Origin of the sequence: Ornithinimicrobium sediminis, assembly GCF_021272345.1 — a bacterium.
GTDB lineage: Bacteria > Actinomycetota > Actinomycetes > Actinomycetales > Dermatophilaceae > Ornithinicoccus > Ornithinicoccus sediminis_B.
Genome location: NZ_JAJSDQ010000002.1, coordinates 336495 through 393203, shown reverse-complemented (window position 1 = coordinate 393203; position 56709 = coordinate 336495). Strand labels below are relative to the sequence as shown.

At 72.0% G+C, this 56709-nt stretch carries 53 protein-coding genes (2 of these 53 running past the window's edge); 24 read left to right on the top strand and 29 right to left on the bottom strand.

Going from position 1 to position 56709, the window contains the following annotated elements; genetic code table 11:
* Positions 1–272, bottom strand: partial view of an enoyl-CoA hydratase/isomerase family protein gene (locus LVO85_RS06265; protein WP_232746548.1) — the 5' portion only. 529 nt of this gene lie to the left of the window's left edge; 272 of the gene's 801 nt are visible here — the first part of the coding sequence; it begins with the start codon at positions 270–272; the stop codon falls past the left edge of the window.
* Positions 273–301: 29 nt separating this feature from the next.
* The gene (locus LVO85_RS06260; protein ID WP_232746547.1) at positions 302–1078 is read right to left on the bottom strand and encodes a biotin--[acetyl-CoA-carboxylase] ligase; all 777 of its coding nucleotides are present in this window, start codon (positions 1076–1078) and stop codon (positions 302–304) included.
* Between the two features lie 24 nt (positions 1079–1102).
* On the opposite strand from LVO85_RS06260, the gene LVO85_RS06255 reads away from it, so the two are divergent.
* The 3 genes from LVO85_RS06255 (at position 1103) to LVO85_RS16695 (ending at position 5817) form a co-directional block, all read left to right on the top strand.
* Positions 1103–2707 carry an acyl-CoA carboxylase subunit beta gene (locus tag LVO85_RS06255; RefSeq protein WP_232746546.1) on the top strand — a complete coding sequence of 535 codons (1605 nt, stop codon included), beginning with the start codon at positions 1103–1105 and terminating at the stop codon, positions 2705–2707.
* The gene (locus tag LVO85_RS06250; RefSeq protein WP_232746545.1) at positions 2704–2931 is read left to right on the top strand and encodes an acyl-CoA carboxylase subunit epsilon; all 228 of its coding nucleotides are present in this window, start codon (positions 2704–2706) and stop codon (positions 2929–2931) included. The genes LVO85_RS06255 and LVO85_RS06250 overlap by 4 nt, the downstream gene beginning before the upstream one ends.
* A gap of 123 nt (positions 2932–3054) precedes the next feature.
* Positions 3055–5817, top strand: a complete 2763-nt coding sequence (locus LVO85_RS16695; protein WP_269813043.1) for a S8 family serine peptidase — start codon at positions 3055–3057, stop codon at positions 5815–5817.
* Positions 5818–5889: 72 nt separating this feature from the next.
* Here LVO85_RS16695 and LVO85_RS06235 read toward each other — a convergent pair whose 3' ends face one another.
* Complete coding sequence (locus LVO85_RS06235) at positions 5890–6558, bottom strand: MOSC domain-containing protein (RefSeq protein WP_232746544.1); 669 nt, start codon at positions 6556–6558, stop codon at positions 5890–5892.
* A 27-nt stretch (positions 6559–6585) separates the two neighbouring features.
* On the opposite strand from LVO85_RS06235, the gene LVO85_RS06230 reads away from it, so the two are divergent.
* A complete protein-coding gene (locus LVO85_RS06230; protein WP_232746543.1) occupies positions 6586–8268 on the top strand; it encodes a DUF885 domain-containing protein in 1683 nt (560 codons plus the stop codon).
* 45 nt (positions 8269–8313) lie between these two features.
* Here LVO85_RS06230 and LVO85_RS06225 read toward each other — a convergent pair whose 3' ends face one another.
* Together LVO85_RS06225 and LVO85_RS06220 are read right to left on the bottom strand one after the other, a co-directional pair.
* Positions 8314–9195 carry an FHA domain-containing protein gene (locus LVO85_RS06225; RefSeq protein ID WP_232746542.1) on the bottom strand — a complete coding sequence of 294 codons (882 nt, stop codon included), beginning with the start codon at positions 9193–9195 and terminating at the stop codon, positions 8314–8316.
* 5 nt (positions 9196–9200) lie between these two features.
* Positions 9201–9446, bottom strand: coding sequence for a hypothetical protein (locus LVO85_RS06220; RefSeq protein WP_232746541.1), 246 nt, complete (start codon positions 9444–9446; stop codon positions 9201–9203).
* Positions 9447–9558: 112 nt separating this feature from the next.
* Here LVO85_RS06220 and LVO85_RS06215 point away from each other — a divergent pair, with 112 nt between their 5' ends.
* Entirely contained in the window at positions 9559–10200 is a 642-nt protein-coding gene (locus LVO85_RS06215; protein WP_232746540.1) for a Maf family protein, read from the top strand.
* 9 nt (positions 10201–10209) lie between these two features.
* Here the strand turns inward: LVO85_RS06215 and LVO85_RS06210 are convergent, their stop codons facing one another.
* The gene (locus LVO85_RS06210; protein ID WP_232746539.1) at positions 10210–11763 is read right to left on the bottom strand and encodes an acyl-CoA carboxylase subunit beta; all 1554 of its coding nucleotides are present in this window, start codon (positions 11761–11763) and stop codon (positions 10210–10212) included.
* Between the two features lie 13 nt (positions 11764–11776).
* Positions 11777–12958 (bottom strand): acyl-CoA dehydrogenase family protein, encoded by a 1182-nt coding sequence (locus tag LVO85_RS06205; RefSeq protein ID WP_232746538.1) that lies wholly within the window; start codon positions 12956–12958, stop codon positions 11777–11779.
* Positions 12959–13109: 151 nt separating this feature from the next.
* On the opposite strand from LVO85_RS06205, the gene LVO85_RS06200 reads away from it, so the two are divergent.
* Both LVO85_RS06200 and LVO85_RS06195 read left to right on the top strand, forming a co-directional pair.
* Positions 13110–13505, top strand: coding sequence for a MerR family transcriptional regulator (locus LVO85_RS06200; protein ID WP_232746537.1), 396 nt, complete (start codon positions 13110–13112; stop codon positions 13503–13505).
* 45 nt (positions 13506–13550) lie between these two features.
* A complete protein-coding gene (locus tag LVO85_RS06195) occupies positions 13551–15329 on the top strand; it encodes an acetyl/propionyl/methylcrotonyl-CoA carboxylase subunit alpha (RefSeq protein WP_232746536.1) in 1779 nt (592 codons plus the stop codon).
* A 49-nt stretch (positions 15330–15378) separates the two neighbouring features.
* Here the strand turns inward: LVO85_RS06195 and LVO85_RS06190 are convergent, their stop codons facing one another.
* Positions 15379–16782, bottom strand: a complete 1404-nt coding sequence (locus tag LVO85_RS06190) for an NAD(P)H-quinone dehydrogenase (RefSeq protein WP_232746535.1) — start codon at positions 16780–16782, stop codon at positions 15379–15381.
* Between the two features lie 31 nt (positions 16783–16813).
* On the opposite strand from LVO85_RS06190, the gene LVO85_RS06185 reads away from it, so the two are divergent.
* The gene (locus LVO85_RS06185; protein WP_232746534.1) at positions 16814–17650 is read left to right on the top strand and encodes a purine-nucleoside phosphorylase; all 837 of its coding nucleotides are present in this window, start codon (positions 16814–16816) and stop codon (positions 17648–17650) included.
* Between the two features lie 20 nt (positions 17651–17670).
* On the top strand, positions 17671–19341 hold the full coding sequence (locus tag LVO85_RS06180) for a phospho-sugar mutase (protein ID WP_232746533.1): 1671 nt from the start codon (positions 17671–17673) through the stop codon (positions 19339–19341).
* 13 nt (positions 19342–19354) lie between these two features.
* Here LVO85_RS06180 and LVO85_RS06175 read toward each other — a convergent pair whose 3' ends face one another.
* A complete protein-coding gene (locus LVO85_RS06175) occupies positions 19355–19960 on the bottom strand; it encodes a hypothetical protein (protein WP_232746532.1) in 606 nt (201 codons plus the stop codon).
* Between the two features lie 47 nt (positions 19961–20007).
* On the opposite strand from LVO85_RS06175, the gene LVO85_RS06170 reads away from it, so the two are divergent.
* The 6 genes from LVO85_RS06170 to LVO85_RS06145 all read left to right on the top strand — a co-directional run bounded on the left by LVO85_RS06170 (position 20008) and on the right by LVO85_RS06145 (position 26001).
* Positions 20008–20625, top strand: coding sequence for a uridine kinase family protein (locus LVO85_RS06170; protein WP_232746531.1), 618 nt, complete (start codon positions 20008–20010; stop codon positions 20623–20625).
* A gap of 280 nt (positions 20626–20905) precedes the next feature.
* On the top strand, positions 20906–21823 hold the full coding sequence (locus tag LVO85_RS06165; RefSeq protein ID WP_232746530.1) for a glycerophosphoryl diester phosphodiesterase membrane domain-containing protein: 918 nt from the start codon (positions 20906–20908) through the stop codon (positions 21821–21823).
* Positions 21824–21832: 9 nt separating this feature from the next.
* The gene (locus tag LVO85_RS16970; RefSeq protein WP_232746529.1) at positions 21833–22477 is read left to right on the top strand and encodes a DUF4129 domain-containing protein; all 645 of its coding nucleotides are present in this window, start codon (positions 21833–21835) and stop codon (positions 22475–22477) included.
* A complete protein-coding gene (locus LVO85_RS06155; protein WP_232746528.1) occupies positions 22474–23697 on the top strand; it encodes a DUF4350 domain-containing protein in 1224 nt (407 codons plus the stop codon). Before LVO85_RS16970 ends, LVO85_RS06155 begins: the two co-directional genes overlap by 4 nt.
* Complete coding sequence (locus LVO85_RS06150) at positions 23694–24680, top strand: AAA family ATPase (RefSeq protein ID WP_232746527.1); 987 nt, start codon at positions 23694–23696, stop codon at positions 24678–24680. Before LVO85_RS06155 ends, LVO85_RS06150 begins: the two co-directional genes overlap by 4 nt.
* A gap of 13 nt (positions 24681–24693) precedes the next feature.
* The gene (locus LVO85_RS06145; protein WP_232746526.1) at positions 24694–26001 is read left to right on the top strand and encodes a DUF58 domain-containing protein; all 1308 of its coding nucleotides are present in this window, start codon (positions 24694–24696) and stop codon (positions 25999–26001) included.
* Between the two features lie 4 nt (positions 26002–26005).
* Here the strand turns inward: LVO85_RS06145 and LVO85_RS06140 are convergent, their stop codons facing one another.
* Positions 26006–27001 carry a stage II sporulation protein M gene (locus LVO85_RS06140; RefSeq protein WP_232746525.1) on the bottom strand — a complete coding sequence of 332 codons (996 nt, stop codon included), beginning with the start codon at positions 26999–27001 and terminating at the stop codon, positions 26006–26008.
* A gap of 46 nt (positions 27002–27047) precedes the next feature.
* On the opposite strand from LVO85_RS06140, the gene LVO85_RS06135 reads away from it, so the two are divergent.
* On the top strand, positions 27048–27890 hold the full coding sequence (locus LVO85_RS06135) for an RDD family protein (protein ID WP_232746524.1): 843 nt from the start codon (positions 27048–27050) through the stop codon (positions 27888–27890).
* Here the strand turns inward: LVO85_RS06135 and LVO85_RS06130 are convergent.
* Together LVO85_RS06130 and LVO85_RS06125 are read right to left on the bottom strand one after the other, a co-directional pair.
* Positions 27833–28996, bottom strand: coding sequence for an adenosine deaminase (locus LVO85_RS06130; RefSeq protein ID WP_232746523.1), 1164 nt, complete (start codon positions 28994–28996; stop codon positions 27833–27835). The two genes, LVO85_RS06135 and LVO85_RS06130, sit on opposite strands and share 58 nt — an antisense overlap.
* Positions 28986–29336, bottom strand: coding sequence for a cupin domain-containing protein (locus tag LVO85_RS06125; RefSeq protein WP_232746522.1), 351 nt, complete (start codon positions 29334–29336; stop codon positions 28986–28988). Before LVO85_RS06125 ends, LVO85_RS06130 begins: the two co-directional genes overlap by 11 nt.
* A gap of 57 nt (positions 29337–29393) precedes the next feature.
* Between LVO85_RS06125 and deoC the strand changes: the two genes are divergently transcribed.
* From deoC to LVO85_RS06110, 3 genes are read left to right on the top strand one after another with little or no spacing between them, the layout of a single operon-like run.
* Positions 29394–30386 (top strand): deoxyribose-phosphate aldolase, encoded by a 993-nt coding sequence (gene deoC / locus LVO85_RS06120; RefSeq protein ID WP_232746521.1) that lies wholly within the window; start codon positions 29394–29396, stop codon positions 30384–30386.
* Positions 30387–30416: 30 nt separating this feature from the next.
* Positions 30417–31865 carry an aldehyde dehydrogenase family protein gene (locus LVO85_RS06115; RefSeq protein WP_232746520.1) on the top strand — a complete coding sequence of 483 codons (1449 nt, stop codon included), beginning with the start codon at positions 30417–30419 and terminating at the stop codon, positions 31863–31865.
* Positions 31862–32806 (top strand): aldehyde dehydrogenase family protein, encoded by a 945-nt coding sequence (locus tag LVO85_RS06110; protein WP_232746519.1) that lies wholly within the window; start codon positions 31862–31864, stop codon positions 32804–32806. The genes LVO85_RS06115 and LVO85_RS06110 overlap by 4 nt, the downstream gene beginning before the upstream one ends.
* 21 nt (positions 32807–32827) lie before the next feature.
* Here LVO85_RS06110 and LVO85_RS06105 read toward each other — a convergent pair whose 3' ends face one another.
* Complete coding sequence (locus tag LVO85_RS06105; RefSeq protein ID WP_232746518.1) at positions 32828–34123, bottom strand: thymidine phosphorylase; 1296 nt, start codon at positions 34121–34123, stop codon at positions 32828–32830.
* 34 nt (positions 34124–34157) lie between these two features.
* Between LVO85_RS06105 and LVO85_RS06100 the strand changes: the two genes are divergently transcribed.
* Positions 34158–34796: a hypothetical protein gene (locus tag LVO85_RS06100; protein WP_232746517.1), complete on the top strand. Its 639-nt coding sequence runs from the start codon at positions 34158–34160 to the stop codon at positions 34794–34796.
* A 24-nt stretch (positions 34797–34820) separates the two neighbouring features.
* On the opposite strand, the gene LVO85_RS06095 is transcribed toward LVO85_RS06100, so the two are convergent.
* The 9 genes from LVO85_RS06095 to LVO85_RS06055 form a co-directional block, all read right to left on the bottom strand.
* On the bottom strand, positions 34821–35216 hold the full coding sequence (locus tag LVO85_RS06095) for a cytidine deaminase (protein WP_232746516.1): 396 nt from the start codon (positions 35214–35216) through the stop codon (positions 34821–34823).
* A gap of 2 nt (positions 35217–35218) precedes the next feature.
* On the bottom strand, positions 35219–36517 hold the full coding sequence (locus LVO85_RS06090) for an ABC transporter permease (RefSeq protein ID WP_232746515.1): 1299 nt from the start codon (positions 36515–36517) through the stop codon (positions 35219–35221).
* A complete protein-coding gene (locus LVO85_RS06085; protein ID WP_408637672.1) occupies positions 36514–37791 on the bottom strand; it encodes an ABC transporter permease in 1278 nt (425 codons plus the stop codon). The genes LVO85_RS06090 and LVO85_RS06085 overlap by 4 nt, the downstream gene beginning before the upstream one ends.
* Complete coding sequence (locus LVO85_RS06080) at positions 37788–39383, bottom strand: ABC transporter ATP-binding protein (RefSeq protein ID WP_232746514.1); 1596 nt, start codon at positions 39381–39383, stop codon at positions 37788–37790. The genes LVO85_RS06085 and LVO85_RS06080 overlap by 4 nt, the downstream gene beginning before the upstream one ends.
* Positions 39384–39478: 95 nt before the next feature.
* Complete coding sequence (locus LVO85_RS06075; protein ID WP_232746513.1) at positions 39479–40630, bottom strand: BMP family lipoprotein; 1152 nt, start codon at positions 40628–40630, stop codon at positions 39479–39481.
* A gap of 144 nt (positions 40631–40774) precedes the next feature.
* Positions 40775–41956, bottom strand: a complete 1182-nt coding sequence (locus LVO85_RS06070) for an amidohydrolase (RefSeq protein WP_232746848.1) — start codon at positions 41954–41956, stop codon at positions 40775–40777.
* 103 nt (positions 41957–42059) lie between these two features.
* Positions 42060–43643, bottom strand: coding sequence for an acyl-CoA mutase large subunit family protein (locus LVO85_RS06065; protein ID WP_232746512.1), 1584 nt, complete (start codon positions 43641–43643; stop codon positions 42060–42062).
* 4 nt (positions 43644–43647) lie between these two features.
* Positions 43648–45252, bottom strand: a complete 1605-nt coding sequence (locus LVO85_RS06060) for a Na+/H+ antiporter NhaC family protein (protein WP_232746511.1) — start codon at positions 45250–45252, stop codon at positions 43648–43650.
* A gap of 32 nt (positions 45253–45284) precedes the next feature.
* Positions 45285–46331, bottom strand: a complete 1047-nt coding sequence (locus LVO85_RS06055; protein WP_232746510.1) for a quinone-dependent dihydroorotate dehydrogenase — start codon at positions 46329–46331, stop codon at positions 45285–45287.
* A gap of 41 nt (positions 46332–46372) precedes the next feature.
* On the opposite strand from LVO85_RS06055, the gene LVO85_RS06050 reads away from it, so the two are divergent.
* Both LVO85_RS06050 and LVO85_RS06045 read left to right on the top strand, forming a co-directional pair.
* Positions 46373–47476, top strand: coding sequence for a mannose-1-phosphate guanylyltransferase (locus LVO85_RS06050; protein ID WP_232746509.1), 1104 nt, complete (start codon positions 46373–46375; stop codon positions 47474–47476).
* Positions 47477–47601: 125 nt separating this feature from the next.
* The gene (locus LVO85_RS06045) at positions 47602–48768 is read left to right on the top strand and encodes a glycosyltransferase family 4 protein (protein ID WP_269813040.1); all 1167 of its coding nucleotides are present in this window, start codon (positions 47602–47604) and stop codon (positions 48766–48768) included.
* Here the strand turns inward: LVO85_RS06045 and LVO85_RS06040 are convergent.
* Positions 48765–49298: a 2'-5' RNA ligase family protein gene (locus LVO85_RS06040; RefSeq protein WP_232746508.1), complete on the bottom strand. Its 534-nt coding sequence runs from the start codon at positions 49296–49298 to the stop codon at positions 48765–48767. The two genes, LVO85_RS06045 and LVO85_RS06040, sit on opposite strands and share 4 nt — an antisense overlap.
* 64 nt (positions 49299–49362) lie before the next feature.
* On the opposite strand from LVO85_RS06040, the gene LVO85_RS06035 reads away from it, so the two are divergent.
* On the top strand, positions 49363–50853 hold the full coding sequence (locus tag LVO85_RS06035) for a S10 family peptidase (protein WP_232746507.1): 1491 nt from the start codon (positions 49363–49365) through the stop codon (positions 50851–50853).
* A 27-nt stretch (positions 50854–50880) separates the two neighbouring features.
* Here the strand turns inward: LVO85_RS06035 and LVO85_RS06030 are convergent, their stop codons facing one another.
* Both LVO85_RS06030 and LVO85_RS06025 read right to left on the bottom strand, forming a co-directional pair.
* Entirely contained in the window at positions 50881–51072 is a 192-nt protein-coding gene (locus tag LVO85_RS06030) for a hypothetical protein (RefSeq protein WP_232746506.1), read from the bottom strand.
* A gap of 98 nt (positions 51073–51170) precedes the next feature.
* Positions 51171–53396 (bottom strand): NADP-dependent isocitrate dehydrogenase, encoded by a 2226-nt coding sequence (locus LVO85_RS06025; protein WP_232746505.1) that lies wholly within the window; start codon positions 53394–53396, stop codon positions 51171–51173.
* 136 nt (positions 53397–53532) lie between these two features.
* Here LVO85_RS06025 and LVO85_RS06020 point away from each other — a divergent pair, with 136 nt between their 5' ends.
* Complete coding sequence (locus LVO85_RS06020; protein ID WP_232746504.1) at positions 53533–54522, top strand: malate dehydrogenase; 990 nt, start codon at positions 53533–53535, stop codon at positions 54520–54522.
* Here the strand turns inward: LVO85_RS06020 and LVO85_RS06015 are convergent.
* The 4 genes in view from LVO85_RS06015 to purH are tightly spaced (at most 10 nt apart) and all read right to left on the bottom strand, a layout consistent with a single transcriptional unit that may run on beyond the window.
* The gene (locus tag LVO85_RS06015) at positions 54519–54830 is read right to left on the bottom strand and encodes a DUF3017 domain-containing protein (protein ID WP_232746503.1); all 312 of its coding nucleotides are present in this window, start codon (positions 54828–54830) and stop codon (positions 54519–54521) included. The two genes, LVO85_RS06020 and LVO85_RS06015, sit on opposite strands and share 4 nt — an antisense overlap.
* 10 nt (positions 54831–54840) lie before the next feature.
* On the bottom strand, positions 54841–55698 hold the full coding sequence (locus tag LVO85_RS06010) for a bifunctional methylenetetrahydrofolate dehydrogenase/methenyltetrahydrofolate cyclohydrolase (RefSeq protein WP_232746502.1): 858 nt from the start codon (positions 55696–55698) through the stop codon (positions 54841–54843).
* Positions 55695–56675, bottom strand: a complete 981-nt coding sequence (locus LVO85_RS06005; RefSeq protein ID WP_232746501.1) for a DMT family transporter — start codon at positions 56673–56675, stop codon at positions 55695–55697. The genes LVO85_RS06010 and LVO85_RS06005 overlap by 4 nt, the downstream gene beginning before the upstream one ends.
* Positions 56665–56709: the final stretch of a bifunctional phosphoribosylaminoimidazolecarboxamide formyltransferase/IMP cyclohydrolase gene (gene purH / locus LVO85_RS06000; protein WP_232746500.1), read on the bottom strand. Its footprint extends 1542 nt past the window's final position; 45 of the gene's 1587 nt are visible here — the last part of the coding sequence; the start codon falls outside the window, past its right edge — the gene reads right to left on this strand; the stop codon is at positions 56665–56667. Before purH ends, LVO85_RS06005 begins: the two co-directional genes overlap by 11 nt.

Below are 56709 nucleotides of genomic sequence, written 5' to 3'. Positions count from 1 at the left end.
ACCGGGCGCTGGGCCATCAGGTCGGCGTCGGTGAAGCCGTTGCGCTCCTTGAGGTCGGCGCCCACACAGAACGAGGTGGGGTGGGTGCTCGTCAGCACGACGGCGCGCACCGTCGGGTCGGCGGCGAGCCGGCCGGTGACCGTGGCGATCTCCTCCGCGAAGGCGGTGGAGATGGCGTTCAGGGCCTCGGGCCGGTCCAGGGCGAGCTCCACCACGTGCCCCTCGTCGCCGTGCCGGGTCAGCTGCAACATCGTCGGTGCGGTCTGCGTCATGCCCGGCAGGCTATCGCCGCCGGCCGGGGTCAGCGCTCCGTCGACCGGTCGTGGCGCAGGTGGACGACGTCACCGGCGTGGTGTGCGCGCGTCCCCGTCGCGCTCTGGACGAGCAGCGCACCGGAGTCGTCCAGGCCCACGGCCCGGCCCTCCTCGGTGCTGCCGTCGGGCAGGTGGACACGCACCGGCTGCCCGAGCGTGCGGCACCGCCGCGCGTAGGCGGCCCGAAGCGCTGCGGGGTCGCGCTCCAGCAGGTCCAGGAGCCCGTCGAGCGCACGCAGGTAGTCCTGCAGCCACGCCTGCCTGGCCGACGGCGGCAGGGACTCGCTGCCGCACGCCAAGCGCCAGGAGGTCGCAGTCGGCACCGGCAGGTCCTCGCGGTCCTGGTCGAGGTTGATCCCCGTGCCGAGGACCACCACCGGCCCGGGTGCGGAGGCCGCGGGCACCACCTGAGCCAGGATGCCGCACACCTTGCGCCACTGACCGTCCTGCGGCACCAGCACGTCGTTGGGCCACTTGAGAGCGGCCGGGACGGCATACGGTCCCGCGCCGAGGGCCTGCACGACGGCGAGACCCGTGAGCAGCGGCACCCACCCGACGACCTCCGGCCGCGGTGCCGGCAGGGCGACGCTCACCGCCAGCGCGGCTCCTGGTGGCGCGCTCCAGGTGCGTCCTCGCCGACCCTGCCCGGCACTCTGGTGCTCGGCGACGACCACCCGCCCGGGGCGGGGGTCGCGCAGCAGCGCGCTCTGGGTGGAGTCGATGGTCCGATGCCACTCGGGGCGTGCCCATCGGTGTGCTTGCACGCGGAGAAGACTAAGTTGTCCGGCATGACCGACTCCAGCACCGAGGGCACGCCGGACATGCGGACCACTGCAGGACGCCTTGCGGACTACCGCCGTCGCATCGACGAGGCGGTCCACGCGGGCTCGGCCCGGGCCGTGGAGAAGCAGCACGCCAAGGGCAAGCAGACCGCGCGTGAGCGCATCGACCAGCTGCTCGACGAGGGCTCGTTCACCGAGCTCGACGAGCTGGCCAGACACCGTTCGGTGGCCTTCGGGCAGGACGCCGACCGCCCCTACGGCGACGGCGTCGTGACCGGCTACGGCACCGTCGACGGGCGGCCCGTGGCCGTCTACGCCCAGGACTTCACGGTCTTCGGCGGGTCCCTGGGCGAGGTCTTCGGCGAGAAGATCGTCAAGGTGATGGACCTGGCGATGAAGGTCGGGTGCCCGGTCGTCGGCATCAACGACTCCGGCGGCGCCCGGATCCAGGAAGGGGTGGTGGCCCTCGGCCTCTACGCCGAGATCTTCCGCCGCAACGTGCACGCGTCCGGGGTCGTCCCGCAGATCTCGCTGGTGATGGGCCCGTGTGCCGGGGGCGCGGTCTACTCCCCCGCCATCACCGACTTCGTCGTCATGGTCGACAAGACCTCGCACATGTTCATCACGGGTCCCGACGTCATCAAGACGGTGACCGGCGAGGACGTCACCTTCGAGGACCTCGGTGGCGCGGTGTCGCACAACACCCGCTCCGGCGTGGCCCACTACGCGGCACAGGACGAGGCGGACGCGATCGCCTACGTGCAGGACCTCCTCGCGCACCTGCCGCAGAACAACCTGGAGGAGCCGCCCGCCTTCGACACGGTGGTCGACCTGGAGGTCACCGCCGACGACGAGGAGCTCGACACCCTCGTCCCGGACTCCCCCAACATGCCGTACGACATGAGGACGGTCGTCGAGCACGTCGTCGACGACGGCGACTTCCTGGAGGTCCAGGCGCTCTTCGCCCCCAACATCGTGGTCGGCTTCGGCCGGGTCGAGGGACACAGCGTGGGCATCGTCGCCAACCAGCCGATGCAGTTCGCGGGCACCCTCGACATCGACGCCTCGGAGAAGGCAGCCCGCTTCGTGCGCACCTGCGACGCGTTCAACATCCCGATCCTCACCTTCGTCGACGTGCCCGGCTTCCTGCCCGGCACCGACCAGGAGTGGGGAGGCATCATCCGGCGCGGGGCCAAGCTGCTCTACGCGTATGCCGAGGCGACCGTCCCCCTGGTCACGGTGATCACCCGCAAGGCCTACGGGGGCGCCTACGACGTGATGGGCTCCAAGCACCTCGGGGCCGACATCAACCTGGCCTGGCCCACCGCCCAGATCGCCGTCATGGGCGCTCAGGGCGCGGCCAACATCCTCTACCGCCGGCAGCTGCAGCAGGTGGCGGCCGAGGGAGGCGACGTCGACGCGGAGCGTGCCCGCCGCATCCAGGAGTACGAGGACACGCTGGCCAACCCCTACATCGCGGCGGAGCGCGGCTACGTCGACGCCGTGATCGCGCCGTCGATGACGCGGGTCCAGGTCACCAAGGCCCTGCGCACCCTGCGCACCAAACGGGCCAACCGCCCGCCCAAGAAGCACGGGAACATCCCGCTGTGAGCACCGACCAGCCCGCGACGGTCCTGCGGATCGCAGGGTCACCGACACCGGAGGAGACGGCCGCCGTCGTCGCCGTGCTGAGCGCGCTGGGCGCCGGCTCCGGCGAGCCGACCGGTCCGGCGGCGTCGGGCCGGCGTGGCCTGTGGAACGCCCGCTCCCGCGCAGCCCGGCCCCGGCTGAGCCCCGGGCCGGGGGCATGGAAAGGCTCGGCGCTGCCGCGCTGACGAGGTTACCTTTCGGTAACGATCGGTTCAGGAGAAGGTAAAGACATCGTCCGAACGGTTGCGATGTGACGTGGATCATGGACGATAACGGGGCACCGTCATATCCATCCAAGGGAGCAGTTCATGCCACACACCCCCCATTCCCGGTGGGCTCGACGAGCCCTCGGAGGTCTCGGCGCCGCGGCGCTGATGGCCGCCACCCTGGCGCCCGGAGCGTCCGGGGCCGACCCCGACGAGCCGGCCTTCCTGGGCAGCGCCGAGGACCTCGGCGTCGTCCACCCGGGCGGCGACGAGGGCAAGGCGCACACCCAGTCGGACGCCTGGTTCGTGCAGCTCAAGGGACAGCCCACCGCCACAGGGGGCAACGCGTCCTCCGTCAAGGCCACGCAGCGACAGTTCGAGCGCGAGGCGCGTGCCGCAGGCGCGGACCTCGAGGTCACCCGCAGCTACGGCAAGGTCTGGCAGGGAGTCGCCGTGAAGGGCTCCGAGGCCGACGTGCGCAAGGCCGCCCGGACCTCGCAGGTCGAGGCGGTCTTCCCGGTCGAGGTCATCGAGGCGCCCGCGCCCGAGCAGGGCGAGCAGCCCGACATGGCCTACGCCGTCGGCATGACCGGCGCGGACGTCGCGCAGAGCGAGCTGGGCCTCACCGGTGAGGGCGTCAAGGTCGCCGTCATGGACACCGGCATCGACTACGACCACCCCGACTTCGGCGGCAACGGCGCGGACGGCAGCACCGGCTTCCCGACCGAGCGGGTCGCCTACGGCTACGACTTCGTGGGCGACAGCTACAACGCCGACTCCTCCAGCGAGGACTACCAGCCGGTCCCGCAGCCCGACGGTGACCCGGACGACTGCCAGGGCCACGGCACGCACGTGGCCGGCATCGTCGGCGCCGACGGCGAGCAGGTGGGTGTGGCCCCCGGGTCGACGCTCGGCGCCTACCGGGTCTTCGGGTGCGAGGGCTCCACGACCGCCGACATCATGCTCGCCGCCATGGAGCGGGCCTACGACGACGGCATGGACGTGCTCAACATGAGCATCGGGTCCGCCTTCTCGACCTGGAAGCAGTACCCGACCGCCGCCGGTGCCGACGCTCTCGTCGAGGCCGGCATGGTGGTCGTCGCCTCCATCGGCAACTCCGGTGCCGCCGGCACCTGGTCGGCCGGCTCCCCGGGTGTGGGCGAGCACGTGATCGGGGTCGCGTCCTACGACAACGAGTTCTTCACCGCCAACGCCTTCACGGTCAGCCCCGACGACCGCGCGGTCCCGTATGTCGTGGGGTCACCGGCGCCGGAGCCCCCCACCGAGGGCACCGCAACCCTGTCGCGCCTCGGTGCGCCGGGGTCGGCCGAGGCGCAGGCCTGTGACCCGATGGACGAGGGCCTCCTTGACGGCACCGTCGTGCTCATCGAGCGCGGCGTGTGCACCTTCCACCAGAAGGCCGTGAACGCCCAGGACGCCGGTGCCGAGGGCGTCGTGCTCTACAACAACGCTGCCGGCTACATCAACCCGTCGCTGTCGGGTGACCCGGCCGTCACCATCCCCTTCGTCTCGATCTCCCGGGCCGACGGCATCCTGATCGACGAGCGCATCGTCGACGGCGGCGCGGAGATGACGTGGACCGACGAGACCGCCACGGCCCCGAGCCCGACCGGCGGCCTCATCTCCAGCTTCAGCTCCTACGGGATGAGCGCCGAGCTCGAGCTCAAGCCCGACCTCGGGGCCCCCGGTGGCCAGATCTACGCCACCTACCCGCTGGAGAAGGGCGGCTACGCCACCCTGTCCGGCACCTCGATGTCTTCGCCGCACGTGGCCGGCGCCGTGGCCCTCCTGCTCGAGGAGAAGCCCGACACCGAGGCGCACGACGTGCGTGCCATGCTGCAGAACCACGCCGACCCCGCGGAGTGGAACCTCGCGCCCGGTGCCGGCTACATCGAGCCCGTGCACCGCCAGGGTGCCGGCATGCTCGACATCGACGACACGATCCTGGCGACCACCTCGGTCACCCCGGGCAAGCTGTCGCTCGGCGAGAGCGCCGCGGGCGGGCACGAGGTCACGATGACCCTGCACAACGAGGGCGCCGAGGCGGTGACCTATGACGTCGGGCACGTCGGCGCGCTGTCGACCGGTGGGCTCGACCCCAACGACCCCGGGTACTACGGTCCCCTCGGATCGATGGATGGCCCCGAGTCGGTCAACGTCCCCTCCGGCGGCAGCAGCGAGGTCACGGTGACCATCCAGGACACCGGTGAGAACGCCCTCGCGCAGTACGGCGGCTACGTCACCTTCACGTCGGAGACCTCCGGCACGCTGCGGGTGCCGTACGCCGGCTTCGACGGCGACTACCAGGAGCTGCCGGTGCTGGAGCACCCGACGTTCCCGGCCCTGGCCCAGCTCACCGGCTGCGACCGCCTCATCGGCGTCGACTGCACCATGAACGGCAGCTGGGACCTGGCCGACGAGGGCACCGTCTTCACGATGGAGGATGGCGACGTGCCGACCGCCGCGGTGCACCTGCGGCACCCGGCCCGGTCGGCCACCTTCGAGGTCTACGAGGCCAACGCCGACGGCACCAAGGGCGACCTGGTGCACCCGGCGTTCCCCGTGGTCATGGAAGGCGACTACCTCGCTCGCTCGGGCAGCGCCGACGGCTTCTCGGCCTGGGCGTGGGACGGCACCCGGGACCACAACCAGGGCAACGACAAGCGCAAGACGGTGCCCGACGGCGACTACATCCTGGAGCTCACGGTCGTGAAGGCCCTGGGTGACGCGAGCAACCCGGACCACGTCGAGACGTGGACCAGCCCGTCGTTCACCATCGACCGTCCGGACAGCGCTCCGGGCAACAGCGGTGGCAAGGGCAAGGGGAAGGGGAAGGGCAACTGACCCCTGGCACCTCGCGGTGACACCGGCGGCCCGCCTCCCCCTCGGGAGGCGGGCCGCCTGCGTGTGCGGCCGTCAGTGGCTGCGCCGGCGGAGCGAGCGCTCGAGCTCGGCGTGGTCGTCCGGGTGCAGGCAGCCGGCCACCAGGAGTGCGGCCGCCAGGTCCCGCTCCCCCATGAAGGCCGCGAAGGCGTCCATGACGTCCAGACCGTGCTGCGGCGGCTCGCCGGGCACGACCGGGTCACCCGGGCGCAGGGTGCCGGGCACCTCCACCGCCAGGTAGGCCCCGGGTCGGCCCCGTTCGGTGAAGCGGCGCACCCACGCCGGCTCCCCCATCCGGACGGCGAAGGTTTGGCACGGGATGCGAGGCCCGCAGACCCGCAGGACGACCCGGTCACCGACCTGCCATCGCTGTCCCAGGACGGCGGCGTCCACGTCGATGCCCTCCGTGGTGAGGTTCTCGCCGAACATCCCGTCGGGCAGGTCGCGGCCGAGCTCCGCCGACCAGGCGTCCAGCTCCTCCCGCGCCAGGGCATACACGGCCTGCTGGTCGCCTCCGTGGTGCCGCAGGTTGCCGATGACGTCACCGGCCACGCCGCTGCCGCCGCCGTCCCGCTTGGGGCCAGGGGCGCGCACCTCGATGGACCGCACGGGTGCCGTGTCGATGCCGGTCACCCCCGTGGAGGCCTCCGGCATGGGGTGGGCCCGCCCCGTGTTGACCGACCTGATCCGAGCACTCGCCATGCCGACGAACGTAGTACGTTCGGGACCGTGACCGAGCAGACCCGAGACCGGACCGAGATCGACCGCATCGCCGATGCCCACCTGGACACCTCCGTGGAGCTGAGCCCGCTGGAGGCGACCTACCTGGGGGTGCCCGGGGCGGACGACCGCATCGACGACCTGTCCATCGAAGGCGTGCGCGCGCGCGTCGACCTGGCCCGGCGGACCCTGCACGCCCTGGACGGTGCCGACCCGGTGGACGACGTCGACCGGGTCACCGTGGCGGCGCTGCGCGAGCGTCTGGGGCTGGAGGTCGAGACCGGCGAGCGGATGCTGCAGGGCGTCGACCCCATGGAGCTCAACGTCATCGCCTCGCCCGTCCAGGCTGTGCGCGACATCTTCGACCTCATGCGCAAGGACGACGCCGCCGACTGGGGTGTCGTGACGGCCCGGCTGCGGGCGGTCCCGGTCGCGCTGGAGCAGTACGCCTCGGCGCTGCGCTACTCTTCCGACCGAGGAGCCATCGCCCCCCGCCGCCAGGTCGACAAGGTCGCCGAGCAGTGCCGGGAGCAGGCCGGTGCGGACAGCACCTTCCGCATGCTCCTGAGTGAGGCGGGCGGGCAGGACGAGGAGCTGCGGGACGACCTGTCCGCGGCGGTCGACGCCGCCTGTGCGGCATACGGTCGTCTGGCGCAGGCCCTCACCGAGGAGCTCCTGGACGATGCCCCCGTCTCCGACGCCGCGGGCACGGAGCGCTACCGGCTCATGTCGCGCAGCTTCCTCGGCGCGGACATCGACCTCGCCGAGACCTACCGCTGGGGGCAGGAGGAGCTGGCCCGCATCACCGCTCTCATGGAGGAGACGGCTGACCGGGTGCGCCCCGGCGCCAGTGTGAAGGAGGCCGTCGCGCTGCTGGACCAGGACGAGCGCTACCAGCTGCACGGCACCGAGGCCCTGCGCGAGTGGATGCAGGTCAAGGCGGACGAGGCGGTCGCCGACCTCGGGGACGTCCACTTCGACATCCCGGAGCCCATCCGTCGCATCGAGTGCCTGATCGCACCCAGCCAGACCGGCGGCATCTACTACACGGCTCCCTCCGAGGACTTCAGCCGGCCGGGCCGGATGTGGTGGTCGGTGCCCAAGGGCCTCACCGAGTTCAGCACCTGGCGCGAGCTGACCACCGTCTACCACGAGGGCGTCCCCGGTCACCACCTGCAGATCGGGCAGACCGTCTACCGCAGCAGCCTGCTCAACCGCTGGCGCCGGCTGGCCTCGTTCACCTCGGGGCACGGCGAGGGCTGGGCGCTCTACGCCGAGTGGCTCATGGCCGACCTCGGCTACATGGACGACCCAGGCATGCGGATGGGCCTCCTGGACGGCCAGTCGCTGCGGGCAGCACGGGTGGTCCTCGACATCGGGGTGCACTGCGGCTTCGAGGCCCCCGACGAGGTGGGCGGCGGCGAGTGGACCTACGACAAGGCCTGGGAGTTCCTCAACGACCACGTCAACATGGACGAGGGCTTCGTGCGGTTCGAGCTCGACCGCTACCTGGGCTGGCCCGGCCAGGCGCCGTCCTACAAGGTGGGTGAGCGCCTGTGGCTCGAGCTCCGCGACGAGCTGCGACGCCGCGAGGGTGACGCCTTCGACCTGAAGGCCTTCCACCGCCGCGCGCTCGACATCGGCGGGGTGGGGCTGGACACCCTGCGGGCAGCGCTGCTGGACGAGCTCTGACCCTGCAGGAGCCACGACCCGGTGCGCGGGGGCCCTGCCCTGACGCTACCGGTAGGTGGTGGGACGCTCCTGCGGCCGCTGGTCGCTGAACTCCCCGCCCTCCCGGCCACCGAAGGGCCGGCCGTGGTCGGCGAACTCCTCGCGGGCGTAGGACATCGTCCACTCCCCCAGCTGCACCCGCGAGCCTGTACGCAGCACCTGGGTGTCGGCCTGCGCCCCGTTGACCCGGGTCGGCTCCGCGCCACCGAGCGCGTGCAGGAAGTACTCGTCGTCCTCGGCCCGGCGACGCACCTCGGCGTGCTGGGGCTGCAGGCCCTCGAGCACCAGGTCGTTGGTCGGGTCGCTGCCGATGGTGGTCGTGCCCCGGGCGAGGTAGTAGACACGCCGGGTCGCGCCCACCACGGGGGCCTGCGAGACGGAGAAGACCAGTCTGGGCCGGCCGCCCCCGCGCGGGTCGTGGGTGGTCGTGATGCGCCGTCGGCGGTAGCGGAAGGTCGGTGCGGGAGGCCAGGGCGTGCCCGGTGGCAGCAGGTCCGCCAACGACGGGCCGCCGGTGACCCTGCCCCGGCTGCGCAGGAGGGCCCGCGCCTGCCCCAGGTCGTCGATCCGCAGGTGCGGCGACCGGATCGCCAGTCGCTGGAGCACAGGCACCTTGACGGCCCCGAGGGTCAGCACACGACCCTCGGGACCGTTCAGGGACACGCTGAGGCCATGGTCGGCCAGCTGCTTGGCGATCGTGCGGGCGGTGGCTGCGGACCCCCGCATGGTCGTGCCGGGCGCGAGCGACTCCAGCCGGTCCACGGTGATGTCGACGTGGGTGCCGTCCGCCGTGACGGTCCCCTGGACGACCGTGCCCTCCTGCCCGTCGACGGGTGGGTTGCTGACCGAGAAGGTCAGGTCGGCGTCCAGTCGCAGCTGCCGCGTCATGCCGGTCAGCCGGTGAAAGGGTCCGAGCCGGACGACTCGTCGTCGGAGGTGGTGATGCGCAGGGTGCCGTTGAGCTTCCAGGTCGCGCGGGGGGCGTCGGGGCCGGTGTCCCGCGGCACCTCCACCTCCATGTCGACGAAGCTGTAGTTGATGGCCGCACCGCGACCGGTCAGGTAGTTCCACAGGTCGTGGCCCAGGTCCGTCCAGGAGACGTTCTCGGCCTGCTGCGGGTGCTGCGTGGGTTCGCTCATCGTTGACTCCTCGTGAAGTTTTTCACAAATCGAAGGTTCTGCCATGGTCCCCCGAACGGGTCCTCCACGCAACCCCACCTCGGCCGCGACCGCAACCGGTATCGTGCGGGCCGTGATCCCTCTGGTGCTCGCATCGGCCTCACCCGCCCGGCTGTCCACGCTGCGCGCCGCAGGCGTGGACCCTGAGGTAATCGTCTCCGGGGTGGACGAGGACGCCGCCCTGGACGAGGCGAGGAGGAGGTCCGGACCCCTGACCCTCGACGAGGTGCCCCTGGTGCTGGCCCGGGCCAAGGGTGAGCGGGTCGGGTCCAGGCTGCTCGAGCAGGGCCGGCGGGCACCACTGGTGCTGGCCTGCGACTCGGTGCTCGAGCTCGACGGGCAGGTGTTCGGCAAGCCCCGCGACCCCCACCAGGCGATCGCCCGTTGGCGGCGGATGCGCGGCCGCAGCGGCGTGCTCCACTCGGGCCACTGGATGATCGACCAGCGCGTGGCCGGTCACGAGCGGCACGTGGGGGCGACGGCGTCCACGGTCGTGCACTTCGCGGACCTGAGTGACGAGGAGATCGAGGCGTACGTCGCCACGGGAGAACCGCTGCACGTCGCCGGGGCGTTCACCGTGGACGGTCTCGGCGGCCCCTTCGTGGAGCGGATCGAGGGCGACTACCACGCGGTCGTCGGGGTCAGCCTGCCGCTGGTGCGCACCCTGCTCCGCGAGCTCGGCCACGTGTGGCACGAGCTGTGGCCATGGGCCTGAGCGCGCTGCTCAGACCGGCGGCACCCCACGGTGCCGGGTGGAGAAGTGCCGGTCCCTGCGTGCCGCGTACCGCAGGCGGTGCACCAGCTCGGCGCGCAGCGCGTCGGCCTCCACGATGCCGTCGATGACCAGGTCTGCCGCCAGCCGCTCGAGGTCGACGTCCTCGAGGTACTCCGCTCGCCGGGCCGCGACGAAGGCCTCCCGGTCGGCCGGGTCGTCGATGGCGGCGACCTTGTTGGCGTAGACCGCGTTGACGGCAGCCTCAGGCCCCATCACGGCGATGCGCGCCGTCGGCAGGGCCAGCGTGGCGTCCGGCCCGAACCCCGGCCCGCCCATGGCGTACAGGCCGGCGCCGTAGGCCTTGCGCACGACGACGCAGAACTGCGGGACCGTCGCCTCGGACACCGCGGAGACCATCTTGGCGCCGTGGCGGATGATGCCGCCACGCTCCACCTCCGAGCCGATCATGAAGCCTGGCACGTCCGCGAGGTAGACCAGCGGGATCCCGAAGGCGTCGCACAGCCAGATGAAGCGTGACGCCTTGTCGGCGGAGTCGCTGAACAGCACCCCACCCTTGACGGCGGAGTTGTTGGCCACCAGGCCCACCGTCTCCCCTGCCATCCGGCCGAACCCGATGACGAGCTCGGGCGCGAAGAGCGGCTTGATCTCGAAGAAGCTGTCGGCGTCCACGAGCCCGTCGATGACGTCGTGGACGTCGAAGGGCACCGACTCGGCCTGCGGCACCGTGTCACGGGTCAGCGGCAGCGAGGGCTCCTCCACCTCGTACCGGGGCGTGGGCGTGCGCCAGCTGTCGGGCACGTAGGAGAAGTACAGCTTGGCCAGCTCGATGGCCTCCGTGTCGTCGGACGCCAGGAGGTCGCCCACCCCGGAGACCGTGCAGTGCATCCGAGCGCCCCCCATCTCCTCCAGGGAGACCGTCTCACCGACCACCATCTCCGCCATCCGCGGGCTACCGAGGTACATCGAGGCGTTGCCCTCGACCATGACCACGATGTCGGTGAAGCTGGGGATGTAGGCACCCCCCGCCGCCGAGGGCCCGAAGAGGCAGCAGATCTGGGGCACCTTGCCCGACAGCGCGACCTGGTTGTGGAAGATCCGGCCCGCACCGCGCCGACCGGGGAAGAGGTCGACCTGGTCGGTGATCCGGGCTCCGGCGGAGTCCACGAACCAGAAGACGGGCAGCTCCTCACGCAGCGCGGCCTCGGTGGCCCGGATGATCTTCTCGACCGTGCGGGCACCCCACGAGCCGGCCTTGACCGTCGGGTCGTTGGCGACCACGATGGCCGCCCTCCCGTCGACCTCGCCCCGGCCCGTCACCACGCCGTCGGCGGGCAGCCCCGTGGCCGTGGCGTTGGCGTAGCGCCCGTCCTCGACGAACGTCCCCTCGTCGAAGAGCAGCGCGATGCGCTCGCGGACGTAGAGCTTGCCCTGGGAGTCCAGCTTGGCGCGAGCCTGCTCACTGGGGCCGGCGGAGGCCTCGAGGGCCACCTCGAGCCGTTGCCGCAGGTCGGCGACCCGTGGGTCGGGATGCGCGTTCGTCATGGGGGCCATCGTGTCAGGCCGGCAGTCCCAGGCCCCGCGCGATGAGCATGCGCTGGACCTCGGAGGTGCCCTCACCGATCTCCAGGATCTTGGCGTCCCGGAAGAACCGGGCGACGGGGTACTCCTCCATGAAGCCGTTGCCGCCGAAGACCTGCGTGGCGATGCGGGTCGCGGTGACCGCGGCCTCGGTGGAGTAGAGCTTGGCGATGGCGGCGGCCTGCTTCACCTCGGCCACCCCCCGGCGGCCCGCCTCCTGCTCGTCCTTGAGCCAGGCGGCCTTGTAGGTGAGCAGCCGGGCGGCCTCGACCATGACGGCCAGGTCGGCGATCTGGAAGGAGACGCCCTGGTTGACCGCGATCGGTCGGCCGAAGGCGATCCGGGTCCGGCTGTACGAGCTCGCCTCCTCCAGCATCCGCTGGGCGCAGCCCACGGCCAGGGCGGAGATGGCGATGCGCCCGTCGTCGAGGGTCTTCAGGAACTGTTTGAACCCCTCCCCGCGCGCTCCCAGGAGGTTCGCCTCCGGGACCTGGCATCCCTCGAAGGTGAGGCCGTGGGTGTCGCTGATGTGCCAGCCGAGCTTGCGGTAGGCCGGCTCGACGACGAAGCCGGGAGTGCCGGAGGGCACCATGACCGCGCTGAGCTCAGGCTTGCCCTCAGAGGTCTCGCCGGTCTTGGCCGTCACCGTCACGACCGAGGTGATGTCGGTGCCGGAGTTGGTGATGAAGGCCTTGGCCCCGTTGACCGTCCAGGTCCCGTCGGCCAGGGTGGCCCGGGTCTTCGTGGCACCGGCGTCAGAGCCTGCCTCCGGCTCGGTCAGCCCGAAGCCCGCGAGGGCGCGTCCTGCCACGAGGTCGGGCAGCCACCGCTGCTTCTGCTCGTCGGTGCCGTAGGTGAGGATCGGGTTGATGCCCAGGCCCACCCCGGCGGACAGGGTGATGCCGATGGACTGGTCGACCCTGCCCAGCTCCTCGATCGCCAGGCACAGGTAGGTGAAGCCCCCCTCGTCCAGCCCTGCGCCGCCGTACTCCTCCGGGGCGTTGAGGCCGAACAGGCCGAGCTCGCCCATCGCGGGAACCAGCTCGGTCGGGAAGTGGGCCTCGGCGTCCCAGCGCTCCACGTGCGGTGCGACCTCGTTCTGCGCGAAGTCGCGCACCAGCGCGCGGAAGTCCTCGTGGTCCTTGCTGAGCTCGAACATCGGCGGTAGGCCTCTCTGCCTTCGGTGTCTTGACCCGTGTCTTGACGTTAACGTCAACGTAAGGTAGCAATCTGACCTTGCGTCAAGACAAGTCCAGCCCGGTGGGGGCTCCTGGTTGACCCGCGCGTCGGGACCGTTCACGATGCCGCTTATGTCCCGCACTCCCCGCACCTGGACCATTGCCGAGCTCGCCGACGAGTTCGACGTGACACACCGGGCGCTGCGGCACTACGAGCAGCTGGGACTGCTGGGCCCGGAGCGGGTCGGGCCGGGAGGCTCGCGGCGCCTCTACCACCGGCGCGACCACATCAGGTTGGCCCTCATCCTGCGCGGGCGCCGGCTGGGCTTCCCCCTGGACGAGATCCGGACGATCATCGACATGTACGACGACCAGCCGGGCGAGGCGGGGCAGCTGCGCTACCTGCTGGACCAGATCGGCCACCGCCGTGTCGACCTCGAGCGCCGGCGCCAGGACATCGAGCAGTCGCTGGCCGAGCTCGAGGACCTGGAGCAGAGGTGCCGCGCGGATCTGGACAGGATGGCCTGAGTGGCTCACCTCGCTGCCCGGCCGGCAGGGTCTAAGGTGACCCCCATGCCGATCAGCAAGGTCCTCATTGCCAACCGCGGCGAGATCGCCGTGCGCATCGCCCGCGCCTGCAAGGACGCAGGCCTGGGCTCCGTCGCCGTCTATGCCGACCCCGACCGGGATGCGTTGCACGTCAAGGTCGCCGACGAGGCGCACGCCCTGGGGGGCAGCACGCCCGGCGAGTCCTACCTCGTGCAGGACAAGCTCATCGAGATCGCCCACACGGCCGGCGCCGACGCGGTCCACCCCGGCTACGGCTTCCTCGCCGAGAACGCCCACTTCGCCCAGGCCGTCATCGACGCCGGGCTGACCTGGATCGGCCCTCCGCCGCAGGCCATCGACTCCCTCGGTGACAAGGTGAAGGCCCGCCACATCGCGACCGCGGCCCACGCGCCTCTCGTGCCAGGCACCCAGGACCCCGTGGCCGATGCCGACGAGGTGCTCACCTTCGCGCGCGAGCACGGGCTCCCGGTGGCGATCAAGGCTGCCTACGGTGGTGGCGGCCGCGGCCTGAAGGTCGCCCGCACCTTCGAGGAGGTCCCGGAGATGTTCGACTCCGCGGTCCGCGAGGCGGTGGCGGCGTTCGGCCGGGGTGAGTGTTTCGTCGAGCGCTACCTCGACCAGCCGCGCCACGTCGAGACGCAGTGCCTGGCCGACCAGCACGGCAACGTCGTCGTGGTCTCCACCCGCGACTGCTCGCTCCAGCGGCGGCACCAGAAGCTCGTGGAGGAGGCTCCTGCCCCGTTCCTGTCCCAGGAGCAGAACGATGAGCTGGTGCGTGCCTCGACGGCCATCCTGCGCGGGGCCGGCTACGTCGGCGCGGGCACGTGCGAGTTCCTCGTGGGCCAGGACGGCACCATCTCCTTCCTCGAGGTGAACACCCGGCTGCAGGTCGAGCACCCGGTCACCGAGGAGGTCACCGGCATCGACCTGGTCCGCGAGCAGTTCCGCATCGCCGACGGCGAGGAGCTCGGCTACGAGATGCCAGCCGCCCGTGGGCACAGCATCGAGTTCCGGATCAACGGCGAGGACCCGGGCCGCGGCTTCCTGCCCGCTCCAGGCACCGTGCTGACCTACCAGGTGCCGAGCGGCCCCGGTGTGCGCGTCGACTCGGGTGTGGAGGCCGGCGACGTGGTCTCCGGCGCCTTCGACTCCATGCTCGCCAAGCTCATCGTCACCGGCCGCGACCGGCAGCAGGCGCTGGAGAGGGCGCGGAGGGCGCTGGACGAGTTCGTGGTCGAGGGCATGCCGACCGCTCTCACCTTCCACCGTGCCGTGGTGCGGGACCCTGCCTTCGCGCCGGCCGACCCGGCCGAGCCGTTCGCCGTGCACACCCGGTGGATCGAGACACAGTTCACCAACACCATCGAGCCCTACGCCGGGCCCACCGCGGACGGCGACGGCACGCCCGAGGAGCGCCAGCGGGTCGTCGTCGAGGTGGGCGGCAAGCGGCTAGAGGTCTCCCTGCCGGCCGGGGTGAGCCTCGGCGGTGGCACAGGCAACGGCGCCGGCGCCCGCAAGAAGGCCCCCAAGCGCACCCGCGGTGGCTCCGGCGGCGGGGTCGCCTCCGGGGACGCGGTGACCGCACCGATGCAGGGCACGGTCGTCAAGGTGGCGGTCGAGGACGGCCAGGAGATCGCCGAGGGCGACGTCGTGGTGGTCATCGAGGCGATGAAGATGGAGCAGCCCATCAAGGCCCACAAGTCCGGCACGGTCAGCGGGCTGTCGGCGACGATCGGTGCGACGGTCACCAACGGCGCCGTCATCTGCGAGCTCACGGACTGACCTCAACGGTCGCGCGGTAACCGGTCGGCCCGGAGGCGCACCGGCGCGGTCAGTCCGCCACGGAGTGCAGCTGTCGGGCCGCCTCGGCGATCGACCCCGACATCGAGGGGTAGACGGTGAACGTGGAGGCGAACTGGTCCACGTTGAGCCGAGTCGCGACGGCTAACGCGATGGGGAAGATCAGCTCGCTGGCACGCGGCGCGACGACCACGCCGCCGAGGATGGTGTCGCTGCCGCGACGGGCGAAGATCTTGACGAAGCCGTCGCGCACGTTCTGCATCTTGGCGCGCGGGTTCTTGGTGAGCGGCAGCATCACGGTGCGGGCGTCGACCCTGCCCTCGTCGATGTCGGACTGCGCGACCCCCACGGTCGCGATCTCCGGGTCGGTGAAGATGTTGGAGCTCACCCGTCCCAGGGACAGCGGCGCCACGGCGTCCCCCAGCGCGTGCGCGATCGCGATGCGCCCCTGCATCGCCGCGACTGAGGCCAGCGGCAGCACACCGGTGCAGTCCCCCGCGGCGTAGACACCCGGCACCGACGTCCGGGACACCCGGTCGACCACCACGTGCCCGGGGGGCGTGAGGTCCACTCCCGCCTCCTCCAGGCCCACGTCGGCGGTGTTGGGCAAGGAGCCGACGGCCAGGAGCGCGTGGGAGGCGGCCACCTCCCGACCGTCCTCGAGGGTCACGACCACGCCGTCCCCCACCACCCGCACGGCAGCGGCCCGCGAACGGTTGAGCACCGTCATGCCGCGGCGTCGGAAGACGTCCTCCAGCACGTTGGCCGCGTCGGCGTCCTGTCCCGGAAGGACCCGGTCGCGTGAGGAGACCAGGGTGACCGCCGACCCCAGACCGAGGTAGGCGTGCGCCAGCTCGGCACCCGTCACCCCCGAGCCGATGACCACGAGGTGCTCGGGCAGCGCCTCCAGCTCGTAGATCTGCTGCCAGGTCAGGATGCGGCGGCCGTCCGGCACCGCACTGTCGAGGATGCGTGGTCGGGCCCCGGTCGCCACGAGCACGATGTCCGCCGGCAGCTGCTCCGCGGTGCCGTCGGCGTCCACCACCTCGACGGCGTCCCGCCCGGCCAGGCGACCGCGGCCCTGGACGACGTCGACACCCGCGGACTCCAGCCGCTCCTGGATGTCCCGGCTCTGGGCCGCAGCCAGCCCCATGATGCGGGCGTTGATGTCGGACAGGTGGGCGGTGACCCCCTGGTCACCGGGAGCGCCGTCGAAGCCGACCCCGATCCGCTTGGCGGCGCTGAACCGGTCCATGAAGTCCGCCGTGGCGATGAGCGCCTTGCTCGGCACACAGTCGGTGAGCACGGTGGCACCTCCGAGCCCCTCCGCCTCCACCACCGTGACCTGCGCGCCGAGCTGGGCGGCGCCCAGAGCCGCCTCGTAGCCGCCGGGGCCGCCGCCGATGATCACCACGGATGTCTGGGATGCAGTCACGCTCCCATCCAACCATCGGTAGGGTGCGCGGGTGAGCAACCATGCACTTCTCGACCTCTCCGACCCACAGACCGACCCGTTCGCCGTGGCCCGCGCCGCGGCGGACGTGATCGCCAGCCGCACCGGCGCCGACAGCCATCATGTCGCCCTCGTGCTCGGCAGCGGCTGGGGGCCCGCAGCCGACATGGTGGGCGAGACGCTGGCCACCGTCGACAACACCGACGTCCCGGGATTCGCGCAGGCTGCCGTCGAGGGCCACAGCGGCACGATGCGCTCGGTCCGGATCGCCGGCACGGACCGACGGGCACTCGTGTTCGGCACCCGCACCCACTTCTACGAGGGCCGGGGCGTGCGGGCGGTCGTGCACGCCGTGCGCACCGCCGCGGCTGCCGGGTGCTCCTCCATCGTGCTGACCAACGGGTGCGGGGGGCTGCGCCCGGAGTGGCAGCCCGGCACGGCGGTGCTGATCCGTGACCACCTCAACCTCACCGCCCACTCCCCGGTGGAGGGCGCCACCTTCGTCGACCTCACCGACCTCTACAGCCCCCGGCTGCGGGCGATCGCCCACGAGGTCGACCCCGACCTGCCCGAGGGTGTCTACGCCCAGTTCCGCGGGCCGCACTACGAGACCCCTGCGGAGGTGCAGATGGCCCGCGTCATCGGTGCCGACCTCGTGGGCATGTCCACCACGCTGGAGGCGATCGCTGCCCGCCAGGCCGGCATGGAGGTGCTGGGCGTCTCGCTGGTCACCAACGCCGCGGCCGGCATCAGTGAGGTGCCGCTGTCGCACCAGGAGGTCATCGAGGCGGGCCAGGCCGCCGCCCAGCGGTGCGGGCGCCTGCTCGCGGACATCGTGGGGCGCATCTGATGGCCGCCGAAGGTGGGCGTATGTCGCAGCCGGACCTGCTCAGCCGGGCCCGCACCTGGATGGCCGACGACCCCGACGAGCAGACGCGGGAGGAGCTCGCCGCCGTCATCGCCCGCGCCGAGCAGAGCGGTGACCTCAGCGACCTGGCCGACCGGTTCAGCGGGTTCCTCGAGTTCGGCACCGCAGGCCTGCGAGGTGAGCTCGGCGCGGGCCCGCACCGGATGAACCGGGCGGTGGTGATCCGCGCCGCCGCCGGCCTCACCGCATACCTCAAGGAGCAGGTCGACCCCGAGCCGACGGTGGTCATCGGCTTCGACGCGCGGCGCAACTCCGACGTCTTCGCCCGCGACACCGCCGCGGTCGTGACGGCGGCCGGCGGCCGGGCCCTCGTGCTGCCCGAGCCCCTGCCCACCCCGGTGCTGGCCTTCGCGGTCGGTCACCTCGGTGCCGACGCCGGTGTCATGGTGACCGCCAGCCACAACCCGCCCCAGGACAACGGCTACAAGGTCTACCTCGGCGACGGTTCACAGATCGTCCCGCCGACCGACAGCCAGATCGCCGACCGGATCGACGATGTCAGGTCGGCGGCGCAGGTCCCGCTCGTCGACGACGGCTGGACGACGCTGTCCGAGGACGTCGAGGAGGCCTACCTGGACGCGGCAGCCGCGGTGGTCTCGCCCGACTCCCCGCGGGAGGTCTCCCTGGTGCACACAGCGCTGCACGGCGTGGGCGCCGAGGTGATCCGTCGTGCCTTCGAGCGCGCAGGGTTCCCCGCACCCGCCCCGGTCGTGGAGCAGGAGGCCCCGGACCCCGCCTTCCCGACGGTGGCCTTCCCCAACCCCGAGGAGCCCGGGGCCATCGACGCCGCACTGACCCTGGCCGAGGCGGTCCATCCCGACGCGGTCATCGCCAACGACCCGGACGCCGACCGGTGTGCGGTGGCCGTGCCCGGTCCTGACGGCTGGAGGATGCTGCGGGGCGACGAGGTCGGCGCGCTGCTGGGACACCACATCCTGCAGCGTGGCCTGCGCCCGGACGCCGGGCGCACCGTCCTGGCCCGCTCGATCGTGTCCTCGCGGCTCCTGGGCGCCATGGCCGAGGAGGCCGGCCTGCCGGCGGTGGAGACCCTCACCGGCTTCAAGTGGATCGGCCGCGTCGAGGGGCTGGCCTACGGCTACGAGGAGGCGCTGGGCTACTGTGTGGACCCCGCTCGCGTCCCGGACAAGGACGGTGTGACCGCGGCGCTGCTCGTCGCCGAGCTGCTGGCCGTCACCCGCGCAGAGGGCCGCACCCTGCTGGACGTGCTCGACGACCTGGCCGTCCGGCACGGCGTCTACGCGACGGACGCCTTCAGCGTGCGCGTGGCCGACCTGTCCCTGATCGCACCCGTGCTGGCCCGGCTGCGCGCGCAGCCGCCCCAGCACATCGCGGGGGTGCCGGTGCGCTCCGCCGAGGACCTGGCGGAGGGCTCGGCACACCTTCCTCCCACCGAGGGTCTGCGCTACTACCTCGAGGACGACACCCGGGTCATCGTGCGGCCCAGTGGCACCGAGCCCAAGCTCAAGGTCTACCTCGAGGCCGTCGTGCCTGTGACGCTGAGCGAGCCCCTGGCCCAGGCCCGCGCGCGGGCCTCAGGTCGGCTGCAGGCGGTGCGGGAGGCGATGGAGGAGCTGACGCGCACCGAGGGGTGACCTCCGGGGTCCGTCAGAGCAGGAGCGCGAGCAGCAGCAGCACGGCAGCCCCGCCGAGGGGCCCGAGGGCGCTCCAGGCCCACTGCCTGCGGGCGGGCGCGTCCGGCTCCACCACTCCCCCCTCGAGCCTCCATCGCTGCCACTCCCGCTGCACGTCGTCGGCCACCACGATCGCCGTGGTCCCCGGCCGCCCGCGGCGCCGTGAGGTGGTCTCGGCGAAGTCGTCGAAACGCCGGCGGGCCGAGAACTCACGCTGCTTGGGCACCGCCCAGGCACTGTGCCGCCGGCCCGCGGTGTCCGTGAGCTCCAGGGCCCACTGGTGACCGACCTCCTGAAGCCTGCTGAACGGGACGTCGGTGTCGGTGAGCAGGTTCCGGTGGGTCACGCCGTCACGGCGCAGCTCGACGTGGGGGCGCAGCAGCACCACCCAGACGACGGCCAGGATCGTCAGGGCGATGGCGACCGGCGGCAGGACCGGCCGGCCGAGCTGGGCCTCGGTCCGCACGACGACGAAGCCGATGCCGATCACGCCCAGCGCCATCCCCCACCCGATGATGCGGGCCGGCAGCGTGCGGTAGACGGCGATGCTCCGGTCGCTCCCCTGCGGTGTGCTCCTCATGATCGGGCCAGTGTAGGCAGGCCGGACGGCTAGACTGCCGGTCCGTGATGACCGCCCCCACCGCCAGGGTCCTCGTCCTCGCCGGTCCCAGTGGCTCCGGCAAGTCACGCCTGGCCCGCCGGCTGCAGGCCGAGCACGGGTGGCCGGTGGTGGAGCTCGACGACTTCTACCGCGAGGCCGGAGACCCGTCGCTGCCCATGTCGCCGCTCGGTCTGCCCGACTGGGACGACGTAGGGTCGTGGGACCAGGAGGCAGCGCTGGCCGCGATCCGTGCCCTCTGCAGGGAGGGCGAGGTCGAGGTCCCCGTCTACGACATCAGCGCCTCGGCACGCGTGGGCAGCCGGCGCGTCCGGGTGGGGTCGGCACCCGTCGTCGTCGTCGAGGGGATCTTCGCGGCACACATCGTGGCGCCTCTCGCCGAGCAGGACCTGCTCGCAGGTGCCTGGTGCATCAGCGGTCGCCCGTGGGTCACCTTCGGACGACGCTTCGTCCGCGACGTGTCCGAGCGACGCAAGTCGCTGTCCACCCTCTGGCGAAGGGGCCACCACCTGCGCCGCAGTGAGGAAGGTATCGTCAGGGCGCAGCAGGCTCTGGGAGCACTCCCGATGACCAGCGCGGTGGCCGAGGCACGAGCCCGGGACCTCCTGGGGGACCCTGCGCCGTGACCGGACCGAGGGGAGCACACCGATGAGCCAGGAGCCGCCCGGTGGGGGCTGGGCTGCCCCGGGCGGTCCGGCCGAGCCCACGCGGACCCCGCCCGCCGACACGACCCCGCCCGCCGGGTACGGCCCACCGCCTCCACCGCCACCGGGCGTCGGCCCACCGCCACCACCGCCACCGGGCTACGGCCCCCCTGGCCCCGGAGGGGGCCCGCCTCCGGGACCAGGGTGGGGCACGCCCGCGCCCGCCGGGTGGCAGGGGCTGAGCCCCGAGCAGGTGGCCCGCATGCACCGCCCGGGCGTCATCCCACTGCGTCCGCTCACCCTCGGCGACATCTTCGGCGGGGCCCTGTCGACCATGCGCCGCAACCCCGAGGCCACCCTCGGCATGTCCGTCGTGGTCATGGGGGTGGTGCTGCTTCCCTCCCTGCTCATCAGCCTGGGGCTCGGGGCGCTCACCCGGCTCAGCCCCGAGGACATCTCGCTCGTCGGCATCTTCCTGCCCTCGCTGCTGTCGATCTTCGCCACCCTCGCGCTGAGCGGCTTCATCATCTACGTCGTGAGCGAGGCCGCGCTCGGTGACAAGGTCGGGCTGGGCCAGACCTGGGCGGCGGTCCGCGGTCGGATCCCCGCGCTCGTGGGCGTCACCCTGCTGGCCACCCTGGCGCTGCTGGTAATCGCCGGTGTGGTCCTCGCGCCCACCCTGGTCCTCGCCGCCGCCGTGGGGGAGGTGGCCGGGGTCCTCCTGGTCGTGCTCGGGATGGTCGCACTGGTGGTGCTCATGGTCTGGGTCGGGGTGCGTCTGGCCCTGGCGTCGGCACCTGTCGTCCTCGAGCGCACCGGGCCACTGCGCGGCATCGGGCGCTCCTGGTCACTCACCTCCGGGGGACAGTTCTGGCGCGTGCTCGGGATCCTGCTGCTCTCCCAGCTGCTCGCCTCGATCTTCGCCTCCGTCGTGGCCACCCCGGTCCAGCTCCTCTTCACGGGGCTCACCGCGACGGCGACCGACGACCTGGCGGTGATGTCGACCGGGCTCGTCGTGGTCCAGCACCTAGTGCAGTTCGTCACCTCGGTCATCGTGACCCCCTTCACGGCCGGGGTGACGGCCCTGCTCTACCTGGACCAGCGTATCCGCAGGGAAGGCCTCGACCTGCGCATGCAGCAGGCCGCGCTGCAGCGGGCCGGCACGCGGACGCCTCGGTAGCGGCACGCCGTGCTCCGCACCCACGCCGTGACCCTGCAGGCCCTGGACCCGGACCGGGACGAGGCCCGGGACTGGCTCGTCGCCGAGCTGTCCCAGCCCGACTACAACCGCGCAGAGCCCTTCCTCACCCGGATCTACGACTGGTTCGTGGGCCTGCTGACGGACCTGCTGCAGGTCGTGCCGGCATCGCAGTCCCTGGGATGGCTGGTCGTCCTCGGCGTGCTTGCCGCAGCAGCGGTCGCGGTGACCTTCGGTGTCCTCGGGCGCCGGCGCGGCAGCACGCTGCGCGCCGCCCCTTCCGGTGGAGTCCTGGAGGAGGATCACCTCACCCCGGAGGACTACCGGGCCCGTGCAGCCGAGGCGGCCGGTCGCCAGGACTGGGACACCGTCCTGCTGGACTCCTTCCGCGCGCTCACCGCGGACGCTGCCCGGCGCACCCTGCTCGACGACGTCCCGGCACTCACCGCACACGAGGTGGGCGCGCTGCTGGCTGCCCCGTTCCCGGGCCACGCGGCGTCGCTGGACCGGGTCGCACGGGAGTTCGACGCGGTGCGCTACGGCGGGCGCCACGCCGACCGCGGGTCCGCCGAGGCGGCGCGCGACCTGGACCGCAGCCTGAGCCGGGCACGGCCGGCCCTGGAGCAGGTCCGGTGACCACATCGGCCGAGAGCGCGCGTGCCGACCACGCGCGTGCCGACCAGGGGTCGAGGCCCGTCGCGGGCCCCCGCTACCGGCGCTGGCTCCTGTGGGCCGCCCTCGTCCTCGCGCTCGCGCTGCTGTCCGCCGTGCTGGGTGGCCTGGCCGCACGCAACGGCGAGCCCCTGGACCCCGAGAACCCCGATGCCAACGGTGCCCAGGCTCTCGCCCGGGTGCTCTCCGAGCGCGGGGTGGAGGTGGAGGTCGTGCGAGGCCTCGACGCGCTGCTGGACACCGACCTCGACGGCGTCACGCTGGTCGCGGCCCGTAGTGAGCTGCTCTCGGCCGACGCGGGGCAGGTCCTGCGCGACCACGCCTCCGGAGCCGCGTCGCTCGTGCTGCTGGACCCCGGGCCCGGCGTCGGCGAGCTCCTGGACGCCCCGGTCGAGGCCCGCGCGTTCACCCTGGGCACGCCGATGGACGCGGGCTGCCAGGGAGCCCCGTGGCGGGAGGGGGACCGCGTCGACGGGGGCAGCACGCTGGTCGAGGTCACCGACCGATCGGCGCAGGCCCGGGTCTGCCTGCCGCCGTCGGCCGGATTCGGGGCCGGGGGCCGGCAGGCGGGCCACTGGGTCGAGCTCCCGGCCACACAGGAACGGCCACGGACCCTCCTGCTCGGCATCGGCGAGGCGCTCACCAACGGTCGGATCACGGAGGACGCGAACGCGGCCGTGGGCCTGCGAGCACTGGGCGGGGAGAGCAGGCTGGTCTGGTATGTCGCACAGCCGCTCGACGCCGGGGAGGCCCCCGCACGGACCCTCACCGATGTGCTGCCGGAGGCCTTCGTCCCCTCGGTCGGTGTGCTGCTCCTCGCCGCCGTGGCCTGGAGCCTGGTCCGCGCACGCCGCCTGGGGCGGGTGGTGCCGGAGCCCCTGCCGGTCGTCATCCGCTCGGTGGAGACGACGCAGAGCCGCGCGCGGCTCTACCAGGACGCGGCCGACCGCCGACGGGCCCTCGCCAGCCTGCAGCTGGCCGCACGCCGACGGTGGGCCGAGCGCCTGGGTCTCCCTGCGACGACGGCCGTGCCCGACCTGCTCGATGCCGTGGCCGCCGCCACGGGTGTCGACCAGCGGGAGCTCACCCGCGTGCTGGCCGACGCCGACGCGGACGACGACGAGACACTGGTGCGGACCGCGCGCGCAGCGCGGTCCCTCGAGGAAGGGAACCTGCCACGATGACCACTCCACCCGCGGACCACCACGACCGCGACCCCGACCAGGCCCGCGAGGCCCTGACCAGGGTGCGCGCGGAGGTCGGCAAGGCCGTCGTCGGTCAGGACGCCGCAGTGACCGGTCTCATCGTGGCCCTGCTCTCGCGCGGCCACGTCCTGCTCGAGGGGGTGCCGGGTGTCGCCAAGACGCTGCTCGTGAGAGCACTGGCGACAGCCCTGGACGTCTCGACCTCCCGCGTGCAGTTCACGCCGGACCTCATGCCCGGGGACGTGACGGGCTCGCTCGTCTACGACACCCGCAGCAGTGACTTCGAGTTCCGTCCCGGCCCGGTCTTCACCAACCTGCTGCTCGCCGACGAGATCAACCGCACACCCCCCAAGACCCAGTCCTCGCTCCTGGAGGCGATGGAGGAGCGGCAGGTCACCGTCGACGGACGGGCGCGGGCGCTTCCCGACCCCTTCCTCGTGGCCGCCACCCAGAACCCCGTCGAGTACGAAGGCACCTACCCCCTTCCTGAGGCGCAGCTCGACCGGTTCCTCCTCAAGGTGGTGCTGCCGCTGCCGCCGCGTCACGAGGAGGTGGACGTCCTGGAGCGCCACGCCGGTGGCTTCGACCCGCGCGACCTGGCTGCCGCAGGCGTGCACCCGGTGGCCGGGGTGCCCGACGTCGCGGCTGCCTCGCGCGCCGTGCGCACCGTGCAGGTCACACCGGAGGTGATCGGCTACATCGTCGACATCGCACGGGCGACCCGGAGCTCGCCCTCGCTGCAGCTCGGGGTGAGCCCGCGTGGTGCCACGGCCCTGCTCAGCACGGCACGGGCGTGGGCGTGGCTCTCGGGGCGCTCGTTCGTCACCCCCGACGACGTGAAGGCCCTGGCCCCGGGGACCCTCACCCACCGCCTGTCGCTGCGGCCCGAGGCGGAGCTGGAGGGGGTCTCGGTCTCCTCGGTGCTCGAGTCGGCCCTGCACTCCGTGCCCGTCCCGCGCTGACCGGCGGCTGCCCATGGCACTGCGACCTCCCGTCCTGGCCCTCGTCCTGGCCGGGCTCCTGCCCGTGGCCCTGTGGCCCTCGACCAGCACCGTGTGGCTGTGGGGGCTGCTGGGTGTGCTCCTCGTGGCCGTCGACGTGGTGGCGGCCCCCTCACCGAGCTCGCTGCGGCTGTCGCGCACGCACGGCCGGGACGGGACGCCGCAGGTCCGCACCGGCGAGCAGACCACCACCACGGTGCAGGTGCACAACCTCGGGCGGCGACGGGCCCGAGGCGTCCTGCGGGACGCATGGGTGCCCTCTGCCGGCGCGGACGAGGCCCGCCACCCCCTGGACGTCCCACCCGGGGAGCGACGCCGGTACGTGACCGCGCTACGCCCCACGCGGCGCGGGGACCGGCGGACCGACCGGGTGACGCTGCGGGTCCACGGCCCACTGGGGCTGGCGGCCCGGCAGGTGTCCTACGTCGTGCCCGGCACGGTCCGTGCCCTGCCGCCGTTCCGCTCGCGTCGCCACCTGCCGAGCCGGCTCGCCCGGCTTCGTCAGCTCGACGGCCGTTCCGCAGTGCGGACCCGCGGCCAGGGCACGGAGTTCGACTCCCTCCGGGACTACGTCGAGGGCGACGACGTGCGCAGCATCGACTGGCGCGCCACCGCTCGACGGCAGCATGTGGTGGTGCGGACCTGGCAGCCGGAGCGGGACCGCCGGCTCGTCCTCGTGCTCGACTCCTCACGCACGAGCGCCGCCCGGGTGGGTGACGAGCCTCGGCTCGACGCGGCGATGGACGCCGCGCTGCTGCTGGCGGCCCTGGCCTCCCGCGCGGGCGACCGGGTCGACCTGATCGCCGGTGACCGGGCCCTGCGCGCCCGGGTGCGTCCCGACACCTCCCGCACGTCCCTGCTGAACACGATGGTCACCGCCATGGCCACGGTCGAGCCGGTCCTCGTCGAGGCGGACTGGTCGCTCCTCGCCGGCGCGGTGACGGCGACCACCCGGCGGCGCTCCCTGGTCGTGCTGCTCACGGCTCTGGACCCCGCTGCGGTCGAGGAGGGGCTGCTGCCCGTGCTGCCGGCGCTCACCGCCCACCACCAGGTGGTCCTGGCATCGGTGGCGGACCCCGTCGTGCTGGCCATGGCCGGCGACCTGAGCGACGTGGACGCGGTCTACGGGGCGGCAGCAGCCGAGCGGACCCTGGCCCTGCGCCGCAGGACCGCAGAGGCGCTGGAACGCATGGGGGTGCACGTGATCGAGGCAGGCCCGGAGGCGCTGGCGCCGCGCCTGGCGGACCACTACCTCGCGCTCAAGGCCCGGGGTCTGCTCTGAGGCCTCAGAAGGCCATCGGCGCCTGGTCGGCCGGCTGGGAGTCGGCCACGTCGCCCGTCAGGCCACGCCGCACCGCGCTGCGCCCGAGCGTCCACACGTAGGTCAGGAAGGCCGCCAGCGCCAGGACCCCGATGCCCACCCGGGCCCAGGTCGGCAGCGGCGAGGGCGTCACGAAGCCCTCGATGACGCCTGACACGAGGAGCACCACCACGAGCCCGAGGCTGACGGTCGCCGCCGACCTGCCCTCCGCGGCCAGTGAGGCCAGCCGGGTGCGGGGCCCGGGGTCCACCCACGCCCAGAACAGCCGCAGCCCGACCCCCGCGGCGACGAAGATGGCCATCAGCTCCAGCAGGCCGTGCGGGGTCAGCAGGCCCCAGAAGACCCCGGCCCGGCCCTCGGCGTGCATGAGCGCACCGATCACGGCGACGTTGGAGATGTTCTGCCAGAGCACCCACAGGACCGGAAGCCCGAGCACGCCGAACGCGATGCACTGGGCCGCGACCCAGGCGTTGTTGATCCAGACGAGAGTGGCGAAGCTGCCCGCCGGGTTCTCGGTGTAGTAGGTCTCGAAGTCGGAGTCCACCAGCTGCTGGATCTCCGCGGGTGTCAGCAGGGTGTTCTCCACCACCGGGTTGTAGAACAGCCAGGTGCCCAGGGCGACCCCGACCGCGACGTTGGCCAGCGCCGTCACGACCCACCACCGCCGCATCCGGTAGAGCGCGGCGGGGAAGTCCTCGACGAAGAAGCGGCCCACCCCGGCCCAGCCCGCGCGAGCCGGGCTCGTCGCGCGCAGCCGTGCCCCGGTGAGCAGCAGCGACAGGTGGTGCACCACCGAGGCGTCGGGCGCGCTGGAGCGCACGATGGACAGGTCCGTCGCCGTGCGGGCATACCCGTCGAGCAGCTCGTCCGCCTCCGCTCCGTCCAGTCGCCGGCGGCGGCTGAGGGCGCCGAGGCGCTCCCACGCCCGCTGCCGGCGTGCCACGAGTGCGTCCAGGTCCACCGGGTCAGCCTAGCCGTCGGCCGCCAGGGCTAGTCTGGGCGCCACCATGGCGAACCAGGGCATCTTCGACACCGAGGGCTTCGTCACGTCCGAGGCCGTGGAGCTGGACCTGCCGGCAGCCGGCCTGCCGCTGCGCATGCTCTCCGGGCTGGTCGACGTGCTGGTCGTGGTCGTCGTGCTCCTGCTCGGCGCCTTCGTCGTCTCCCGGCTCGGAGGCCTGGCCGACGTCGCCCTGCTCCAGGCCGCGGTCATCGCCGTCACCGTGCTCGCCCTGGTGGCCGTCCCGGTGACGCAGGAGACCCTGCTCCGGGGCCGCACCCTCGGCAAGCTGGCGCTCGGGCTGCGCACCGTGCGTGACGACGCCGGGCCGATCAGCTTCCGGCACGCCGTCATCCGGGCCTTGGCAGGCGTCGTGGAGGTCTGGCTGACGGCGGGCTCGGTCGCCCTCATCGCGGCCGCGTCCAACGCCCGTGCCAAGCGCCTCGGCGACTTCCTCGCCGGCACCTACGTCGTCCGCCAGCGCTCGCGGCTGCAGGTGCCCACCCCTCCCCGGGCGGACCCCTTGCTGGAACCCTGGGCTCGCTCGGCCGACATCGCCGCCCTGCCGGACGCACTGACGGTCGCCGTGCGGCAGTTCCTCGCCCGCACCGGCTCACTCGCTCCGTCCGCGCGGGCCGCCACCGGCGCTCAGCTGTTCAGCGACGTCCTGGGCTACGTCGCCCCGCCGCCACCGGCGGGCGCCCCGCCGGAGCAGGTGCTGGCCACCGTCCTGGCCGAGCGCAGACGCCGGGACGTCCTGCGGCTCGAGCGCGCCGATGCGCTGCGAGCGCGCTACCTCGGCCCCGACCCCCTGGATGAGGCCGGGACGTCGCCGGCCACCCGGGCGTAGCCGGGGAGGATCACCTCGTCGATGACGGCGCGGCGTCGCGGGTAGGGCAGGAACGCCGACTTGATAGCGTCGACCGTCACCCGTCGCAGGTCCGGGAGCTCCCACCCGGCCTCCCGCACCAGCAGCTCCATCTCCCTGGTCATCGACGTGCCGCTCATGAGGCGGTTGTCGGTGTTCAGGGTGACCCGGAAGCGCAGGCGCTCGAGCAGGGTGACGGGATGCTCCGCGACACCGGCCGCCGCGCCGGTCTGCAGGTTGCTCGACGGACACATCTCCAGGGGGATCCGTCGGTCGCGCACGTATGACGCCAGGCGGCCCAGCCGGACCGAGGCCACCTGCTCGTCGGTCCACGCCGCGAACGGGGTGCCGACCTCGGTGACGGGCACCCCGTCCAACGTCATGTCGTCGACGATGCGCACGCCGTGGCCGAGCCGCTCGGCGCCGCACCACTGCAGGGCCTCCCAGATGCTGGGCAGACCGAAGCCTTCTCCCGCGTGGATCGTGAACCGGAAGCACTCCCGCCGCAGGTACTCGAAGGCGTCCAGGTGACGGGAGGGCGGGAAGCCTGCCTCGGCGCCGGCGATGTCGAAGCCGACCACCCCGGCGTCACGGTGGCGCACCGCGAGCTCGGCGATCTCCCGGGACCGTGCAGCATGGCGCATGGCGGTGAGGATGGTGGTGACCACGATCGTCGACCCGCCGGCCCGCGCCTGCGACATCCCCTCGGCGAAGCCTGCGGTGACGGCCTGCACCACCTCGTCCAGGGTCAGCCCCTGGGTGAGGTGCTGCTCGGGCGCGTAGCGCACCTCGGCGTAGACCACGCCGTCGTCGGCCAGGTCGAGCACGCACTCGCGCGCGACCCTCCGCAGGGCGGGCTCGGTCTGCATCACCCCCACCGTGTGGGCGAACGTCTCGAGGTAGCGCTCCAGCGAGCCGGAGTCGGCGCTGTCACGGAACCACCGCTGCAGTCCCTCCACCGTGTCGGCCGGCAGGTCCGCGTACCCCTGCTCGCGGGCGAGCTCGAGCACGGTGGCGGCGCGCAGGCCCCCGTCCAGGTGGTCGTGCAGCAGCACCTTGGGCAGCGCGCGGACCTGGTCAGTCCTCACGGTGGGCCGCCTCCACGTCGAAGGCAGGCACGCACACGGCCAGGTAGTCGGCGCCGTCCGGGCCGGCGGCGTAGCGCACCCACGCGCCCGCACGGGACAGGACCACCTCTCCCGTCTTCACCGTCTGCGTGCCGTCCCGGTGCTCCACCTCCAGGGACCCGGAGACGACATAGGTGACCTCGTCGAACTCCGGGACCTGCGCCGGCTCGGACCACCCTGCAGGGGCTGTCATGTGCGCCACCGACACGTTCGTGTGGCCGGTGCTGATGCGGCCGACGAACTCGTCGATGTGCTTGCCGCCAGGCACGGGGAAAGGGGTCGCTCGCAGGATCTCGGCCATGCCCGGCAGTCTAGGCACGGTCGGGCAGCACCCGTGCGACGGCGTTAAACTCACCCGGTGAGCACCCCTACCGAGACCGATGCCGAAAGCCGTGCCCGGGACATCCTCGGCGTCTCGCGGCTGACCAACCCGGCCCTCTCGTCCTGGCTGCAGGGCCTTCCGGGGGTGGACCAGGTGGGCTGCGAGGCGCGCGCGGCCTCCTTGGGCACGCGGTCGGTCAAGACCACCTCCAAGGAGTGGGCGATCGACACCGCGATCGGGATGATCGACCTCACCACGCTCGAAGGGGCCGACACCCCCGGCCGGGTGAGTGGTCTGTGCACCAAGGCGCTGTCCCCTGACCCCACCGACCTGAGCACCCCCCGTCCGGCAGCCGTGTGCGTCTACGGCGACATGGTGCCGGTGGCCAGACAGACCCTCGGCGACGGCAGCGGTGTCAAGGTCGCTGCCGTGGCGACGGCCTTCCCGAGCGGCCGGGCCAGCCTGGCGGTCAAGCTCGCCGACACCGCGGACGCCGTGAGCGCCGGCGCCGACGAGATCGACATGGTCATCGACCGCGGCGCCTTCCTCTCCGGCGACTACCGGACGGTCTTCGAGCAGATCGTCGAGGTCAAGCGCGTCTGCGGTGGCGCCCGGCTCAAGGTCATCCTGGAGACCGGCGAGCTCGTGACCTACGACAACGTGCGGCGCGCCTCCTACCTGGCCATGCTCGCCGGAGGTGACTTCGTCAAGACCTCGACGGGCAAGGTGCAGCCCGCGGCCACCCTGCCGGTCACGCTCGTCATGCTGGAGGCGGTCCGAGACTGGCGCGAGCTCACGGGGGTGCAGGTCGGTGTGAAGCCGGCCGGCGGCATCCGCACCAGCAAGGACGCGATCACCTTCCTGGTGACGGTCAACGAGATCGCCGGCGAGGACTGGCTCGACCCCTTCTGGTTCCGCTTCGGCGCCTCCAGCCTGCTCAACGACTTGTTGCTGCAGCGTCAGCGGATGCGCACCGGCGCCTACTCGGGCGCCGACTACGTCGCCGACGACTCCCCCAGCCTGTACTGACCGCCGGACACCCCACAAAGGACAGCAACCATGCCGACCTTCGAGTACGCCCCCGCGCCGGAGTCCCGCGCCGTCGTGGACATCGCCTCCTCCTACGGGTTGTTCATCAACGGTGAGTTCACCGACAGCCAGGGTGGCGGCACGTTCAAGACCATCAGCCCCGCGACGGAGGAGGTGCTGGCCGAGGTCACCGAGGCGAGTGCCGAGGACGTCGACCGGGCGGTCGCCGCAGCCCGCACCGCCTACACCCGCGTCTGGTCACGGATGAGCGGCGCCGACCGGGGCAAGTACCTCTTCCGCATCGCGCGCATCCTGCAGGAGCGGGCCCGCGAGTTCGCGGTGCTGGAGAGCCTGGACAACGGCAAGCCGATCAAGGAGAGCCGCGACGTCGACGTCCCGACGGCAGCGGCACACTTCTTCTACCACGCGGGGTGGGCGGACAAGCTCGACTACGCCGGCCTCGGTCCGGACCCGCGCCCCCACGGCGTGGTCGGCCAGGTCATCCCCTGGAACTTCCCGCTGCTGATGCTGGCCTGGAAGATCGCCCCGGCACTGGCCACCGGCAACACGGTCGTGCTCAAGCCGGCCGAGACCACGCCGCTGACCGCGCTGCTGTTCGCGCAGGTGTGCCAGCAGGCCGACCTGCCGGCGGGCGTCGTCAACATCATCACCGGCGCCGGTCCCACGGGGCAGGCGCTGGTCGGGCACGAGGACGTGGACAAGGTGGCCTTCACGGGGTCCACGGGTGTCGGCAAGGCGATCGCCCGCACCATCGCGGGCACGCGCAAGAAGGCCACGCTGGAGCTCGGCGGCAAGGCCGCCAACATCGTCTTCGACGACGCGCCGCTCGACCAGGCGGTCGAGGGCATCGTCAACGGCATCTTCTTCAACCAGGGCCACGTCTGCTGCGCCGGGTCGCGGCTGCTGGTGCAGGAGTCGATCGCCGACCAGGTCGAGGCCCGGCTCAAGCGCCGCCTGGAGACACTGCGCGTCGGTGACCCGCTGGACAAGAACACCGACGTCGGCGCCATCAACTCCCGGGCACAGCTCGACCGGATCACCGAGCTCAGCGAGGCCGGCGAGGCCGAGGGCGCGACCCGGTGGAGCCCGGAGTGCGAGCTGCCGAGCAAGGGCTTCTGGTTCCGTCCGACCGTGTTCACCGGGGTCAGCCAGACCCACCGGATCGCCCAGGAGGAGATCTTCGGCCCGGTCCTGTCGGTGCTGACCTTCCGCACCCCCGGCGAGGCGGTGGCCAAGGCCAACAACACCCCCTACGGGCTCTCCGCGGGCATCTGGACGGAGAAGGGGTCGCGCATCCTGTGGATGGCCGACCAGCTGCGGGCCGGCGTGGTGTGGGCCAACACCTTCAACAAGTTCGACCCGACCAGTCCCTTCGGCGGGTACAAGGAGAGCGGCTACGGCCGCGAGGGCGGCCGCCACGGGCTGGCTGCCTACGTCACGACGGGAGACGCCACGTGAGCACGTCCACCAGCGCCCGCCGAGCCCCCGCGGCCGGACGGGTCGACGTCCGCAAGACCTACAAGCTCTACATCGGCGGGGCGTTCCCCCGCAGCGAGTCGGGGCGCTCCTACGAGGTGTACGCCGCGCCGCGCGGCTCCCGCGGGTCGACGCCCGTCTTCCTGGCGAACGTCGCGAAGGGCTCCCGCAAGGACGCCCGCAACGCCGTCGCCGCTGCGCGCAAGGCGGTCGGCGGGTGGTCCGGGGCCACGGCCTACAACCGTGGGCAGGTGCTCTACCGCATCGCGGAGGTGATGGAGTCCCGGCGCTCGACGTTCGTGGAGGACGTGCGCATCGGGGAGGGCCTGACCCCCGCTCGCGCCGAGGCCGTCGTCTCCGCGGCCATCGACAGGTGGGTCTGGTATGCCGGGTGGGCCGACAAGTTCGCGCAGGTCACCAGCACCGTCAACCCGGTCGCCGGACCGTTCTTCAACATCTCCGCCCCTGAGCCGACCGGCGTGGTGGCGCTGCTCGCCCCGCAGGAGTCCTCGCTGCTCGGCCTGGTCTCGGTCGTCGCGCCTGCGATCGTGACCGGGAACACGTGCGTGGTGCTCCCCAGCCGGCAGCGGCCCCTGCCGGCGGTCGACCTGGCCGAGGCGCTGGCGACCTCCGACGTGCCGGGCGGCGTCGTGAACATCGTGACCTGCCACACCGCCGAGGTGGCCCCGTGGCTGGCCTCGCACCGCGACGTCAACGCGATCGACCTGACCGGCACGGCCGGGGTCGAGGACCTGGCCTGGGGTGAGCTGGAGCTGGCGGCGGCAGAGAGCGTCACCCGCGTGCTCCGACCGGCGGGGCGCGGCCCCGCTGCGGTGGAGGAGGACTTCACAGCCGAGCCGGGGACCGCCCGGATGCAGGCGTTCGTGGAGACGAAGACCGTCTGGCACCCCAAGGGCCTCTGACCTGGCTGCCGGGTCGCCCGGCTAGCGGGCGGAGACCCGGTCGAGCACGAGGTCGTGCGTCGACGCATCGGCGACGTCGTCGACGATGTCGTAGCTGTCCTGGAGGATCTCCTCGGCGCGCGCGAACCGCTCCGGGGTGTCGGTGTGCAGGGTGAGCAAGGGCTGGCCGGCGCGCACGCGGTCCCCGGGCTTGGCGTGCATCTCGACCCCTGCCCCGGCCTGCACCGGGTCCTCCTTGCGGGCCCGCCCGGCGCCGAGCCGCCACGCGGCGACCCCGACGGCGAGGGCGTCGAGACGGCCCAGCACCCCGTCGCGCTCTGCGGTGACCTCGTGCCTCTCCTGGGCCACCGGCAGCTCGGCGTCCGGGTCACCCCCTTGGGCCGCGATCATGCGCCGCCAGGTGTCCATGGCCCGCCCGTCACGCAGCGCCTCGGCGGGGTCCTCGTCGGTGCGCCCGGCCCCTGCGAGCATCTCGCGTGCCAGGGCGACGGTGAGGTCGACGACGTCGGAGGGACCGCCACCGGCCAGCACCTCGACGCTCTCACGCACCTCGAGGGCGTTGCCGGCGGTGAGCCCCAGGGGTGTCTCCATGTCGGTGAGCAGCGCCACGGTGTGGACCCCGGCATCCGTGCCGAGCGCCACCATCGTGCGAGCGAGCTCGCGGGCGTCGTCCAGGTCCTTCATGAAGGCGCCGCTGCCGACCTTGACGTCGAGCACCAGCGTGCCGGTGCCCTCCGCGATCTTCTTGGACATGATCGAGGAGGCGATGAGCGGGATGGCCTCGACCGTGCCCGTGACGTCGCGCAGGGCGTAGAGCCGCTTGTCCGCGGGAGCGAGCCCGGAGCCCGCGGCACAGATGACCGCACCTACGTCCTCGAGCTGGGCGAACATCTCCTCGTTGGACAGTGCTGCCCGCCACCCTGGGACGGACTCCAGCTTGTCGAGGGTGCCACCGGTGTGCCCCAGCCCCCGACCGGACAGCTGGGGCACGGCCACCCCGCAGGCAGCGACCAGGGGTGCGAGGGGCAGCGTGATCTTGTCGCCCACCCCGCCTGTCGAGTGCTTGTCGGCCGTCGGGCGGGAGAGTCCGGAGAAGTCCATCCGCTCGCCGGAGGCGATCATGGCGGCCGTCCAGTCGGCGATCTCGCGACGGTCCATGCCGTTGAGCAGGACGGCCATCGCCAGCGCGGACATCTGCTCGTCCGCGACGACCTCGCGCGTATAGGCGTCGACCACCCAGTCGATCTGGGCGGTGGTCAGGGGGTGACGGTCCCGCTTGGCCCGGATGACATCCACGGCATCGAAGTCCTCGCTCATGTGTTGCGTCCTCCTGTGTGACATCCTGGCCCGCGTGAATCTCGCGCAGGCTATGGCCCTCATCGTGCCACCCGTCACCAACCTCAAACAGCGCGCCCTCACCCGCTCCGACGGGGAGCACACGATGTTCCCCACCGTCGTCGCCCTGCGTGACGACCGGGTGCTGTGCGTCGTGACGTCACCGCGGACGGCGGTCACCCTGGCGTGCGCCCACACTCTCGCCGTGGGGCTCGCCCCCCAGGCCCTGGCGCTCGCTGCGAAGGTGCAGCTGGACGACGGGGGCGAGGCGATCTCCTACACGGTCATGTCACGGGAGCGCAGCGCAGGTTTCGCCGTCCAGCCGTATGCCGTGCGCGAGGGCTCGCTGCTCTTCGGGACGCCCGAGAAGGGCACGCCGCACGACCGGGGGCTCATGGACGAGCTGGCCCGAGCGATGTCGCACGCGCCCCTGGACGCCACCCGGGTGAGCCGCAAGGACGGCGCGGACAGCGCCGCCAACCCCTCGTTCCTGCCGGAGGACGAGGGCCGGATGGCGCTCGACTCCGGCACCTGCGCCTCGCTGCAGAGCAAGGTCGCCGGCGTGCAGGGCACCACCCTCTACCTCGCGCGGGACGGCGAGCATGCCACCCGCCTGCTGGCACACGGCATGCCCAAGGAGGTCCTGCTCCGCTGAGCAGGTGGTGGGACCCGCATCCGGTCAGACCTTCCCGAGAGCCTCCGGACCGAACGCCTGGGGCAGCACCTCGCGCATCGGCAGCGGGCCCTCGGGTGTCAGCAGCACGCAGTCCGCTCCCCCGTGCTCCCAGATGAGCTGTCGGCAGCGGCCGCACGGCATGATCGCCTCGCCACGGGCATCCACGACCACCACGGCAACGAGCCGGCCGCGCCCACCGGCCACCAGCTCGCTGACCATCCCACACTCGGCACACAGCGTGACGCCGTAGCCGGCGTTCTCGACGTTGCAGCCCGTCACGACCCGGCCGTCGTCCACGAGCCCTGCCGCACCCACCGGGAAGTGCGAGTAGGGCGCGTAGGCCTGCTGCATCACCGCGGCAGCTCGCTCCTGCAGGTGGCTCCAGTCGATGGTCGACATGGTCAGTCCTTCGTGTAGGCGGTGCCGTTCGCGGCGGGGGGTCGGACGCGGCCGACGAAGCCGGCCACGGCAAAGATGGTAATGATGTACGGCAGCATCAGCAGCAGCTCCGAGGGCACGCCGCTGCCGATGGTGGACAGGACGTTGCCGAGGTTCTTGGAGAAGCCGAACAGCAGCGCGGCCAGCACGGCGAGCCTGGGGTTCCACTTGCCCAGGATCATGGCCGCCAGCGCGATGTAGCCCTGGCCTGCCGACATCTCCCGGCCGAAGGCCAGACCCGAGCCCACCGTGAAGAAGGCCCCACCCAGCCCGGCGACGGCACCGCCGAGCACGACGTTCCACACGCGGCGGGTGTTCACCTTGATCCCGACGGTGTCGGCGGCCTTCGGGTGCTCACCCACGGCCCGGGTGCGCAGACCCCAGCGGCTGCGGAACAGCATGAACTGCAGCACGGCCACCAGGACGTACATGATGTAGACCAGGATCGTCTGCTGGAACAGCACCGGTCCCAGCACCGGGATCTCCGAGAGCACCGGGATGCGGATGACGCCGAGCGGCTGTCGGGCGTTCCACGACCCCGGGTCGTCGGCCATCAGGGTGGAGAAGAGGAACCCGGTCAGACCGATCACCAGGGTGTTGAGCACCACGCCGACGATGATCTGGTTGACCCGGAAGCTCACCGCGAACCAGGCGAGAAGCGCTCCCACCGCCGCACCGGCGAACGGCGCCGCCGCCAGCCCGGCATACCCACTGGCGAACTGCGAGGCGATGGCAGCGGCCACGAACGCACCGAAGAGCAGCTGGCCCTCGATCGCGATGTTGATGACACCACTGCGCTCACAGATGACGCCCGACATCGCTCCGAAGATGAGCGGCACCGACAGCGCGAGCGCGCCGGCGAGGAGCGAGGTGACCGGGATGACCGAGGTGCGCCCCGCGCCGGCCCAGACCAGGAACGAGACGACGAAGGCGACGCCCACGAGCAGGTGCAGCCAGACCGGGACGCCCCGTCGCGACCGCAGCAGGACGTAGGCCCAGCCGGCTGCGGCCAGCTGTGCGGCCGCGAGCAGGAGCGCCCCGACCAGGGAGGGGACGCCGAAGTTCGGGATGGTGAACCAGCTCGACCCGGAGGCCAGCTGGAACGTGGTGCTCGCGTCGGGGTCGGTGCCGACGGCGAAGACGAACAGGGTCACCAGACCGGCCAGGGCATACATGACCGGGGTGCGGTAGCTGATCCTGGCCAGCACCTGCTCCTCGGCGGGGGCCGCGTCGGCCCGCTCGGGGGCGGTGACGGTGCTCATGCGGCGACCTCCTTCGTGCGCGTCGCACCGGACCGGCGACGGGGCTTGGTCGGGTCAGGCACCCTGAACACGGCACGGACCAGGGGCGGGGCCGCGATGAGCAGCACGATGACCGACTGGACGACGAGCACGATGTCGATCGGCGTCTGCGTCAGCGACTGCATGAGGAACCCACCGGCCTTCAGCGCGCCGAAGAGCAGCCCCGCGACCAGGGTGCCCAGGGGTCGGGACCGGCCCAGGAGCGCGACGGTGATCGCGTCGAACCCGTAGGAGGCCGCGACACCTGCTGTCAGTGCTCCCTCGGTGCCGAGCACCTGGGCGGTGCCGGCGAGACCCGCGAGACCACCGGCGATGACCATGGTGATGAAGATGGTGCGACCGACCGACATGCCCGCGGTCCGGGCCGCATGTGGGTTGGCGCCCGCAGCGCGCAGCTCGAAGCCGATGGTCGAGCGCTCCAGCAGCCACCACACGAAGACCGTGGCGAGCAGAGCCACGACGACGCCCCAGTGCAGGCGGAAGTTGTTGCCCGGCACCAGCCAGTCGGGGATGAGCAGCGGGTAGGTCGCGGAGTCGGCGACGTTCGGGCTGCGCTGCCCGGAGCGGCCGGGGTTGAACACCGGCTGTTTCAGGATGTAGCTGATCAGGTACACCGCGATGTAGTTGAGCATGATCGTGACGATCACCTCGTTGGCGCCGAAGCGTGCCTTGAGCCCGCCCGGGATGGCCCCCCACACCGCCCCGCCGACCGCGCCGCCCAGGACGGCGAGCAGCAGGTGCAGGCCCACCGGGAGGTCCCAGGCGAAGCCGATGTAGGACGCGAAGATGGCGCCCAGGATGATCTGGCCCTGCGCGCCGATGTTGAACAGGCCCGCACGGAAGCCGACGGCGATGCCCAGGCCGGCCAGCACGAGAGGCACGGCGAAGACGACCGACTCGGTCAGCGGTCTGACCTGCCCGACGAAGGTGGCTGCCTGCCAGTCGAAGATCGCACCGCGGAAGAGCGCGACGTAGGCCTCGCTCACCGCCTGCCAGGCCGCGCTGAGCAAGTCAGCGGGCCGGGAGAAGAAGTAGGTGGCGGCCTCCCGCACCTCCTCGTCGGCGAAGGCGATGAGGAAACCGCCGATGACCAGGGCCAGCACGACGGCCAGGACGGAGATCATGACGTTGCCACCGAGGACACGGCGCATCAGGTCGTCACTCAGCTGCGACCGCCGGGGGCCGTCCTCGGCGGAGGGTGAGGTGACGGGCGGGGTGACCGAGGGGTCGCTCACGGCTGCTCCTCATGGGGAAGGTGTCCCTGGTCGGCCATGGCCAGGGTGGACTGGTGCTCGGCCGCCTGGGCCGTGGCCTCCTCGTACGGGACACCGGCCATCATCAGGCCCAGGACGTCCCGGTCGACGCCGCCGGCCTGGGCCGCGTCGACGACCCCCACGACCCGCCCCCGGTACATGACCGCGACGCGGTCGGCCAAGGCGATGACCTCGTCGAGCTCGGTCGAGACGATGATGACCGGGGTGCCCTTGTCGCGTTCGGCGACCACGCGCTGGTGCACGAACTCGATGGACCCGACGTCGAGCCCGCGCGTCGGCTGGGAGGCCACGAGGAGGCTCAGGGGGCGGGAGAGCTCGCGGGCGAGCACGACCTTCTGGGCGTTGCCGCCGGACAGGGTGGAGATGGGGTCCCGGACGTCGGTGAGCCGGACGTCGAACTCCTGGGTGAGCTGCTCGGCGTTCGCCTGCACCTTGGCCGGGCTCATGGTGACACCGCGGGCGAACTCGGGGGTGTCGTAGAGGTCGAGCACCAGGTTCTCGGCGATCGTGAAGGAGGCGATCGCGCCGTCGGTCGACCGGTCCTCCGGGACGAAGCCGATGCCGGCGCGCAGCCGCTCCCGCACGCCCTTGCCCCGTAGGTCCTGCCCGTCGAGCACGATGGAGCCGGCGGCCGCCTCGTGCAGCCCCAGGATGGCCTCGGCCAGCTCGGTCTGCCCGTTGCCCTGGACCCCTGCGACACACAGGATCTCGCCTGCCCGTACGTCGAGGTTCACCCGGTCGACCACCGGGGTCCCGGTCGGGCTGAGCACCGTGAGGTCCTTCACCTGGAAGGCGGAGGCTCCCGGGTCGGCCGGGGTCTTGACCACGGACAGGGAGACGGAGCGGCCGACCATCATGCTGGCCAGCTCGGTCTCCGAGGAGGTCGGCCTGGCCTCACCGACGACCTTACCGCGCCGGATGACCGTGATCCGGTCGGCGATCGCGCGCACCTCGCGCAGCTTGTGGGTGATGAAGACGATGGAGGTGCCGACCTCCTTGAGCTCCCCCATGATGCTGATCAGCTCGTCGGTCTCCTGGGGGGTCAGGACCGCCGTGGGCTCGTCCAGGATGAGCACCTGCGCGTCCCGCGACAGGGCCTTGATGATCTCCACGCGCTGCTGGACCCCGACCGGCAGGTCCTCCACCAGGGCGTCGGGGTCGACGTGGAAGCCGAAGCGCTCGCTGATCTCCGCGACACGCCGGCGCGCCCGGTCCAGGTCGAGCACCCCTGCGCGCCCTGTGGGCTCGTAGCCCAGTGCCACGGACTCGGCGACCGTGAAGACCGGCACGAGCATGAAGTGCTGGTGCACCATGCCGATGCCGGCCGCCACGGCGTCACCGGGCCCGGTGAAGGTCACCGGCCGGTCGTCGAGCAGGATCTCGCCGTCGTCCGGGTCGTAGAGGCCGTAGAGCACGTTCATGAGGGTGCTCTTGCCGGCGCCGTTCTCGCCCAGGAGTGCGTGGATCTCGCCGGGCTCGACCACCAGGTCGATGTGGTCGTTGGCCACCAGAGACCCGAAGACCTTGGTGATGCCGCGTAGCTCGAGCTTCATCGCCCGACCGCTCCTTCGTCACAGGGGGAGTGGACGACAGCGGCCCGACCCCCTGGGGCCGGGCCGCTGTCGCAGTGGGTCCTACCGGTCCCGGGTCAGGGGGAGTTCGGGGACTCGACGGTGAGCTCGCCGTCGACGATCTGCTGCTCGAGCTCGGTCAGACGGTCCTTCAGCTCCTGCGGCACGTCACCGTCGAAGTCGTGGAACTCGGCCAGGCCGACACCGTCGTTCTCCAGCGTGCCGACGTAGGGCTCGTTGGTGAAGCCGTCCTCGTAGGACTCGGTGATGGTGTCCTCCACCGCCGGGCCGATCTGCTTCAGCACGGAGGTGAGCATGAGGTCGCCGTACTCCGTGGAGTTGTAGCCGTCGGAGTCGACCCAGATGATCTTCGTGCCCTCCTCGCCCTCGGCGGCCGCGGCAGCCCCCAGGCCGACCGGGCCGGCGACCGGCATGATGATGTCGGCACCCTGGGCGATGAACTGCTCGGTCAGGGTCTGGCCCTGGCTCTGGTTCTCGAAGTCACCGGAGAAGGAGCCGTTCTGGGCCTCCTTGTCCCAGCCCAGGAGCTGGACGTCGGCGTCGTTGTCCTCGTTGTAGAGGTCCACACCGTCGGCGAAGCCGTCCATGAAGATTGCCACCGACGGGATCTGCAGGCCGCCGAAGGTGGCGACGGTGCCGGTCTCGGACATGCCGGCAGCCAGGTAGCCCGCCAGGAAGCTCGCCTCTGCGGTGTTGAACAGGATCGGCTTGGCGTTGTCCAGCTCGACCGCGTTGAAGTCGGTGTCCGAGAAGGCGGAGTCGATCAGCGCGAAGTTGGTGTCCGGGTTGTCCTCGGCACCGGCCTGGATGGCGTCCTCGAGGAGGAAGCCGACGCCGATGGTGATGTTGCAGCCCTGCGAGACCAAGGTGTTGACGTTGGTCGCGTAGTCGGCGTCGGACTGGGACTCGACCAGGGTGGTCTGGATGCCCAGCGCCTCCTCGGCCGCCTCCATGCCCTCACGGCCCGACTGGTTGAACGACTGGTCGTCGAAACCGCCGGAGTCGGAGACCATGCAGGCCTGGAAGTCGGCACCGTCACCGGTGGCGGCACCGTCACCGGGGGCGGCGCCGGTGTCGTCGCTGGTGGCCGAGCCGCTGTCGGCGCCGTTGCCGGCGTCCGCGGTGTCGTCCTCGGGGGCGTCGCCGCACGCGGCGAGCGTCAGGGTGGCAGCTGCTGTCACGGCTGCGAGCTTCAGAACCCGTCGCACGGGGATCTCCTTCGTGATGGTAAAGGCAGAGCGTGGGCCGACCAGGGAAGACGGCTCACCGGGCGCATACTACCCCTGAGTAGAGGGTGCGTGAGGCCGCCACCCATGGGCGTGACCCAAGTGTGACCAATCTCCCGCCGGGGGTCAGCGCAGCGCGACGGCGGCCATGAGCTGGGCCGCGTGCATGACCGACTCCTCGTCGACCACCAGGTCACCCTGGTGCAGCTCGAAGGTGGGGCCACCCGGTGAGCGCGTGCCCAGCCGGGCCATGGCGCCGGGCACCTCGGTGAGGTACCACCCCAGGTCCTCACCGCCGAGAGACTGGGGGGTCGGGACGACCGAGTCCTCGCCGACCACGCGACGGGCGGCGGCCTCGAAGGCGGCCACGGCAGCTGCGTCGTTGACGACCGGCGGCACGCCCTTGACGTGCCGCACCGTCGCGCGGACACCGTAGGGGCTGACCACGCTGTGCACGATCTCCTCGATGAGCCGCCCCGTGGTGTCCCAGGTCTGTGCGTCCAGCATCCGCAGCGTGCCCACGCACTCACCCGAGGCCGGGATCACGTTGGACACGGTGCCCGCCCGCACGGCCCCCCAGACCAGCGCCGTCCCGGAACGGGGGTCCAGGCGCCGTGACAGCACGGCCGGCACGTCGGTGATCACCTTGCCGAGCGCGTACACCAGGTCCTGGGTGAGATGCGGCCGCGAGGTGTGTCCGCCGCGCCCCGTCAGCATCACGTGCACCGAGTCGGAGGCCGCGGTGATCGCGCCGACGCGCAGCCCGACCGTGCCGACGTCGATGGAGGGGTCGCAGTGCACCGCGAAGAGCCGGTCGACCCCGTCTAGCGCGCCTGTCGACATGACCTTGTGGGCCCCACCGGGGATGGTCTCCTCCGCGGGCTGGAAGATCAGCCGCACCCCGATGCCGAGCCTGACCAGGTCGTCCTGGACGCGCGCCAGGGCCAGCCCCGCCCCGAGCACCCCCACGGTGTGGACGTCGTGACCGCAGGCGTGGCACACGCCCGGGTTGCGTGAGGCGAACTCCAGCCCGGTCGCCTCGTCCAACGGCAGCGCGTCGAGGTCGGCGCGCAGCGCGATCCGCCGGGACGGCTCGGGGGCACCGAGGTCGGCGACCGCACCCGAGCCCGGCAGCGGGCTCACCCGGACGCCGGCGTCGGTGAGGTGCTCGATGACCACGGCCGTGGTGCGGTGCTCCTGCCAGGACACCTCGGGGTGACGGTGCAGCTCCCGGCGCCAGCGCAACAGCGAGGGTCGCAGCTCCTCGACGGCTGCGGACACCTGTGCGGCAAGTTCGCTGGGGGGCATCGTCCTGGGGAGGGTCTCGGCAGTCACGTCAAGGGCTTCGCGGTGGGGAGCAGGTCACAACGGACCATACCGCCAGCCCGCCGGGAAACCGCTATCGCCCGTCTCAGAAGGTCTCCCGTGGGACGTACTGCCCCCACTCCTCCCGCAGCGCGTCGGCCACCTCGCCCCCGGTCGCGCCGGCGCGCAGCGCGTCCTTCATCGGCACCAGGACGTTGTCCGTGCCCCGTGCGGCCGCCCGGACCCGGCCGAGGGCCTCGGTGACGGACGCGCCGTCCCGCTCCTGCCTCAGTCGTGTGAGGCGTGCGCACTGGGCCGCCTCGATGGCCGGGTCCACGCGCAGTGGCTGGTAGGGCTCGGACTCGGCGATCGCGTAGCGGTTGAGCCCGACGACCACCCGCTCCCCGGAGTCGATCTCCTGGGCGGTGCGGTATGCGGTGCGCTCGATCTCGCTCTTCTGGAAGCCCTCCTCGATGGCGCGGACCGCACCCCCGCGGTCCTCGACGGCCTGGATCAGGGCCAGGACCGCCTCCTCCATGTCGTCGGTGAGCGACTCCATCACGTACGACCCGGCGAAGGGGTCGACGGTCTTGGTGACATCGGTCTCGTAGGCGATCACCTGCTGCGTCCGCAGCGCCAGCCGTGCGGACTTCGCCGTCGGCAGCGCGATCGCCTCGTCGAAGGCGTTGGTGTGCAGCGACTGTGTTCCCCCCAGCACGGCCCCCAGGCCCTGCAGCGCGACCCGCACCAGGTTGACCTCGGGCTGCTGCGCGGTCAGCTGCACGCCCGCCGTCTGCGTGTGGAAGCGGAGCATCAGGGACCTGGGGTTGGTGGCGCCGAACTCCTCCTTCATGATGCGGGCCCAGATCCGGCGCGCGGCACGGAACTTGGCGACCTCCTCCAGCAGGGTGGTCCGCGCGACGAAGAAGAAGGACAGCCGCGGCGCGAAGTCGTCGACGTCCAGACCCGCAGCCAGCGCTGCCCGCACGTACTCCTTGGCGTTGGCCAGGGTGAAGGCGATCTCCTGCGCCGGCGTCGCCCCGGCCTCGGCCATGTGGTAGCCCGAGATGGAGATCGTGTTCCAGCGGGGCAGCTCCCGGTGGCAGTACGCGAAGGTGTCGCTGATGAGGCGCAGCGACTGGGCCGGCGGGTAGATGTAGGTGCCCCGCGCGATGTACTCCTTCAGCACGTCGTTCTGGACCGTGCCGGTGAGGCGGTCCGCGGCGATGCCCTGGTCCTCGGCCACGAGCTGGTACATCAGCAGCAGGCTCGCCGCGGTGGCGTTGATGGTCATCGACGTGGACACGCTGTCGAGCGGCAGCCCGTCGAAGAGCCGGCGCATGTCGTCGAGCGAGTCGACCGCCACGCCGACCTTGCCGACCTCGCCGTGGGCCAGGTCATGGTCGCTGTCGTAGCCCATCTGGGTGGGCAGGTCGAAGGCGACCGAGAGCCCACCGGTGCCGTTGGCGACCAGCTCGTGGTAGCGGGCGTTCGACTCGGTGGCGGTGCCGAACCCGGCATACTGCCGCATCGTCCAGGGTCGACCCGTGTACATCGAGGGGTAGACACCCCGGGTGTAGGGATACTCGCCGGGCTCCCCGAGCACGGCGCCGGGGTCGAAGCCCTCGAGGTCCTGCGGCCCGTAGACCGCCTTCAGCGGCAGTCCTGACTCGGTGCGCTCGTCCGTCATGCGCTCAGGCTACCGACCGGTCCTCCGCCACCTCGTCCTCGAGCCTGGACACCGCCCTGCTGGCGGCCAGGCCGAGCCCCAGGAGCACGACGACCATCGCACCGAAGCCCAGCCATCCGTTCAGCGTCAGGGAGAACACGACGTACCCGCTCAGGGCGCCTACGGCACCGGTAACGGCGTACGGCAGCTGCGTCGTGACGTGGGTGATCACGTTGCAGCTGGCGCCCGTCGAGGACAGGATCGTCGTGTCCGAGATCGGTGAGCAGTGGTCGCCGAAGACCGCGCCGGCCAGCACGGCCCCCAGCGCCGGGAGCAGGAGCTCGGCCTCGCCGACGGAGTTCATGATGTCCCCCGCGATCGGCAGCAGGATGCCGAAGGAGCCCCAGGAGGTGCCGGTCGAGAAGGCCATCGCACCGGCCAGGACGAACATCACGGGGATGAGCCACTCAGGCGCGATGTTCGCGTCCTCGACCAGTCCGCCGAGGTACTCCCCCGTGCCGAGCTCGGAGATCAGCGCCCCGAGCATCCAGGCGAGCAGCAGGATGTAGACCGCGGGCGCCATCGACTTGATGCCCTCGAGCAGGCCGCGGCCGAGGGTCGAGGCGCCGAACCGCGGGTTGGCCGAGGTGTAGCGCCAGTAGTAGTAGAGGGCGAACGCCATGCCGAGCACGCCACCGAAGATCAGGGCAGCCGTGACGTCGGTGCTGGCCAGGATGTCCAGCGGCGACCAGCTCGGCTCCTCGGCCCCGGTGTACCCCGTGTAGACGATCCCTCCCAGGACACCGAGGACGAGCGCGAGGAAGGGCACGATAAGGGCCCGCATCGCACCGGGCTCGTGGACCGGGAGGTCCTCGGCGAGCTCACCGGGGATGTCGAGCGAGTCGTCGTAGGTCTCACCGTGGACGAGGGCCCGGTGCTCCTCCTTGCGCATGGGGCCGACGTCGAGCTGGAAGACCACGACGATCGCGACCAGGATCAGGGCACCGCTGGCGTAGTAGTTCATCCCGGCGGCGATCACGAAGGCCTGCACGTCGCTGACGGCCAGCGTGGAGGCCGCCACGATCGGCGCCATGATGCCGATGATGCTGGCACCCCAGCTCGAGAACGGTGCCAGCACGGCCACGGGCGCCGACGTGGAGTCGATGAGGTAGGCGAGCTTGGCCCGGGCGACACGGTGCCGGTCGGTCACCGGGCGGGCGACCTGCCCCACCGCCAGGGCGTTGAAGTAGTCGTCGATGAAGATGACGACGCCGAGGATCGCGGCCAGCGCCTGTGCCCCACGTCGCGAGGTGATGCGCTGGACGGCCCACTCCGAGAAGGCGGCACTGCCCCCCGCCATCAGGATCAGGGCGGCGATCATGCCGAGCATCAGCGTGAAGACCAGGATGTAGACGTAGTAGGTGTTGACCGCGCCTTCCTCCCAGAAGATGCCGGAGAAGGCCTCCCACACCAGCGAGAGGGTCTCCAGGGGGTTGTAGCCCGCCACGATGAAGGCCGCGCTGAGCACCCCCGCCCCCAGGCTGACCAGCACTTTCTTGGTGCTGATAACCAGGACGATCGCCAGCACGGGCGGGATGATGCTGATCCAGGATGCTGCGCCGTCGCCCATGGCCACGTCCCCTCGGTCGGTTTCCGGTCAGGCTAGAGGCAAGCCACCTCGCCCACAAGGGCCGGCCCGGCGTAGACCAGACCGGTGTAGAGCTGCACCAGGCTTGCACCTGCGTCCAGCATGCGCGCTGCGTCGTCGGCCGTCATGAGGCCACCGACCCCGATGACGGGGAAGTCCGTCGTCGCGGTGATGCGGGCCACGACCGCCCTGCTGCGCTCGGTGAGCGGGGCACCGCTGAGCCCGCCGGGCTGCTCGGCGGTATGTCGCTCCTGCGGATGGACGCCGTCCCGCGACAGTGTCGTGTTGGTCGCGATGACGCCGGACACCCCCGTGTCCCCGGCGACCTGGAGGGCCTCGTCGACCGCCTGGTCCGTGAGGTCCGGAGCGAGCTTCACGAGCACCGGCACGTCGCCCGCCTGGGTCACGACGGCCGCGAGCAGCTCCCGCAGCGGGCCGGCGTCCTGCAGCGACCTCAGCCCCGGGGTGTTCGGGCTGGAGACGTTGACGGCCAGGTAGTCGGCCAGACCCGTCACCGCGCGCACCGAGACCAGGTAGTCGTCGACCGCGTGCTCCACAGGGGTCACCTTGCTCTTGCCGACGGACACCCCGACCGGCACGTCGACCAGGCCCGCCTCCCGCGCCCGCCGCAGCCGCTCCGCGAGGGCGTGCACACCTGCGTTGTTGAAGCCCATCCGGTTGATGACGGCCCGGCTGCGGGGCAGACGGGCCATGCGCGGGCGGGGGTTGCCCGGCTGGGGCACGGCGGTCACGGTGCCGAGCTCGACGTGGCCGAAGCCGAGCGCCCCCCAGGCGGCCAGGGCCCGCCCGTCCTTGTCCATGCCCGCGGCCAGCCCCACCCGGTTGCGGAAGCGCAGGCCGAGCACCTCCACGGGAGCGTCGGCAGCCGTGCAGTCCCCCGAGAGCGTGCGGGCCAGGCTCCGGCCCGGCCCGGTCGCACCCAGCACCTGGGCGGCTCGCAGGGTCGCGTGGTGGGCCCGCTCGGGGTCCAGCCCGAAGAGCACCGGACGCAGGACCGAGGAGTAGCCGGCGGTGAGCAGGCGGGTGTGAGGAGCGGGCACGGCACGCAAGCCTACCGAGGCCCTCGCCCTAGACTGACCCGATGACCAGCCCTCCTTCCGAGATCCCCGGCTTCTACGGTGTGATCCCGGCCGGCGGCTCGGGCACCCGCCTCTGGCCGTTGTCACGCCGGGCCTCCCCCAAGTTCCTCCAGGACCTCACCGGCAGCGGGCACAGCCTGCTCCAGGCCACCGTGCAGCGGCTGACCCCCCTCTGCGACGACCGGCTCCTCGTGGTCACCGGCGCCCGGCACGTCGAGGCGGTGCGGCAGAGCCTGCCCGACCTCGGCACGGACTCGGTGCTGGTCGAGCCCAGCCCCCGTGACTCGATGCCGGCCATCGGCCTCGCGGCAGCCGTGCTGGAGCGCCGTGACCCCGACGCCGTGCTCGGCTCGTTCGCCGCCGACCACGTCATCGGCGACACGTCCGTCTTCCGCGACTGCGTGACCCAGGCGGTCGCCATGGCCCGCGAGGGTGCCCTGGTGACCCTGGGCATCACCCCCACCTACCCCGCCACCGGCTACGGCTACGTCGAGGTGGGCGAGACCTATGCCGTCACCGGCGCACCGGACGCCCACCGTGTGGTCCGGTTCGTGGAGAAGCCTGCCGTGGACGTCGCCCGGTCCTACGTCGCCGACGGCCACCACCTGTGGAACGCCGGCATCTTCGTCGTCCGCGCCGGCACCCTGCTGGAGCTCCTGGCCCAGTGGCATCCCGAGCTGGTCGCGGGGCTGCGCCGCATCGCGGACGACCCCGCAGCCATGGACGAGGTCTGGGACGACCTCCCCCGCATCGCCATCGACCATGCCGTGGCCGAGCCCGCCGCCGCCCAGGGCAGGGTGGCCGTCGTGCCTGCCCGCTTCCCGTGGGACGACGTCGGCGACTTCGCCTCCCTGGCCTCCGTGCTGGAGGAGTCCACGACCCACCCGGGGCTGCGGGTCCTGGGAGCCCAGGAGCTGGTGCTCAGCCGCGACAGCACCGGCGTCGTGGCGGCCCACGGGGGCCGCACCGTCGTGACCCTCGGCGTGCCCGACGTGGTGGTCATCGACACCCCGGACGTCATCCTGGTCACGACCCGCGAGCGGGTGCAGGATGTCAAGGGAATCGTCGAGATGCTCCAGCACGGTGGACGGGAGGACCTCACCTGACTACGGACCTGACCCAGGAACCCGCGCCGACCCGGCGGCGGGACGGTGTCGGTCACCCACTGGTCACCCGCCGCACATCCGCCGCACCCGACGACGTCGCCGACCGGGCACCCGACGCTCCCACGATGGAGCACGTGCGCGTCGCCATCGTGACCGAGTCGTTCCTTCCTGCCCTCAACGGGGTCACCACGAGCGTCTGCAAGGTGCTGGAGTGCCTGCGCGACGACGGCCACGACGCCGTCGTCATCGCTCCGGGCACCAGCCCGTGGAGCCCCGTCGCCACCCCCGAGCGCTATGCCGGCTTCCCCGTCCACCCCGTCACCAGCGTCCCCGTGCGGCAGTTCCGGGTCGGCCTGCCCTCCTACGAGCTGGAGACCGTGCTGCACCGGTTCGGCCCCGACGTCGTCCACGTCGCCTCGCCGTTCGTGCTGGGAGTCCGAGGTCTCATCGCCGCTCGGGCCCTGGGCCTGCCGACGGTGGCCGTCTACCAGACCGACATGCCGAGCTACATCCGCCAGCACTCCGGACCGGCCGGCGACCTGACCGCGCGCGCCGCGTGGGCGTGGATCCGTCGCATCCACGCCCACGCGGACCTCACCCTGGCCCCTTCGACGTCCGCGCTGGAGGACCTGCAGGCCCACGGCATACCACGCACCGCACTGTGGGGCCGCGGGGTGGATGCCGAGCTCTTCCACCCCGACCGGGCACTGGACGCCGAGACCCTGGCCCTGCGGCAGCGGCTCGCGCCGCACGGCGAGGCGCTTCTCGGCTACGTCGGCCGACTGGCCCCGGAGAAGGAGCTCCACCGGCTGGCCGAGCTCAACACCGTGCCGGGCACGCGGCTGGTGCTGGTCGGCGAGGGACCGAGCCGGGAGGACCTCGCCCGCCAGCTGCCCGGGGCGGTGTTCCTCGGACGGCGTGAGCGGCTCGACCTCGCACGCTGCTACGCCGCCTTCGACCTGTTCGTACACGGCGGCACCCGCGAGACCTTCGGCCAGACCCTGCAGGAGGCCGCCGCCACGGGCCTGCCGGTCGTGGCTCCCGCCCGCGGGGGCCCGGTGGACCTCATCGAGCACGGTCGCACGGGGCTGCTCTTCGACCCTGACCGCGCCGGCGCACTGCGTGCCGCGGTGAGCTCGCTCCTGGTCGGGCCGGACGCCGCGGCCACCCGACGGGTCATGGGGTCGGAAGGGAGGCGACGTGTGGAGGACCGCTCCTGGCGACGCCTCACCCGCGAGCTGGTGCGCCACTACTCACGGGCCGTCGCCCACACCAGCCGGTCCGTCGCCTAGCGCCCCAGGACGAACTCGGTGTCGTGCCGCCAGACTCCGTCGCCGTTGTGTGCGTAGAGCCGGATCCGGTCGGCCAGGAACCGGCAGGTGAAGTCGGCCAGCTGCTCGAAGGCACGGTCGAGTGCGGACTCCTCCAGGTCGTGCGCGACCGTGACGTGCGGGTGGTAGGGGAACTGCACCGTGCGCTCCACCGGGCCGCTGCGCACGCGCCGCTCCAGCACCTCGCAGGAGGCCACACCGCGGGCCACCTGGATGAACACCACGTCGGACACCGGCCGGAAGGTGCCGGTGCCACGGAGCACGACCGGGAAGGCCTGGTGACCGGAGGCCACGCCGTCGAGGTGCGCGCGCAGCCGGGTCACCACGGGCACCGGCACCGCCGTGGGTGGCAGCAGGGTGATGTGGGTGGGGATGTGGCGCGCCTGCACGTCACCCAGCCGGATGCGGGCCTGCTGCAGGTCACTGCCCCAGGGGTCCGGCACCGGCAGGGCCACACCCACGGTGGTGGTCTCCTCGGGCTGGCTGTCCACAAGAGCCGACCCTACAACCGGCGACCGAGGACGGTGGCGGGCCGGTCCGACATACAGTCGGGTCATGAGCGAGAAGCAGGAGCCGACCGAGCCCACGCCGCCGGGTCACACGTCCTCCACGGCGCCGGCCGACCCGACCGACGACCTGGTGACGACCGAGCACACCCTGCAGGTCGAGGACCGCACCGTGCACTACACGGCCACCACAGGCCGCATCGTGCTCCGCGAGGAGGTCTACGACGACGGCGTCTTCACCGGCGTGGTGCCGCGTGCGGAGGTCTTCCTGACCTCCTACGTCGCGACCGACGGCGAGCGCGACCGACCGGTGACCTTCGCGTTCAACGGAGGTCCGGGCTCCTCCTCGGTCTGGCTGCACGTCGGGCTGATGGGGCCCCGTCGGGTGCGTATGGGGGACGTCGGTGACCTGGTGCCGCCGCCCTACCACCTGGTCGACAACCCCGAGTCGCTCCTGGCCGTCTCTGACCTCGTCTTCATCGACCCGGTCTCCACGGGCTACTCCCGCGCGGTCGAGGGCGGCAAGCCCGGGGGCTACCACGGCGTCAGCGGGGACATCGAGTCGATCGGCGAGGTGATCCGGCTGTGGACCGCACGCAACGAGCGCTGGATGTCGCCCAAGTTCCTGGCGGGCGAGTCCTACGGCACGCTGCGCGCCGCGGCCCTGGCCGACCACCTGCAGAGCCGGTACAGCCTGTCGCTCAACGGCGTCATGCTCATCTCGGCCGTCCTCGACCTGGGCTCCATCGGGCTGCACGAGCCGGACACCGACCGGGCCTTCGTCAGCTTCCTGCCGACGTATGCCGCGGTGGCCCACCGACACGGCAGGCACGGTGACGCCACCCTGGAGGAGGTCGTCCAGGAGGCGCGCGACTACTGCGAGCGGGACTACCCGTGGGCCCTGTCGCAGGGACGTCGGCTGGTGGGTGAGGAGCGCGCCGAGCACGTGCGCAAGGTCGCCCGGCTGACCGGCCTGTCGCCCGCCTGGGTCGACCGGGCCGACCTGCGCGTCGAGCACATCCGCTTCTGCACCGAGCTGCTGCGCGACGAGCGGCGCGTCGTCGGGCGCCTCGACGCGCGGTTCACCGGACCGGCCGCGGCGGGCAACGCGGAGACGTTCGACGCCGACCCCTCGCACGACGCCATCGCAGGCCCCTACGCCGCAGCGTTCAACCACCTCGTGCGGGTCGACCTCGGCTACGCCTCGGACCTGCACTACGAGCAGATCTCACCGCGGGTGCACCCGTGGTCCTACGCCGACTTCGAGGGGCGCTCCGTGGACGTCAGCCCCCGCCTGGCGCGGGCGATGCGAGCCAACCCCCACCTAAGGGTGCACGTCGCCTACGGGTGGTTCGACGTGGCGACCCCCTTCCGTGGTGCAGAGGAGACGCTGGCCGCCCTGGCGGTCCCGGTCGACGACCTGGAGCGCATCGAGCACCACTACTACCCGGCCGGCCACATGATGTACGTCCACGAGCCCAGCCGAGTCAAGCAGAGCGCCGACCTGGCCGACTTCGTCCGCCGTGCCGTGCGGGGCTGAGGCACGCCGACCACAGGTCGTGGTGTCTCAGCCGAGGGCGCCGCCCAGCCCGCCGAGCTTGCCCATCAGCTCCTTCGGGTCGATGCCGTACTTCTCCAGCAACCCCGAGTCGCGCTCGGTGTCCACCTGCTGCGGCAGCTCGGAGTCGGCCTGCGAGGCCTTGTCCTGCTCACCGCGTGACTTGAGGAACTCGATGATCTGCGCCTTGTCGATCTGCATGGTGCCTCCATAGCTCGAGGTTGACGTGCGACGTCGACACTAACGAGGACCTGGCGCGCTGCAACCGTGGACGACACCGGGCGTCCTCCGCGGCACCGTCAGCCGTCGTGCAGCTCGGCCAGCACCTCGTTGAAGGTCGCCGACGGGCGCATCACCGCGGCGGTCCGGTCGGGGTCGGGGCGGTAGTAGCCCCCGATGTCCACGGGTCGTCCCTGCACCTCGACCAGCTCCTGGACGATGACGTCCTCCTGCTCACCGAGGCGGCGGGCCACCTCCCTGAAGGCCTGGGCGAGGTCGGTGTCCTCGTCCTGCACAGCCAGCTCCCGCGCCCAGTAGAGCGCCAGGTAGAAGTGGCTGCCCCGGTTGTCGATGCCGCCCAGGGCCCGGCTGGGCGAGCGGCCCTCGTCGAGCAGGGTGCCGGTGGCCCGGTCGAGGGTGTCGGCCAGGATCTGGGCACGCTGGTTGCCGGTGACCCCCGCGAGGTGCTCGAAGCTGACAGCGAGGGCGAGGAACTCGCCGAGGCTGTCCCACCGCAGGTAGTTCTCGCTGAGCAGCTGCTGGACGTGCTTGGGAGCGGAGCCACCGGCCCCGGTCTCGAACAGTCCGCCGCCGCTGATGAGGGGGACCACCGAGAGCATCTTGGCGCTGGTGCCGAGCTCCAGGATCGGGAAGAGGTCGGTGAGGTAGTCGCGCAGCACGTTGCCGGTGACCGAGATGGTGTCCTCGCCACGCCGGATCCGCTCCAGGGTGTGGGCGATGGCCTGCACGGGAGCCATGATGTCGATCTCCAGGCCCTGGGTGTCGTGCTGGGCGAGCGCCTCCGTGACCTTGGCGACGAGGTTGGCGTCGTGGGCCCGGCTCTCGTCGAGCCAGAAGACCGCAGGTGTCTGCGAGGCTCGGGCTCGGGTGACGGCGAGCTTGACCCAGTCCTGGATCGCGACGTCCTTGGTCTGGCAGGCACGCCAGATGTCCCCGGCAGCCACCGTGTGCTCCAGGAGCACCTCGCCCGAGCCGTCGACGACCTGCACGGCGCCGGGGCTGTCGATCTCGAAGGTCTTGTCGTGGCTGCCGTACTCCTCAGCGGCCTGGGCCATGAGGCCCACGTTGGGCACCGAGCCCATCGTGCTGGGGTCGTACGCGCCGTGAGCCCGGCAGTCGTCGATGACGACCTGGTAGATGCCGGCGTAGCTGCTGTCCGGCAGCACCGCCAGGGTGTCGGCAGGCTCACCGTCCGGACCCCACATCTGCCCCGAGGTGCGGATCATGGCCGGCATGGACGCGTCAACGATGACGTCGCTGGGCACGTGCAGGTTGGTGATGCCCTTGTCGGAGTCGACCATCGCCATGGCCGGCCCCTCCTCCAGGCCACGCCGGACGGCCTCGCCGACCTCGGCACGGACGGCCTCCGGCAGGGCGTCGAGGCCGGACAGGATGCCGCCGAGCCCGTTGTTGGGACTGAGCCCTGCCGCAGCGAGCTGGTCCCCGTAGGTGGAGAAGACGTCGGGCAGGAACGCGCGCACGGCGTGACCGAAGATGATCGGGTCGGACACCTTCATCATGGTGGCCTTGAGGTGCAGCGAGAAGAGCACGCCGCGCTCCTTGGCCTCGGCGATCTGGCGGCCCAGGAAGGCCTGCAGCGCGGCTGCCCTCATCACCGAGCTGTCGACGACCTCGCCGGCCTGCACCGGCACCGACTCCTTCAGCACCGTCACCGTGCCGTCGGTGCCCACGTGGCGGATGCTCAGGGTGTCCTCGGAGGCGGTGACCACCGACTGCTCGGTGGACCGGAAGTCGTCGGCGCCCATCGTCGCGACCTGCGTGCGGGAGTCGGCGGACCACTGCCCCATGGAGTGCGGGTGGGCGCGGGCGTACTGCTTCACCGAGGCGGGGGCGCGGCGGTCGGAGTTGCCTTGCCGCAGCACCGGGTTGACCGCACTGCCCTTGACCGTGTCGTACCGGGCGCGGGCGTCGCGCTCCTCCTCGGTGGACGGCGCGTCGGGGTAGTCCGGGAGGTCCACTCCCTGGGACTGCAGCTCGGCGACGGCCGCCTTGAGCTGCGGCAGGGACGCGCTGATGTTGGGCAGCTTGATGATGTTGGCCTCCGGCGAGCCGGTGAGCTCACCGAGCTCGGCCAGGGCGTCGGGCACCTGCTGGTCCTCCGGCAGCCGCTCGGCGAAGGCTGCCAGGATGCGGGCGGCCAGGGAGATGTCACGTGTCTCCACCTCGATGCCGGCGGTCGAGGCGAAGGCCTCCACGACGGGCTTCAACGAGTGCGTGGCCAGCATGGGCGCCTCGTCGGTGACGGTGTAGATGATCGTGGCCATGGGGCGCGACGTCTCCTCGGATCGATGCGGGTGGCGTGCTCTGACTTCGACTCAGGCTATCGTGCGCACGCTCGCAGCGAGCGCCAGTGCTAGCGTCGCGCTGACGCATATCCGAGCCGCACCGAAGGGTCCATTCGTGAACACTCCCGTCAAGGTCGCCGTGACCGGCGCCGCCGGACAGATCTGCTACAACCTCCTCTTCCGCATCGCGGCGGGCGACATGCTGGGCAAGGACACCCCGGTCGAGCTGCGCCTGCTGGAGATCACCCCGGCGCTCAAGGCCCTCGAGGGCGTCGTGATGGAGCTCGACGACTGCGCGTTCCCGCTGCTGTCCTCGGTGGAGATCGGCGACGACCCGGACGTCGTCTTCGACGGGGCGAACATCGCCCTGCTCGTGGGCGCCCGGCCCCGCACCAAGGGTATGGAGCGGGGCGACCTGCTGGAGGCCAACGGCGGCATCTTCACCGGGCAGGGTCGGGCCCTCAACGAGCACGCCGCAGACGACGTGCGGATCACGGTGACCGGCAACCCGGCCAACACCAACGCCCTCATCGCGATGCACAACGCCCCGGACATCCCCACGGAGCGGTTCTCGGCGCTCACCCGGCTGGACCACAACCGTGCCGTCGCCCAGCTGGCCCACCGCACCGGCGCCTCCGTCACCGACATCCGCCGGATGACGATCTGGGGCAACCACTCGGCGACGCAGTACCCTGACCTGTTCCACTGCGAGGTGCGCGGTCGCAACGCCGCCGAGACCGTCGACGACCAGGGCTGGCTGGAGGACACCTTCATCCCCACGGTCGCCAAGCGCGGCGCCGCGATCATCGAGGCGCGTGGGTCCTCCTCGGCGGCCTCGGCCGCCTCGGCCACGATCGACCACACCCGCGACTGGCTGCGGGGCACGGCTGAGGGCGACTGGGTGTCGATGGCGGTGCGTTCGGACGGGTCCTACGGTGTGCCGGAGGGTCTCATCTCCTCGTTCCCGGTGACCACCAGCGGAGGGGACTGGTCGGTCGTGCAGGGGCTGGAGGTCGACGACTTCTCCCGAGGACGCATCGACGCCTCGGTCGCCGAGCTCTCCGAGGAGCGCACCGCCGTCACCGAGCTGGGGCTGGTCTCTTAGCGGATCACCAGGCTCGAGCTCAGCACGGCGGCCGCCGCGGCCAGCGCGAGCAGGAGCCCGACGTCCCAGAGGCGCGAGCGCACGACCAGCCCGCCGGTGCGCTCCTTGGGGAGCAGCCCACGCACGATGGCCGCCACCAGCAAAGTGGCGGCCATCGCGTACCCGTAGGCCCGGATGCCGCCACCCAGGATCAGCCACACGGAGACCGCCAGTCCGGCCGGCAGGAGCCACCATGCGCCGAGAGGCTGGTAGGTGTGCCCACGGGAGGTGCCGCTGCCGGCGGTGCCGCCGACGGCAGGGTCGCTCATCGACGGGGGCTCACGCGCCGGCCTCGTCGGCGGCGCGCTCCGCTGCCGCCACGACGTTGCTCAGCAGCATCCCGCGGGTCATCGGCCCCACCCCACCAGGGTTGGGCGAGAGCCATCCGGCGACCTCCCGCACGCCGGTGGCGACGTCACCGGCGATCTTGCCGTCACGGCGGGCGACGCCCACGTCGAGGACGGCCGCACCGGGCTTGACCATGTCGGCCGTGACGAGGTCGGGCACTCCGGCCGCCGACACGACGATGTCTGCGCGCCGCGTGTGGGCGGACAGGTCCCGGGTGCCGGTGTGGCACAGGGTGACGGTCGCGTTCTCCGAGCGCCGGGTGAGGATCAGACCGAGCGGGCGTCCCACCGTGGTGCCCCGGCCGACCACGACGACCTCGGCCCCGTCGAGGGCCACCCCGTGCCGCCGCAGCAGCTCGACCACGGCGACGGGCGTGCACGGGAGCGGTGCCGGCTCCCCGAGGACGAGCGAGCCGAGGTTGACCGGGTGCAGACCGTCGACGTCCTTGACCGGGTCGACCCGGGAGAGGATGGCGAACTCGTCGAGGCCGGTGGGCTGCTGCACGAGGAAGGCCGTGCAGGCCGGGTCGGCGTTCAGCTCGTCGACGACGGCCTCCACGTCGGCCTGCGAGGCACCGGCGGGTAGGTCACGCCGGATCGAGGAGATGCCGATCTCGGCGCAGTCACGGTGCTTCGCCCCGACATACCACGTGCTCGCCGGGTCCTCGCCCACCAGCACGGTGCCGAGGCCCGGGGTGACGCCTCGAGCCGCGAGCGCAGCCACACGCTCCCGGAGCTCGTCCTTCAGGGTGGCCAGGACGGCCCTGCCGTCGAGCGTGCGCGCGGTCATGGCGCCCACTGTAACGACCGCAGGCGTGCCCGGCGGGAGGCCAGTCCGGCCCCCGCCGCAGCCACCACGGTGATCCCCACCCCGACGAGCATCTGGAGGCCGACCTGGTCCCGGGTGGCCGGGTTCGCGAGGTCGAGCACCAGCGCGGTCGCCAGCTGGCTGGTGACGGTGACCAGCCCGAACAGCAGCACCCCGGTGTGCTGGACGGCCCACGCGGCGAGGGCGATGAAGACGACGCCGCACATCCCGCCCCACCACGCCCAGCCCGGTGCGGACCAGTCGGTCGGCAGCCCCGCCCGCCACACCGGGACGGCCCCGATGAGCAGCAGGGTGCTCGTGCCCGCGACGAAGTTGACCCAGGCGGTCGCGGTCGCGTCGCGGGTCACCGTCGTCACGCGCCCGTTGAAGGCCTGCTGCACGGCGACCGCCATCCCGACGAGGAAGGCGAGCAGCACCGGCAGCAGCACCACCGCCGAGCCGTCGTCGGCCGACGTGGCCGCCACGGCCACCCCCACCACGGCCAGTGCCGCCGCCACCACCCGGGCAGGCGACAGCGCCTGGGCTGCTGCCGGCCCCAGCCCGAACCGGTCGACCAGCAGGGCGCTGACGGTCTGCCCGCCGATCGTGGCGATGAGGAACGCGGCCACGCCGACGATCGGCACGGCATACGTCTGCGTGCCGACCAGCAGACCGCCACCCACTCCGCCGAGGACCTGCCACGGGGCCAGCCGGCCGTCGCGCAGGGCCGAGCCCACCCGCGCGACACGGGCACGCTGTCTCGGCAGCACGAGCAGCAGCGACAGCACCAGCAGACCGGAGCCGAAGCTCACCCACGCCGCCGGGAAGCTGCCCACCGACTCGGACAGCCGACCGTTCATGCGCGACTGGACGGCGATGAGCGCACCGCAGCCGAACGCCGCCAGCAGCGCCAGGGGTCCTGCGAGCCGCGGCTCAGCCAGCCGCGGCTCAGTGGGCAAAGTGGCGGGTGCCGGTGAAGTAGAGGCTCACGCC

Coding starts and splice junctions, on each gene's coding strand:
- LVO85_RS06165 (WP_232746530.1), top strand. CDS start 20,906: ATGCACCGCCCGGGCGTCATCCCACTGCGTCCGCTCACCCTCGGCGAC.
- LVO85_RS06045 (WP_269813040.1), top strand. CDS start 47,602: ATGGAGCACGTGCGCGTCGCCATCGTGACCGAGTCGTTCCTTCCTGCC.
- LVO85_RS06030 (WP_232746506.1), bottom strand. CDS start 51,072: ATGCAGATCGACAAGGCGCAGATCATCGAGTTCCTCAAGTCACGCGGT.
- LVO85_RS06080 (WP_232746514.1), bottom strand. CDS start 39,383: ATGAAGCTCGAGCTACGCGGCATCACCAAGGTCTTCGGGTCTCTGGTG.
- LVO85_RS06235 (WP_232746544.1), bottom strand. CDS start 6,558: ATGGCGAGTGCTCGGATCAGGTCGGTCAACACGGGGCGGGCCCACCCC.
- LVO85_RS06135 (WP_232746524.1), top strand. CDS start 27,048: ATGGCGAACCAGGGCATCTTCGACACCGAGGGCTTCGTCACGTCCGAG.
- LVO85_RS06095 (WP_232746516.1), bottom strand. CDS start 35,216: ATGTCGACCATCGACTGGAGCCACCTGCAGGAGCGAGCTGCCGCGGTG.
- LVO85_RS06025 (WP_232746505.1), bottom strand. CDS start 53,396: ATGGCCACGATCATCTACACCGTCACCGACGAGGCGCCCATGCTGGCC.
- LVO85_RS06035 (WP_232746507.1), top strand. CDS start 49,363: ATGAGCGAGAAGCAGGAGCCGACCGAGCCCACGCCGCCGGGTCACACG.
- LVO85_RS06015 (WP_232746503.1), bottom strand. CDS start 54,830: ATGAGCGACCCTGCCGTCGGCGGCACCGCCGGCAGCGGCACCTCCCGT.
- LVO85_RS06225 (WP_232746542.1), bottom strand. CDS start 9,195: ATGACGCGGCAGCTGCGACTGGACGCCGACCTGACCTTCTCGGTCAGC.
- LVO85_RS06170 (WP_232746531.1), top strand. CDS start 20,008: ATGACCGCCCCCACCGCCAGGGTCCTCGTCCTCGCCGGTCCCAGTGGC.
- LVO85_RS06050 (WP_232746509.1), top strand. CDS start 46,373: ATGACCAGCCCTCCTTCCGAGATCCCCGGCTTCTACGGTGTGATCCCG.
- LVO85_RS06105 (WP_232746518.1), bottom strand. CDS start 34,123: ATGAGCGAGGACTTCGATGCCGTGGATGTCATCCGGGCCAAGCGGGAC.
- LVO85_RS06200 (WP_232746537.1), top strand. CDS start 13,110: ATGTCCCGCACTCCCCGCACCTGGACCATTGCCGAGCTCGCCGACGAG.
- LVO85_RS16695 (WP_269813043.1), top strand. CDS start 3,055: ATGCCACACACCCCCCATTCCCGGTGGGCTCGACGAGCCCTCGGAGGT.
- LVO85_RS06195 (WP_232746536.1), top strand. CDS start 13,551: ATGCCGATCAGCAAGGTCCTCATTGCCAACCGCGGCGAGATCGCCGTG.
- LVO85_RS06060 (WP_232746511.1), bottom strand. CDS start 45,252: ATGGGCGACGGCGCAGCATCCTGGATCAGCATCATCCCGCCCGTGCTG.
- LVO85_RS06065 (WP_232746512.1), bottom strand. CDS start 43,643: ATGACGGACGAGCGCACCGAGTCAGGACTGCCGCTGAAGGCGGTCTAC.
- LVO85_RS06010 (WP_232746502.1), bottom strand. CDS start 55,698: ATGACCGCGCGCACGCTCGACGGCAGGGCCGTCCTGGCCACCCTGAAG.
- LVO85_RS06180 (WP_232746533.1), top strand. CDS start 17,671: ATGTCGCAGCCGGACCTGCTCAGCCGGGCCCGCACCTGGATGGCCGAC.
- LVO85_RS06090 (WP_232746515.1), bottom strand. CDS start 36,517: ATGAGCACCGTCACCGCCCCCGAGCGGGCCGACGCGGCCCCCGCCGAG.
- LVO85_RS06115 (WP_232746520.1), top strand. CDS start 30,417: ATGCCGACCTTCGAGTACGCCCCCGCGCCGGAGTCCCGCGCCGTCGTG.
- LVO85_RS06175 (WP_232746532.1), bottom strand. CDS start 19,960: ATGAGGAGCACACCGCAGGGGAGCGACCGGAGCATCGCCGTCTACCGC.
- LVO85_RS06070 (WP_232746848.1), bottom strand. CDS start 41,956: ATGCCCCCCAGCGAACTTGCCGCACAGGTGTCCGCAGCCGTCGAGGAG.
- LVO85_RS06145 (WP_232746526.1), top strand. CDS start 24,694: ATGGCACTGCGACCTCCCGTCCTGGCCCTCGTCCTGGCCGGGCTCCTG.
- LVO85_RS06210 (WP_232746539.1), bottom strand. CDS start 11,763: ATGACGAACGCGCATCCCGACCCACGGGTCGCCGACCTGCGGCAACGG.
- LVO85_RS06255 (WP_232746546.1), top strand. CDS start 1,103: ATGACCGACTCCAGCACCGAGGGCACGCCGGACATGCGGACCACTGCA.
- LVO85_RS06150 (WP_232746527.1), top strand. CDS start 23,694: ATGACCACTCCACCCGCGGACCACCACGACCGCGACCCCGACCAGGCC.
- LVO85_RS06125 (WP_232746522.1), bottom strand. CDS start 29,336: ATGGCCGAGATCCTGCGAGCGACCCCTTTCCCCGTGCCTGGCGGCAAG.
- LVO85_RS06220 (WP_232746541.1), bottom strand. CDS start 9,446: ATGAGCGAACCCACGCAGCACCCGCAGCAGGCCGAGAACGTCTCCTGG.
- LVO85_RS06205 (WP_232746538.1), bottom strand. CDS start 12,958: ATGTTCGAGCTCAGCAAGGACCACGAGGACTTCCGCGCGCTGGTGCGC.